General features: G+C 73.4%; 25 protein-coding genes (1 of these 25 running past the window's edge). 5 read left to right on the top strand and 20 right to left on the bottom strand.

Going from position 1 to position 57,671, the window contains the following annotated elements:
• From atpA to ACF1BE_RS17930, 13 genes are all read right to left on the bottom strand, one after another.
• Nucleotides 1-645 carry the 5' end (the start) of a F0F1 ATP synthase subunit alpha gene (atpA, locus tag ACF1BE_RS17990; protein WP_392199992.1) on the bottom strand. 948 nt of this gene lie to the left of the window's left edge, so 645 of the gene's 1,593 nt are visible here — the first part of the coding sequence; the start codon lies at nt 643-645; its stop codon lies beyond the left edge, outside the window.
• A 140-nt stretch (nt 646-785) separates the two neighbouring features.
• Nucleotides 786-1,601: a F0F1 ATP synthase subunit delta gene (locus ACF1BE_RS17985; protein WP_392199991.1), complete on the bottom strand. Its 816-nt coding sequence runs from the start codon at nt 1,599-1,601 to the stop codon at nt 786-788.
• Nucleotides 1,598-2,134 (bottom strand): F0F1 ATP synthase subunit B, encoded by a 537-nt coding sequence (locus ACF1BE_RS17980; protein ID WP_392200054.1) that lies wholly within the window; start codon nt 2,132-2,134, stop codon nt 1,598-1,600. The genes ACF1BE_RS17985 and ACF1BE_RS17980 overlap by 4 nt, the downstream gene beginning before the upstream one ends.
• A 50-nt stretch (nt 2,135-2,184) precedes the next feature.
• Nucleotides 2,185-2,427 carry an ATP synthase F0 subunit C gene (gene atpE, locus ACF1BE_RS17975; RefSeq protein WP_358784185.1) on the bottom strand — a complete coding sequence of 81 codons (243 nt, stop codon included), beginning with the start codon at nt 2,425-2,427 and terminating at the stop codon, nt 2,185-2,187.
• Between the two features lie 77 nt (nt 2,428-2,504).
• Nucleotides 2,505-3,335, bottom strand: a complete 831-nt coding sequence (gene atpB, locus ACF1BE_RS17970; RefSeq protein WP_392199990.1) for a F0F1 ATP synthase subunit A — start codon at nt 3,333-3,335, stop codon at nt 2,505-2,507.
• A 210-nt stretch (nt 3,336-3,545) separates the two neighbouring features.
• Complete coding sequence (locus ACF1BE_RS17965; RefSeq protein WP_392199989.1) at nt 3,546-3,986, bottom strand: hypothetical protein; 441 nt, start codon at nt 3,984-3,986, stop codon at nt 3,546-3,548.
• 361 nt (nt 3,987-4,347) lie between these two features.
• Nucleotides 4,348-5,481, bottom strand: a complete 1,134-nt coding sequence (gene ispG, locus ACF1BE_RS17960) for a flavodoxin-dependent (E)-4-hydroxy-3-methylbut-2-enyl-diphosphate synthase (RefSeq protein WP_392199988.1) — start codon at nt 5,479-5,481, stop codon at nt 4,348-4,350.
• Entirely contained in the window at nt 5,478-7,328 is a 1,851-nt protein-coding gene (locus ACF1BE_RS17955; RefSeq protein ID WP_392199987.1) for a 1-deoxy-D-xylulose-5-phosphate synthase, read from the bottom strand. Before ACF1BE_RS17955 ends, ispG begins: the two co-directional genes overlap by 4 nt.
• 7 nt (nt 7,329-7,335) lie before the next feature.
• A complete protein-coding gene (locus ACF1BE_RS17950; protein WP_392199986.1) occupies nt 7,336-8,334 on the bottom strand; it encodes a 4-hydroxy-3-methylbut-2-enyl diphosphate reductase in 999 nt (332 codons plus the stop codon).
• Nucleotides 8,331-12,002 (bottom strand): ABC transporter ATP-binding protein, encoded by a 3,672-nt coding sequence (locus ACF1BE_RS17945; protein WP_392199985.1) that lies wholly within the window; start codon nt 12,000-12,002, stop codon nt 8,331-8,333. The genes ACF1BE_RS17950 and ACF1BE_RS17945 overlap by 4 nt, the downstream gene beginning before the upstream one ends.
• Before the next feature lie 32 nt (nt 12,003-12,034).
• Nucleotides 12,035-12,712 carry a 4'-phosphopantetheinyl transferase family protein gene (locus ACF1BE_RS17940; RefSeq protein WP_392199984.1) on the bottom strand — a complete coding sequence of 226 codons (678 nt, stop codon included), beginning with the start codon at nt 12,710-12,712 and terminating at the stop codon, nt 12,035-12,037.
• On the bottom strand, nt 12,709-12,918 hold the full coding sequence (locus ACF1BE_RS17935; RefSeq protein WP_392199983.1) for an MbtH family protein: 210 nt from the start codon (nt 12,916-12,918) through the stop codon (nt 12,709-12,711). The genes ACF1BE_RS17940 and ACF1BE_RS17935 overlap by 4 nt, the downstream gene beginning before the upstream one ends.
• 42 nt (nt 12,919-12,960) lie before the next feature.
• The gene (locus ACF1BE_RS17930; RefSeq protein ID WP_392199982.1) at nt 12,961-14,241 is read right to left on the bottom strand and encodes a glycosyltransferase; all 1,281 of its coding nucleotides are present in this window, start codon (nt 14,239-14,241) and stop codon (nt 12,961-12,963) included.
• A 193-nt stretch (nt 14,242-14,434) separates the two neighbouring features.
• On the opposite strand from ACF1BE_RS17930, the gene ACF1BE_RS17925 reads away from it, so the two are divergent.
• Genes ACF1BE_RS17925 through ACF1BE_RS17915 form a run of 3 tightly spaced genes read left to right on the top strand, consistent with a single transcriptional unit; the run spans nt 14,435 to nt 18,122 of the window.
• Nucleotides 14,435-15,712 (top strand): glycosyltransferase, encoded by a 1,278-nt coding sequence (locus ACF1BE_RS17925; protein ID WP_392199981.1) that lies wholly within the window; start codon nt 14,435-14,437, stop codon nt 15,710-15,712.
• On the top strand, nt 15,709-17,091 hold the full coding sequence (locus ACF1BE_RS17920; protein ID WP_392199980.1) for an NDP-hexose 2,3-dehydratase family protein: 1,383 nt from the start codon (nt 15,709-15,711) through the stop codon (nt 17,089-17,091). Before ACF1BE_RS17925 ends, ACF1BE_RS17920 begins: the two co-directional genes overlap by 4 nt.
• Nucleotides 17,088-18,122, top strand: coding sequence for a Gfo/Idh/MocA family protein (locus tag ACF1BE_RS17915; RefSeq protein ID WP_392199979.1), 1,035 nt, complete (start codon nt 17,088-17,090; stop codon nt 18,120-18,122). The genes ACF1BE_RS17920 and ACF1BE_RS17915 overlap by 4 nt, the downstream gene beginning before the upstream one ends.
• A gap of 100 nt (nt 18,123-18,222) precedes the next feature.
• Here the strand turns inward: ACF1BE_RS17915 and rfbB are convergent, their stop codons facing one another.
• The 4 genes from rfbB to ACF1BE_RS17895 are packed head-to-tail and all read right to left on the bottom strand — an operon-like array spanning nt 18,223 to nt 22,394.
• Complete coding sequence (gene rfbB / locus ACF1BE_RS17910; RefSeq protein ID WP_392199978.1) at nt 18,223-19,206, bottom strand: dTDP-glucose 4,6-dehydratase; 984 nt, start codon at nt 19,204-19,206, stop codon at nt 18,223-18,225.
• Nucleotides 19,203-20,270: a glucose-1-phosphate thymidylyltransferase gene (locus ACF1BE_RS17905; protein ID WP_392200053.1), complete on the bottom strand. Its 1,068-nt coding sequence runs from the start codon at nt 20,268-20,270 to the stop codon at nt 19,203-19,205. Before ACF1BE_RS17905 ends, rfbB begins: the two co-directional genes overlap by 4 nt.
• Nucleotides 20,267-21,154: a hypothetical protein gene (locus ACF1BE_RS17900; protein ID WP_392199977.1), complete on the bottom strand. Its 888-nt coding sequence runs from the start codon at nt 21,152-21,154 to the stop codon at nt 20,267-20,269. The genes ACF1BE_RS17905 and ACF1BE_RS17900 overlap by 4 nt, the downstream gene beginning before the upstream one ends.
• A 22-nt stretch (nt 21,155-21,176) precedes the next feature.
• Nucleotides 21,177-22,394, bottom strand: coding sequence for a DegT/DnrJ/EryC1/StrS family aminotransferase (locus ACF1BE_RS17895; RefSeq protein WP_392199976.1), 1,218 nt, complete (start codon nt 22,392-22,394; stop codon nt 21,177-21,179).
• Nucleotides 22,395-22,413: 19 nt separating this feature from the next.
• On the opposite strand from ACF1BE_RS17895, the gene ACF1BE_RS17890 reads away from it, so the two are divergent.
• Nucleotides 22,414-22,695, top strand: coding sequence for a hypothetical protein (locus tag ACF1BE_RS17890; protein ID WP_392199975.1), 282 nt, complete (start codon nt 22,414-22,416; stop codon nt 22,693-22,695).
• On the opposite strand, the gene ccrA is transcribed toward ACF1BE_RS17890, so the two are convergent.
• The 3 genes from ccrA to ACF1BE_RS17875 are packed head-to-tail and all read right to left on the bottom strand — an operon-like array spanning nt 22,688 to nt 56,230.
• Complete coding sequence (ccrA, locus tag ACF1BE_RS17885; protein ID WP_392199974.1) at nt 22,688-23,932, bottom strand: crotonyl-CoA carboxylase/reductase; 1,245 nt, start codon at nt 23,930-23,932, stop codon at nt 22,688-22,690. The two genes, ACF1BE_RS17890 and ccrA, sit on opposite strands and share 8 nt — an antisense overlap.
• Nucleotides 23,929-42,033 carry a non-ribosomal peptide synthase/polyketide synthase gene (locus ACF1BE_RS17880; protein ID WP_392199973.1) on the bottom strand — a complete coding sequence of 6,035 codons (18,105 nt, stop codon included), beginning with the start codon at nt 42,031-42,033 and terminating at the stop codon, nt 23,929-23,931. Before ACF1BE_RS17880 ends, ccrA begins: the two co-directional genes overlap by 4 nt.
• Nucleotide 42,034: 1 nt before the next feature.
• Nucleotides 42,035-56,230 (bottom strand): amino acid adenylation domain-containing protein, encoded by a 14,196-nt coding sequence (locus tag ACF1BE_RS17875; protein WP_392199972.1) that lies wholly within the window; start codon nt 56,228-56,230, stop codon nt 42,035-42,037.
• A gap of 275 nt (nt 56,231-56,505) precedes the next feature.
• Between ACF1BE_RS17875 and ACF1BE_RS17870 the strand changes: the two genes are divergently transcribed.
• Entirely contained in the window at nt 56,506-57,582 is a 1,077-nt protein-coding gene (locus ACF1BE_RS17870) for a polyprenyl synthetase family protein (RefSeq protein ID WP_392199971.1), read from the top strand.
• Nucleotides 57,583-57,671: the final 89 nt, after the last annotated feature.

Below are 57,671 nucleotides of genomic sequence, written 5' to 3'. Positions count from 1 at the left end.
GGAGCCCTTCTGGCCGATGGCGACGTAGATGCAGCGGACCTGCTTCTTCGGGTCGCCCGTGCGCCAGTTGTCGCGCTGGTTGATGATCGTGTCGACGGCCAGGGCGGTCTTGCCGGTCTGGCGGTCACCGATGATCAGCTGACGCTGACCACGGCCGATCGGGGTCATCGCGTCGACGGCCTTGTAGCCCGTCTCCATCGGCTCGTGCACCGACTTGCGCTGCATGACCGTGGGGGCCTGCAGCTCGAGGGCGCGGCGGCCGTCGGTCTCGATCTCGCCGAGGCCGTCGATCGGGTTGCCGAGCGGGTCGACGACGCGGCCGAGGTAGCCCTCGCCGACCGCCACGGAGAGGACCTCACCGGTGCGGTGCACCGGCTGACCTTCCTCGATACCGCTGAACTCGCCGAGGACGACCGCACCGATCTCGCGCTCTTCCAGGTTCAGCGCGAGACCGAGGGATCCGTCCTCGAACTTCAGCAGTTCGTTCGCCATGGCCGAGGGCAGGCCCTCGATCTTGGCGATACCGTCGCCGGCGACGGTGACCGTACCGACCTCCTCGCGCGAGGCCGCGTCCGGCTTGTACGACTGGACGAAGTTCTCCAGCGCGTCCCGGATCTCCTCCGGCCGGATCGTGAGCTCCGCCATCTGGGTTCCCTGCTCTCCTTGTTGGGCCCGAAGTTTCACTTTGGGGGGTGGGGACTCCCCCCGACAGGAGGTGAATCCTCTGCACGGCCCAACCAGGGCCGTAATTACGTTCTGTTTTTCTCGGGGATGCCGAGGTGCTGCTAGCTCGCCATGCGACGGGCGGCCTCGTCCAGCCGGTCCGCGATGGAGCCGTTGATGACCTCGTCACCGACCTGCACCCGCATGCCTCCGACGACCTCGGGGTCGACGTCGAGGTTCAGGTGCATCCGACGCCCGTAGAGCTTGGTCAGGGCGGCGCCGAGGCGCTCCTTCTGCCCGTCGCTCAGGGGCACCGCCGAGGTGACGACGGCGACCACACGGTTCCGGCGCTCCGCGGCGAGCCTGGACAAGGACTCCAGTCCAGCCTCCAGGCTACGTCCACGCGGCGCGGTGACGAGGCGCGTCACCAGTCGCTCGGTGGCGCGCTTGGCCCGCCCGCCGAGGAGCCGGTGCAGCAGCTCGGCCTTGGCCGGGGCGCCGGCGGCGCGGTCGGTGAGCGCGGCGCGCAGTCCGGTGTCGGAGGAGACGATCCGGCCGAACCGGAACAGCTCGTCCTCGACGTCGTCGAGGGTGCCCGTCTTCTCCGCGGCCGTGAGGTCGGCGATGTCCGCCAGCTCCTCGACCGCGTCCACCAGGTCGCGGGACCGCGACCAGCGGGACCGGGCCACCCCGGACACCAGGTCGGCGGTGCTGCCGCTGACCTGGCCGCCGATCAGGCGCTGGACCAGCTGCGCCTTCGCCTCCCCGGGCTGCGCCGGGTCGGTGAGGGCCCGGCGCAGGCCGGCCTCGCGGTGGAGCAGCGCGGTGACGGCCGCCAGCTCGTCGGCGAGCTGCGCGGCGTCCACGGCCGTGGAATCCGTCAGCGCGTCGAGACGCCCACGGGCGGCTGCCAGGGCCTCGCGGCTCGCTCCGTTCATCGCGTGGCCTCGGCCTTCTCCTCGAGCTGGTCGAGGAAGCGGTCGATCACACGGCTCTGACGGGCGTGGTCCTCGAGGGACTCGCCGACGAGCTTGCCGGCCAGGTCGGTGGCGAGCTTGCCGACGTCCTGGCGCAGCGCGGACGCGGCGGCCTTGCGGTCGGCCTCGATCTGGGCGTGACCGGCGGCGACGATCTCCTCGCGCTGCCGCTGGCCCTCGGCCCGCATCTCGGCGATGAGGGTCGCACCCTGCTCCTGCGCCTCCTGGCGCAGGCGCGCGGCCTCGTGCCGGGCCTCGGCGAGCTGGGCCTTGTACTGCTCGAGGACGCTCTGGGCCTCGGTCTGTGCGGCCTCGGCTTTCTCGATACCGCCCTCGATGGCCTCGCGACGCTCTTCCAGGACCTTGTTGATGGTCGGGAGGAGCTTCTTGGCGAGGAAGATGAAGACGATGGCGAAAGCGATCAGGCCGATGACCAGCTCTGGAATCTCGGGGATCAGAGGATTCTGGGCCTCTTCTGCCGCCACCTGTACCAGGGCGTTCACATCAGTGCCTTCCGTCTAGGGGAGTTGCGTCGAAACGCGCTTCAGCTGCGGAAGAGGAAGCCCATGACGATACCGATCAGCGCCAGGGCCTCACAGAAGGCGAAACCCATGATCTGGTTGGCGCGGATCAGACCGGCCGCCTCGGGCTGGCGGGCCAGGGCCTGGGTGCCGTTACCGAAGATGATGCCGACGCCGATACCGGGGCCGATCGCGGCGAGGCCGTAGCCGATCGAACCGAGGTTGCCGGAGAGGCCGTCGGCGGCGAGGGTCTGGAGAGCGGACATGCCGGTTCTTCCTTCTCTTTCATATACCGGTGGGGGTTGGCCACCGGACGTCGGTTGGACAGGGAGGGCGAGGCGGCTCAGTGGTGCTCGGCGAGAGCGCCCTGAACGTAGTTGCAGGCGAGGAGCACGAAGACATACGCCTGAACTGCCTGGATAAAGAGCTCGAACGCGGTGAGCAGGATCGTCATCACGAACGAGGCGCCGGCGTAGACGATGCCGATGCCGTTCAGCAGGTAGTAGCTGCCGATCGTGAAGGTCAGCAGAAGCAGGTGACCGGCGAACATGTTCGCGAAGAGTCGTACGGCGTGGGTGAACGGCCGAATGATCACGTTCGAGAAGAAGTCGATGACGACGATCACCGGCAGTACGGCGCCGAGCGACTTGTCGTAACCGGTGATGTTCTTCATGCCCCCGACGAAGCCGTGCTTCTTGAACGTCAGGTACATCCACATGAAGTAGACGATGGCCGCCAGACCCGCGGGGAACGCGATCATGGAGGTCACCGGGAACTGCGCCAAGGGGATGACGGACCACAGGTTCATGATCCAGATGAAGAAGAACAGCGACACCATGATCGGTACGTACTTCTCGCCCTCGCGCTTGCCGAGGGTCTCGTAGACGATGCCGCGGCGCACGAAGTCGTACCCGGCCTCGCCGATCATCTGGACCTTGTTGGGCACCAGCTTGGGCTTGGCGAACGCCGCCCAGAAGAAGCCGACGATCGCGATCGTGCCGAGCAGGGCGAGGAGCATCGGCTTGTTGAACTCGAACCCGCCGACACTGAAGAGCGGCTCGAAGACAAAGGAATGCAGGCCGGGAGCCGGGAATCCACATCCGGAGAAGATGTGGCAGTCGGACTCGAAGGCGAGCACCTGAGTCGGGTCAGCACTCACCGCGGGCTCCTTCATCGTGGCGCATAGGTACGGCAACCTCGTTGTGTCGGCGCGGCACGGGGCCGCGGTTCGGCACGGGACTGGTGTTACGGATGTGGGGGCGGCTGTGGGGCATCTTGCCTCGCGATTGAACAGGCGTCAGCTGGGATGCCCGCGCCCGCGATGCCGCAGTTGGCACCGGACGATAGCAGGATCTCTCATGCGCCTTTATCCCGGCCCTACCCCTCACGACGAGTGGCCCGTCTTCTCGGGCTTGCCGCCCTTCGACGAGACATCGGGTTCGACGTAGAGGATCTTGGCCTTCATGTGGGCACGCGTCTGTGCAGTGATCCAGGCCAGGGTGGTGACCACGAGCACGATGGCGAAGGCGCGCGGATTGAACAGCGTGCTGTCCCTGAACACGGCCACGAAGACGACCAGCAACAGCAGCTGGACCGTGTAGAGCAACAGGCCCACGCCCTGGAACAGCTGGGGAAGCGACCTGGCAGTGCGCTGCAGGACGTAGAGACCGAGTCCCATGAAGACGAACACGACCAGCGTCGCGACGACGGCCCCGATCGCTCCCTTGCCGCCCGCGACCACACCGCTGACGACAGCGGCGATCGCGCCGACGACAGCCGTGGGCACGGCGGCCTGAGCCAGGATGCGGGCGTCATTGGACGGCATGGCGGCAACTCCGCTTTCACAGGGGGCAGGTGTCGTCATGGACGAGCGTAGTCCCGGGCCGAGGGGGTCGAGACCTCACACCGACGGACCGTCGCACTGGGTCCTTCGGCTCTATCCGGGGTTCTCGTGAACCGTATCACAAACTATTTGATGAGGTCTTTACCTGGTTGGTGTGCTTGCTGTCACACATGAGAGTGACGGCGCCCGTGTGTGCAGAAACCGAGCCGACTTGTCTGGTATGGGGGATTTTCCTCCCCCACGACTTGGCAATGCTCTAGTCAGATTCTTACCTTGCCACGTAGGCACGACAAGGGGCCGCGGGGGCGAGCGCCCCACGGCCCCGGGCCGTGCACATGCGTTCCTAGGCCGCCGAACCCTCCTCGGCGGACTCGCGGGCAGCCAGCTCGAGCGCCTCCTCGATGAGGGTCTCCACGATCTTCGACTCGGGCACGGTCCGCACGACTTCACCCCGGACGAAGATCTGTCCCTTGCCGTTGCCGGAGGCCACGCCCAGGTCCGCCTCCCTGGCCTCACCCGGACCGTTGACCACACACCCCATGACGGCGACCCGCAACGGGATCTCCATACCCTCGAGGGCGGCGGTCACCTCGGCGGCCAGGCGGTAGACGTCCACCTGGGCCCGGCCGCACGAGGGGCAGGAGACGATCTCCAGCTTGCGCGGACGCAGCCCGAGTGCCTGCAGGATCTGCGCGCCCACCTTGACCTCCTCCACGGGCGGCGCCGAGAGCGACACCCGGATCGTGTCGCCGATGCCCTGCCGGAGCAGGGCACCGAAGGCCACGGCCGACTTCACGGTGCCCTGGAAGGCCGGGCCGGCCTCGGTGACGCCGAGGTGCAGGGGGTGGTCGCAGGCCTCGGCCAGCAGTTCGTAGGCGCGGATCATCACCACCGGGTCGTGGTGCTTCACCGAGATCTTCAGGTCGTGGAAGCCGTGCTCGGCGAAGAGCGAGGCCTCCCACAGCGCCGACTCCACCAGCGCCTCGGGAGTCGCCCTGCCGTGCTTGGCCAGCAGCCGGGCGTCCAGGGAGCCGGCGTTGACCCCGATCCGGACGGGGGTGCCGCGGTCCTTCGCGGCGCGGGCGATGGCTGCCACCTGGTCGTCGAACTTCCTGATGTTGCCCGGGTTCACCCGGATCCCCGCGCAGCCGGCGTCGATGGCGGCGAAGACGTACCTCGGCTGGAAGTGGATGTCGGCGACGACCGGCAGGGACGACTTCGCCGCGATGACGGGCAGCGCGTCCGCGTCGTCCTGCGACGGGCAGGCGACCCGGACGATGTCGCACCCCGCGGCGGCCAGCTCGGCGATCTGCTGGAGGGTCGCGTCCACGTCGGCCGTGACCGTGGTGGTCATCGACTGCACGCTGACGGGGAAGTCACCGCCGACGCCCACATCGCCCACGCGCAGCGCGCGGGTCCTGCGGCGCTCCCCCAGGGTCTGCTGCGGCACGGCGGGCATCCCGAGCTGGACGGTCATTCTCCGCTCCTCCTGATCGGCGTGATGGGCGTGATGGGCGTGATCGGCGTCGCGTCCTCGGGTCGCCCCAGTGCCCGCAGGGCCCTGCGCAGGATCCCCTCGGCCGTGAGACCGCTGCGCGCGAGGATGTCCTCGCGCCGCCCCTGGGCCAGGAACCGCTGCGGCAGGCCCATGACCTGGACCGGACGGCGGGCCCCGGCGTCCGTGAGCGCCTGGGCGAGGGCGGCCCCGGCACCGCCGGCCCGGCCGCTGTCCTCGACGCTGACCACCGCCCGGTGCGCCAGCCCCAGGTCGATCAGCTCGGGCGCGACCGGCAGGATCCAGCGCGGGTCCACCACGGTGACCCCGACGCCCCGCCGCCGCAACAGCTCCGCGGCGTCGAGGCAGACCGGGGCGAGCGGGCCGGCGGACACCAGGAGCACGTCCGAGCGATCGCCTGAGCGGTGCAGCACGTCGATGCCGGCGATCGTGTCCACGGCGGGTACGGCATCGGGCACCGCTCCCTTGGGGAACCGCACCGCGGTGGGTCCGTCGCCGACCGCGGCCGCCTCGCGCAGCGCGCGGCGCAGGGTCGCGGCGTCACGGGGGGCGGCCACGCGCAGTCCGGGTACGAGCGGGAACAGGGACAGGTCCCACATGCCGTTGTGGGAGGGGCCGTCGTCACCGGTCGCCCCTGCCCGGTCCAGCACGAAGGTGACCGGCGCGCGGTGCAGCGCGACGTCCATCAGCAGCTGGTCGAAGCCCCGGTTGAGGAACGTGGCGTAGACGGCCACGACCGGGTGCAGACCGCCGAGCGCCAGTCCGGCGGCCGAGGTGACGGCGTGCTGCTCCGCTATGCCCACGTCGAAGGTCCGATCGGGGAAGCGCCGGGCGAACTCGGTGAGCCCGGTCGGCTCCAGCATCGCCGCGGTCAGGGCGACGATGTCCGCTCGCCGCTCGCCCAGGTCTGCCAGTTCCGCCTCGAACACCGAGGTCCACGACGGCCGGTTCGCCTTCGGCGGGCCGCCCGCGGCGGGCCGGGCGCGTACCGCGTGGCAGCGGTCTGCCTCGTTCCGCTCGGCCGGGGCGTGTCCGCGGCCCTTCTCGGTCACGCAGTGCACGACGACCGGCCGGCGCAGGGCGGCGGCCCGGCGCAGCGCCTCCTCCAAGGCCTCGACGTCATGGCCGTCGACGGGCCCCAGCCGGGCCAGCCCGAGGTTCTCGAACACGCCGGGCGGGGTGGCCGCCCCGCCGTCGGCCCGGTGGGCCGCCAGATGGTCGGCGATCCCGCCGACCGTCGGCGCGTAGCTGCGCCCGTTGTCGTTGAGGACGATCACCACGGGCCGGCCGGGTGCCGCCGCGATGTTGTTGAGCGCCTCCCAGGCCATGCCGCCGGTGAGGGCGCCGTCGCCGATCACGGCGACGACCGCCCGGTCGGTGACCCCGCGCAGCGCGTGCGCCTTCGCCAGGCCGTCGGCGTACGACAGGACGGTCGAGGCGTGGGAGTTCTCGATGACGTCGTGCGGGGACTCCTCCCGCGCGGGATATCCGGACAGCCCCTCGGGCTGGCGCAACGCGTCGAAGGCCCCGGCACGGCCGGTGAGGATCTTGTGCACGTACGTCTGGTGGCCGGTGTCCCACAGCAGGGTGTCGCGGGGCGAGTCGAAGACGCGGTGCAGGGCGAGGGTCAGTTCCACCACGCCCAGGTTGGGTCCGAGGTGGCCTCCGGTGCGGCTGACCTTGTCGACGAGGAACCGGCGGATCTCCCCGGCGAGTTCCCGCAGCTGCTGCGTGGTCAGGGCGCGCAGGTCCTCGGGGCCGCGCAGCGCGGCGAGGGAGGCGAGGGGGTGGTCGATGTAGGTGGTCATGGCGCACTCACCGGTTCTCGTCGGCCAGCGGCGTGCGCGGCGCCCGCCCGGTGTCCGGGTCGGCCAGTCGCGTGGGCATGGCGAAGACGACGTCCTCCGGGGTCCCGTCGTCCACCCGGACATCGGTGTGGCCGAGCGCGTTCAGCCGGTCCACCAGGCCGCGCACCAGGATCTCGGGCGCACTCGCGCCGGCGCTGACGCCGACCGTGCGGACCGATTCGAGCCAGCGCTCGTCCAGGTGCGTGAGGTCGGGGACGAGGTGGGCGGGGCAGCCCTCGCGCAGGGCGACCTCCACCATCCGCTGGGAGTTGCTGGAGTTCTCGGAGCCGACCACGAGGACCAGGTCGCAGGAGCGGGCCAGGGACTTCACCGCGTTCTGGCGGTTCTGGCTCGCGTAGCAGATGTCGTCCCCGTGCGGGCCGACGATGTCGGTGAAGCGCCGGTGCAGGGCCTCGACGACTTCAGCGGTCTCGTCGAAGGACAGCGTCGTCTGGGTCAGGTACGCCACCGGGGCGTCCGCGGGGACGTCCAGGCGTTCGACGTCCTCGACACTCCCGACGACCACGGTCCGGGCCGGCGCCTCGCCCCGGACGCCCTCGACCTCCTCGTGGTCCTCGTGCCCGACCAGCAGGATGGTGCGGCCGTCGCGGGCGTACCGGACCGCTTCCTGGTGCACCTTCGCCACCAGAGGGCAGGTGGCGTCGATGACGTCGAGCCGTCGCGCGGCGGCTTCCGCCCGCACCTGCGGGGAGACGCCGTGCGCGGAGAAGACGCACACGGCGCCCTCGGGCACCTCGTCCTCGCTGTCGACGAAAACCGCTCCGCGCCGCCGCAGTTCGCCGACGACGTGGTGGTTGTGGACGATCTCCTTACGGACGTACACGGGGGCGCCGTACAGGTCCAGGGCGCGCTCGACGATGCCGATGGCGCGCCGGACGCCCGCGCAGAAACCACGGGGTTCGGCGAGGAGGACGCGCCGGCGAGGCGTCATCTGCTCGGTGGTCATGGGAGCCTTCCTTGCGTCTGGAGTTGTGTACGGGGGTGCGCCTCGTGAGCGCGCCAGAGTGCGGCGTAGTGGCCGCCCAGCGCCAAGAGCTCGCTGTGCGTTCCGTCCTCGCACACGCGGCCTTCGCGTAGGACGAGGACGCGGTCGGCGCGGGCGGCCAGGGCGAGCCGGTGGGTGATGACCAGCGTGGTGCGCCGGGCCGCGAGCCGGTCGGTGGCGGTGTCGATCATGGTCTCGGTGGCCGGGTCCAGGGCTGACGTCGCCTCGTCGAGGATCAGGACGGCGGGCTCGGTCAGCCGGGTCCGGGCGAGGGCGATCAGCTGACGCTGGCCCACGGAGAGGTTGCCCCCGCCCTCGGTGAGCCGGTGCCGGTAGCCGTCGGGCAGCGCGGTGATGAAGGAGTGCGCCCCGGTCAGGCGGGCCGCGGTCTCGACCTCGTCGTCCGTGGCGTCCTCCCGCCCGTAGGCGATGGCGTCCCGGACGGTTCCGGGAAACAGGTAGGGCTCCTGGGGGATGAGGCCGAGCCGTTGCCGGTAGGCGCTCGTGTCGAGTGCGCGGACGTCCTGCCCGTCGACAAGGACGGCGCCCGCGGTCGGGTCGTAGAACCGCGCGACCAGTTTCATCAGGGTCGACTTGCCGGACCCGGTCTCGCCGACGACGGCCACCCGCTGTCCGGCGGGGATCCGGACGCTCACGCCGCTGAGGGCGGGCGGCCGGGCCAGGGGGCCCGCGGTGTCGGCGTACCGGAAGTGGACGTCGTCCAGGACGATCTCCCCCCGCAGCGGGCCGACGGGGCGGGGGCTCCTGGCCTGCGGCGTGCCGGCGGGCAGCCGCAGCAGCTCGTCGATCCGGTCCAGGGAGACCCGCGCCTGCTGGAAGGCGTCGAACAGCTGGGCCGTCTGCTGGACGGGGACGAAGAACAGCTCCAGGTACAGCAGGTAGGCGACGAGCGTGCCCGCGTTCATGGAGCCGTCTCTGACATGGTGCGCCCCGAAGACCAGCAGGCCGGCTGCGCAGACGGCGGCCAGGCACTCGATGAAGGGGAAGTACAGGGCCATCAGGTACTGCGAGCGGATCCGTGCCCGCCGGACCGCGTCGCTGTCCGCGCGAAACCGCCGCAGGAACGCCTCTTCCTGGCGGAAGGCCTGGATGACGGGCATGCCCCGCGCGCCTTCCTGGAGGCCGGCGTTGACCGTGGCGGTCCGCTCCCGCGCCAGCCGGTAGGCGACCAGGGACCGCCGTCGGAACACGGCTGTGGCCAGGTACAGGGCGGGCAGCAGGAGCAGGGCCGCCAGCAGCAGGACGGGGTTGGCGACCAGCAGGACGACCAGGACTCCGGCCATGGTCAGCAGGCCGGCGAGGAAGCCCGCCAGCCCGGTCTGCAGGAATCCGGAGACGGCGTCCACGTCGGTGGTCATCCGGGTGAGGGTGCGGCCGTCGGCCTCCCGCTCGTAGTGGTCCAGCCCCAGGCGGTGCAGCTGGGCGGCCATGCGGACCCGTAGGGCGTACAGCAGGCGCTCGCCGGTGCGTCCGGTGGCCAGCAGGGAGCCGTGCTGGATCAGCCAGCGCAGCAGCGTGACGGTCAGGGCGGCGGCACACGCCGCCGCCAGCACGGTGGGAGCCGCGCCGTCGGTGACGCTCTCGATGCCCCACCGCACGGCGTAGGGCTGGGCGAGACCGCACAGGACTTCGGCGAGCACCAGGGCCAGGGTCACCGCGAGCGGCAGCCGGAAGCCGCGGGTGAGCCTGCGGAGCCCGAACGTCCCTCCGACGTCACGGGCCAGTGCTTCCTCGTCGACCGCCGGGTCCTCGTCGACCGCCGGGTCCTCGTCGGCGGCCGGCGGCCCGGACGCGCGGACGGGCGCGGACGCCGGACGCGGGCCGGGCACGGGACCGGCCGGCTGCGCGGGTGCGGGGGACGGCTCGGCCGGGACGGCTTCGAAGTGGGCGCGGTACAGGGCGCAGCGGGCGTGCAGTTCCTCGTGGGTGCCGAGGTCGGCGAGCCGGCCGTGGTCCAGTACGGCGATGCGGTCGGCCAGGGCCAGGGTCGATCTGCGGCGTGCGACCACGAGCGTCGTACGGCCGTCTGCGTGGGTGCGTAGTCCCTCGTGGATCGCCTCCTCCACGGCGGGGTCCACGGCGGAGGTCGCGTCGTCGAGGATCAGCAGACGGGGTCTCAGGAGCAGCGCGCGGGCGAGGGCGAGGCGCTGGCGCTGGCCGCCGGAGAGGGTCCGGCCCCGTTCGCCGATTTCCGTCAGGTAGCCGTTCGGGAGGGCCGAGACGAAGCCGTCGGCCCGGGCCAGTCGTGCCGCCTCGCGGATCTCGTCGTCGTCCGCGTCGGGTCGGCCCAGCGCGATGTTGTCGCGGATGCTCCCGGCGAACAGGAGGCTCTCCTCGGGCACCAGGGCGAGGTGGGCGCGCAGCGAGTCCAGCCGCAGTTCGCGCACGTCCGTGCCGCCGATCCGGACACTGCCCGTCCGGGCCTCGTGGAACCGTGCAGGCAGCAGGGCGAGCGTGGACTTGCCGGACCCCGGACCGCCGACGACGGCAACCGTCTCGCCAGGTTCGATCCGCAGCGACAGGTCGTCGAGCACCGGGCGGTCGGGCGTGTACCGGAAGCCGACGTGGTCGAACTCGACGGCCAGCGGCCGGTCGTCGGGCAGCCGGGCGGCGCCGTCCGCGCGCCACGGCGGTACGTCGGTCAGTTCCAGCACGCGGGCGACGGCTGCCGTGGCCTGCTGGACGGCGTTCGCCAGTCCCGCCAGGACGCCCAGCGGACCCTCCAGCTGGATGAGGTACATCGAGAAGGCGACGAACGTGCCGAGGCTGAGGCCCCCTTCGCCCACCGTCCAGCCGCCGAGGGCCAGGACGGCGACCTGGGCGAGTGCGGGTACGGCCTGCAGCGGCGGCTGGTAGCGGGCGATCAGCCGGGTGACGCGCATGCGCGCGGCGTACAGCCGTCGGGCGGCCTCCGTGTACCGGGCCGTCTCCCTCTCCTCGCGGCCGAAGGCCTTGACGAGTTGGACGCCGGCGATGGAACTCTGTACGACGCCCGCGGCGGTGGCCGCCCGGTCCTGGGCCTGCCAGGTGGCGGCCAGCAGCCGTGGGTGGCTGCGGCCGGCCAGAGCCCACAGGACGGGGACCATGAGCAGGCTCACCGCCGTCAGCGGCACGGAGAGAACGGCCATGACGGTGAGCACCCCGACGACGGTGGTGAGGTGGGAGACCAGGGCCGGCAGCAGGGCGACCAGGCTGTGCACCCCGTTGAGGTCGACCGTGGCACGGCTCATGAGCTGGCCGGGGCCCAGAGCCCGCTGGCCGAGAGCGTCCGGGCGGGAAACCGTCCGGTACAGGGCGACGCGCAGATCGTGCTGGACGTCGGCGGCGAGCCGGCTCGCGTGGAAGCGGCGCAGGAAGGTCAGCCCGTACCGGGCCACAGCGACGACCAGCAGCAGGATCGTCCACGGGAGCAGGGGGCGCGCGCCCTCGACGACCACGTCGTCGAGCACGATCTGGGTGATCAGCGGCACCGCCACGCTCATCGCCGTGGCACCCACGGCGCCGACCAGCGACAGCGTCAGAGTCCCGCGGTGGCGGAGACAGTGGCCGAGCAGACGCCGCAGGGGACGGCCGCGCGGGACTTCCGCGTCGACAGCGGGTGGCGCCACATCCGTTCCTTTCCTGAGCTTGCGTGTGGTCGTCAGGCGAGCGCGGCTGTCCGCCAGTCGCCCAGGTCAGCGACGAGCGGGGCCGCGGGCCGGCCGTCCACGGCGAGGGAGAGCACCGCGCGGATGCTCGGGGCCGGGGTCACGACCGTGGTCACGGTGTTCGAGCCGGACGGGAACGGCAGTCGGCGGCCGGCCGGGCGGCCGGTGGGCCAGTCGGCCGGTACGGCGACCGGCCGGGTGAGTCCTCCGCCGCGCAGGCCGTGCCCGCGGGCCTTGCCGATGGCCTCCTTGCGGGTCCACAGGGTCAGGAACGCCTCGTCGCGCTCGTGCCGGGGCAGGGCGGCGATCCAGTCGGCGGAGGTGTCACCGAGCCAGCGGCGCGCCAGGGCGGTGGCGGGCAGCGGCCGGACGATTTCGATGTCCACGCCGAGTGCCGCCGGGCCGCGGCCGAGGGCGACCGCTCCGACGCCCTCGCCGTGGCTGAGGCTGACCCGGAGTCCGGAGGCGGGCCCGGTGAGCCGGGGCCGGCCGTCCGGTTCGTGTCCGACCCGGATCCGGCCGGCGGGCGAACCGAGGAGGCGGGCCGCCGTGGCGACGAGCCGCGCGTGCGTGGCACGCCGTTCGTCGCCCCGCGCGGCCTCCCCCCACAGCACGGTCACCCGGGTGGTAGCCGGTGGCCCGGTGGTGCGGGGGGCGGCCGAAGCGGTCATCCCGCCATCTGACGGATCAGGCTCGCGGGACGCATGTCGGTCCAGTTCTTCTCGATGTGGTCGAGGCAGGCCTGCCGGCTGTCCTCCGGGTGGGCCACTTCCCAGCCCGCGGGGATCTCGGCGAAGCCGGGCCACAGCGAGTGCTGGCCCTCGTCGTTGACGAGCACCAGGTACCGGCCGTCTTCGTCCTCGAAGGGGTTGGACATCTCATCCTCTTTTCTCGGTGCGGGTTCTGTTCTGGTTCGCGGTCAGGAAACGATCTTCTCCAGCACTCGGACGGCGTTCTCGGCCCCGCTCTCGGCGGACGTCAGCCGAGCCAGACGGTCGACCGCGCGGGCGATGCCGGGGTCCTTGACGGCCTGGTCGACCGCCTTCGTGAGGGTGTCCGCGGTCAGGTTCCGGTGCGGTACGGGCGGCGGTGCCACGCCCAGGCCGTGCAGGTGGTCGGCCCACATCACCGCTTCCTTCTGGAAGGGACAGATCACCTGGGGGACGCCCGCGCGAAGAGCCGTGTTGTGCGCTCCGGTTCCACCGGGATGCACCACGGCACGGACCCGGGGAAACAGCCAGTCGTACGGTATTTCGTCCTCCACCAGAATGTTCTCCGGGGGATTGTGGATGGAGGCACCGCCCCATCCCTTGACGACGATCGCGCGGACCCCTGTTCTGCGGACGACTTCCACAATGATGCGGCCGACTTCCCCGGGGTCCGTGCCCATGTGGCTGCCGAATCCGAAGAACACCGGCGCAGCGCCGTCGTCCAGGAATTTCAGCAAGCGTTCCGAAGGTTGCCACCGCGTGCTGCCGGGAAGCATCCAGAATCCGGTCGGGTGGACCCATTCGGGCCAGTCGTCCGCTGGTTCGAGCACGTGCGGGCTGAAGCCGAGAAGCACCGGCGCCGGCGTTCCGTCGGCCCGGAACCTGTGGTCCAGGGCGCCTTCGCGGGGCGGAAGCCCGAGGACGTCGGAGCGCCACCGGCCGAACATCTCGGCGAGCGGCCCTTTGATCGGGTTGTCGTTCGCCCGGGCGTGCCGCTCCAGGTTGTCCGGCCGCTGCTCGAAGGTGCCGACCTCGGGCGGGTAGCGCCGTGAGGCGACGAAGTGCGGGTAGAGACTGGCCAGCACGTGCGGAACCCCGAGTTTCTCGGCGATCTGGTGCACGGCCTGACGCGACGAGTGGGAGTGGATCACCACGTCCGCGCCCTCCGCGGCGGCGTCCCACATGTCCTTCAGCATGACCGGGTAGAGCCGGGGGAATATCTCCGCGAAAATGCGTTCCCGGGCCTTGTCGTACTCGTCGCCCTTCCCTTGCGATCTGACGAGGATTTCCCGGACGTCGGGCCGCTGATGGAGCCGCACGCCCTCGTCCTCCACCGGCGCGAAGCCCACACCGTATGCGGAAACCATGGGGCCGTAGAGGCGGGGACCGACGAGTGTGGCTGAATGTCCGGCCTGTTGGAGAGCGAAGGCCAGCGCCAGATAGGGCTGCATATCCCCACGAGTGCCGTGGGAATAAATCAGTGCTCGCACCGCTTCGGACTCCTCCCGTTTTCTGACGAGTCGGGCGCGGCACCAGCGGCAGGCCCGAGGAAGTACCTGCGGAACTTTAGGACCCGTAGTCACCGGGCGGCTCTAGGAAATCTGTACAGGACAAATGCCCCTTGCGGATGCTGTGACGGAATGGAAAGAGTGGGCCGTTCCGACGCGTACGGGAGGCGTAACGTTGAAAGTCCTGGTCTACTGCTACGGAAACAGGGGCGACGTCCAGCCGTATCTCGCACTGGCCTGCGCCCTGCGCGGCGCGGGACATGAGGCCGTGCTCGCGGCGCCCCGCCTCTTCGCGCCGCTCGCCGACCGGTACGGCGTGCCGTTCGCCCCGCTGGACGACGCCGCCGTCACCGTGCGCTCCCGCGCGGACATCCGCCGCCTCCAGGCGCACAGCGACCGTCCGACCCCCGAGGTCGAGGAGCAGCGCCGGGCGATCCGCCGGCAGATGGTTCCGCACTACGCGGCCGTCCTGCGTGATCTGTGGGACGCGGCGGCCTGCGGCCCCGACCTGATCGTCCACTCGCACGCGTTCCGTGAGGCGATCCCGCAGATCGCCGAGCGGCTGAAGGTTCCGCACGTCCTCGGCTCCCTCTACCCCAACTTCGTCGTCTCGCGCGACTATCCGGCGTTCGGCATGCTGTCGGAGGTGTTCTCCGACAAGCAGGACACGAGCCGGACGGACGTGCGGACGTATCTGCCGCCCGCCGTCATCGACGTGGTGGACCAGTGGCGCAGGGACACCTTGGGACTGCCGCCGCGCGAGGGTTACCTCGACTTCCGGTTCTCCGCCGACGGAGCGCCCGCACCCGTGCTGCACTGCTTCAGCCCGCACGTGCTCACCCCGGGCTCCGACTGGCCCGACACGGTGCACACCGACGGCTTCTGGCACCTCCCGCCGCCGCCCGGCTGGCAGCCGCCGCGCCGGTTGCTGCGCTTCCTGGAGGACGGCGAGAAGCCCGTTCTCATCGGCTTCGGCAGCGCCCTCGGCACCGACCCCGAGCGGACCACCGCCCTGGTGCTGGAGGCCGTACGGGAGAGCGGCCGGCGGGCGGTGATCGTCGCCGGCTGGGGCGGCCTGGCCGTCGGCAGCGCGCCGGACGGCGTCCTCGCGCTGGACGAGGTTCCCTACGGCTGGCTGCTGCCGCGGGTGTGCGTGGCCGTCAACTCGGGCTCGCTGGGGACGCACAACGACGCCCTGTCGGCGGGAGTGCCCCAGGTCGTCTGCCCGTTCGAGGTGAACCAGCTGATGTGGGGCGAGCACCTGCACCGCCTGGGAGTGGCGCCCGCCCCGCTGAAGCAGCGCGAGCTGACGTCGTCCGCCCTGGCCGGGGCGATCACGACGGCGGCCACGGACCCGGCCGTCGCGGCGGCCGCGGCCGCACTCGGCGAGCGCCTGCGCGCCGAGGGCGGAGCCGCCGCCGCGGTGCGGTTCCTGGAAGGGATCCAGCCGTGACGGGGACTGCCACGGCGAGCCGTACCTCGCCCACCGACGCCTCCCTGACGGACCGGCTGGCCCTGTCCGCCCGGTGCGCCGACGGAGTGACCGGCACCGCCGCGTTCTTCGACTGGCTCGCCGAACGGCAGCTGCACCATGCGCAGAGGACCGAGCGGATACCCTTCGACGCGCTCGACCAGTGGGGGTTCGACCCGGGCACCGGGGACCTGGGTCACGTCAGCGGGCGGTTCTTCTCGGTACAGGGGCTGCGGGTCCGCTCCGACTTCGGTGCGGTGCCCGAGTGGTCCCAGCCGATCATCAGCCAGCCGGAGGTCGGCATCCTCGGCATCGCCGTGCGCGAGATCGGCGGCGTGCTGCACTTCCTGATGCAGGCCAAGTCGGAGCCGGGGAACGTCAACGGTGTCCAGCTCTCCCCCACCGTCCAGGCGACGCGTAGCAACTACACGCGGGTGCACGGTGGTTCACCGGTGCCGTATCTGGACGTCTTCCGCACACCGGAGCCCGGGCGGGTGCTGGCGGACGTGCTGCAGTCCGAGCAGGGCTCCTGGTTCCTGCGCAAGCGCAACCGCAACATGGTGGTCGAGGCCGGGGCCGGCCTGGAAGCCGGTGAGGACTTCTGCTGGCTGACGCTGGGCCAGCTGAACGCGCTGCTTCGGTGCGAGAACCTGGTCAACATGGACGCACGGACCGTGCTGTCGTGCCTGCCCGACTGGGACCGCGTCACCGGGCCGGGGAGGGCCGTGCACTCCGGACGCGAGATCCGCAGCTGGCTGACCGGCCGCCGGGTCACGCACGAGGTCGTCACCGAGCGGCTGCCGCTGCGTGCGGTACCCGGCTGGCACCGCACGGCCGACGCCATCAGCCACGACGAGGGCCGGTTCTTCAGCATCGTCGCGGTCCACGTGGGCTCACGCAGCCGCGAGGTGCCGTCGTGGACCCAGCCGCTGCTGCGGCCGCACGGCCGCGGGGTCGCCGCACTCCTCGTCAAGCGCGTCGACGGCGTGCTGCACGCGCTGATGCAGGCACGCGTCGAGCCGGGATTCGCCGACACGGTGGAACTGGGCCCGACAGTGCAGTGCACACCCGCGAATCATGCCCACCTGGCCGCCGCCGACCGGCCGGCCCATCTGGATCTGGTGCTCGGCGCCGACCGGGCGCGCGTCCTGTTCGACACCGTGCTGTCGGAGGAGGGCGGCAGGTTCGACCACGCGCAGACCCGGTACCTGATCATCTCGGTGGACGACCGGGACGCCGTCGAGGAGAGCGCCGCGTTCCGTTGGCTGTCCGCGGGCCAGCTGGAGGACCTGTTGAAGTACAGCGGCCACGTCAACGTCGAGGCCAGGACACTGGTGGCCGCACTCAGGACGGTGCGATGACCCCCGACCACGGCACCGCGCCGGTGCGCGTCGCAGTCCTCGGAGCCGCCTCCATCGCCTGGCGGCGGGTACTGCCCGCGATGGCGGCGTGCCCGGACGTCGAGGTGGTCGCCGTGGCCTCCCGGGACCCGCGGCGGGCGCGCCGGTTCGCCGACCGCTTCGGCTGTGCGGCCGTCACCGGGTACGAGGCGCTGCTGGAGCGCACGGACGTCGATGCGGTGTACGTTCCGCTGCCCGCGGCGCTGCACCGTACCTGGGCGTCCCGCGCGCTGGCGGCCGGCCGGCACGTGCTGGTCGAGAAACCCATGGCCACGACGGCGGCGGAAGCCCGGGAACTGACCGCGCTCGCCGAGCGCCGCGGCCTCGTCCTGCGGGAGAACTTCATGTTCCTCCACCACCCGCGCCACCGGGCCGCCACCGAGCTGCTGCGCGACGGGCGGATCGGCCGTCTGCGCATGCTCCACGCGTCGTTCTGCGTTCCCCCGCTGTCCCCCGACGACATCCGGTACACCCACGAACTGGGCGGTGGCGCCCTGCTGGACACGGGTGTCTACCCGCTGCGGACCGCGGTGCACTTCCTGGGGCGGAGGCTGCGGGTGACCGGTGCCACCCTGCGCACCCGGCCACGCGACGGACTCGACGTCTCCGGACAGGTCCTGCTGGCCTCCGACGCGGGTGTCCTCGCCTCGCTGGACTTCGGCTTCGAGCACAGTTACGGGGCGCGGTACGCGCTGTGGGGTGACCGGGCGCGGCTGACCGCGGACCAGATCGTCAGCCCGCCGGCCGGGCTGCGGACACATCTGCGGATCGAGGAACAGGACCGGGTCGAGGACCTCCTGCTGCCGGCCGCCGATCAGTTCCAGGCCTGCGTCGCGGAATTCGCGGCCGCGGTCCGCGCGGCGGGTGCCTGCGACGGTACCGGCCCGGACCTGTGGCACGCGGACGCCGTGGCCACCCTGGAGCTGGTGGACGCCGTCCGGGAACGGGCCGTGCGGGTGCCGTACGAGGAGCGTGGTGCGGAGCACGGGTGAGCGGGGCCGCTCCCCGCACGCCGAAGGGCCCGCGTGTGCGGGCCCTTCGGCGTGGGCGGCCGTCTCCTCGCCGTCCCGCCGCGGCCGGGCGCGGCTTCGGTCACAGGGCCGCCCGTGAGAGCAGGGGCTCCCACCAGTCGCGGTTGTCGCGGTACCAGCGGACGGTCTCCGCCAGACCGGTCGGGAAGTGCTTCCGGGGCCGGTAGCCCAGCTCGTCGCGGATCCGGCTCCAGTCGACCGAGTAGCGCCGGTCATGACCCTTGCGGTCCTCGACGTGATCGACGCGGTCCCAGCCGGCGCCGCAGGCCTCCAGCAGCAGCCCGGTGAGCTCCTTGTTGGTGAGCTCGGTGCCGCCCCCGATGTTGTAGACACGGCCGGGCCGGCCACCGGTGCGCACCAGCTCGATGCCCCGGACGTGGTCGTCGACGTGCAGCCAGTCCCGTACGTGCTCACCGTCGCCGAACAACGGCACCGTGCCGCCGTCCAGGAGCGTGGTGACGAAGCGCGGGACGAGCTTCTCCGGGAAGTGGTGGTGCCCGTAGTTGTTGGAGCAGCGCGTGACCCGGACGTCCATGCCGTGGGTGCGGTGGTACGACAGGGCGACCAGGTCGCCGGCGGCCTTCGACGCCGCGTACGGGGAGTTGGGCAGCAGCGGCGCGGTCTCCGGGGTGGAGCCCGTCGGCACCGAGCCGTACACCTCGTCGGTCGAGATGTGCACGAAGGTGCCGAGACCGGTGCGCAGGGCCGCGTCGAGCAGGGTCTGGGTGCCGAGCGCGTTGGTGCGCAGGAAGGCCGCCGCGCCCAGGATCGAGCGGTCCACGTGGGACTCGGCCGCGAAGTGCACCACCTGGTCACTGCGGGCCGTCAGCGACTGGACGAGTGCGGCGTCGCAGATGTCGCCGTGCACGAACGCGAACCGGGGGTCGTCCCTGACCGGGTCGAGGTTCGCCGGGTTCCCGGCGTAGGTCAGGGCGTCCAGCACGGTGAGGTGGACGTCGCCCGGGCCCTCGGGGCCGAGCAGTGTCCGTACGTAGTGGGAACCGATGAAGCCGGCTCCGCCGGTCACGAGGATCCTGGTCGTCATCGCGATATCTGTACCTTGCTGTGGTCGCCTAGGACGAGCCGGTGTGCCGCGGGGGCCCGGGGTGCCGGGGTGACCTCCACGTTCCGGCCGATCAGGGACGCCTCGACACGGCGTACCCCGGTGATGGAGGAGCCGGACAGCACGATGGAGAACTCGATCTCGCTGTCCTCGATGCGGCAGTCCTCGGAGATCGACGTGAAGGGGCCCACGTAGGAACCGCTGACCTCCACGCCGGACGCGATGACCACCGGACCGACGATCCGGGAGCCGCGGACCTTCGCCCCGTGCGCGATCCGCACCCGGCCGACGATCTCGGTGGCGTCGTCGACGTCGCCGGCGATGAGCGGTTCGATGGATTCGAGGACGGTGCGGTTGACCTCCAGCATGTCGCCGACGTTGCCGGTGTCCTTCCAGTAACCGGAGATCGTGGTGGAACGCACGTCGCGCTGCCGGTCGATCAGCCACTGGATGGCATCGGTGATCTCCAGTTCCCCGCGGCCCGACGGGGTGATGGCCGCGACCGCTTCGTGGATCGCCGGAGTGAAGAGGTAGACGCCGACCAGGGCGAGATCGCTCTTGGGGAAGGCGGGTTTCTCCACGAGGTTCACCACGCTGCCGCGCTCGTCGAGTTCGGCGACGCCGAAGGCGGTGGGGTCGGACACCCGGGTGAGCAGGATCTGCGCGTCGGGCCCTTTGGCACGGAACTCGTCGACGAGTCCGGTGATGCCGCCGACGATGAAGTTGTCGCCGAGGTACATCACGAAGTCGTCGTCGCCGAGGAAGTCCCGGGCGATGCGCACCGCGTGGGCGAGGCCGAGCGGCGCTTCCTGGGGGAGGTAGGTGATGCGCAGGCCGTCGAACCCGCCGCCGTCGACGGCCGCGCGGATCTCGTCCGCCGTGTCGCCGACGACCATGCCGACATCCCTGATGCCGGCCTCCGCGATGGCCTCCAGCACATAGAAGAGGACGGGCTTGTTGGCGACGGGCACCAGTTGCTTCGCCGAGGTGTGGGTGATGGGCCGCAGTCGGCTGCCGGTACCGCCCGCCAGGACCAGGGCTTTCATGTCCACGACACGACCGTGTCGCTGTCCACGAAGCCGAAGATGCCCGCCAGCGTCGTACGGCGGCTGTCGGCGCTGGTGTTCGGCTCCACGGCGTGGATGTGGGCACCGTTGAAGACGTAGATGTCCCCGGCACCGATCTCGAGCCACTGGCACTCGATGCCGTCGAGGGTCTCCATGGGGTACGGGGAGCCGGTGTGCTCCAGGCCGAGGCGGCGCCTGCTGGCCTCGTCCGGCCGGATGTTCCACAGCGCCAGCCGGCCGCCGTCGCCGTTCTCCAGGCATATGTTGAGCGCGCAGACGTGGTGGTCGAGCACCCGCTGGATCTCGAAGTCCGCCTGCCGGGGGTCGGTGCACTGGGAGCCGTCCTCGTGCGGGTCGAGGGTGTAGTCGCCGGCACCGTGCCATGAGCGCAGCAGGCCGCGGCACGCCTGGCGGCCCCCGTGCCCGGCGCGGCGCACCGTGACGTCCTCCCGTGCGAGGGCTCCGGCGAGGCCGTCGTAGAACTCGGTCAGGGGGTCGCGCCGGATGCCGAGCACCTTCTCCAGCGCCGGCGCCGTCCGCTCGGACTCGTCGAGGTACTCCTCGGTCGTCTTGTGGAAGTGGTAGGTGCCCAGGTAGTAGCTGGGTGCGACGGCGGTGCGCCGCTCGCGGTCCCCGCTGTCCCAGAAGCGTGCCGACAGCTCCGTGCAGATCTCCGGCTCGACCACGCCGCGGAACACGACGCCCGCGCTCCTGCCGCGCAGGACGTCGATGACGGCCTGCGGCTCGAAGGTCCGGTACTCCTTGAAGCGGAAGTAGTCGGGGTCGCCGCTGAAGCCGGTGAGCCGGCGGCTGGTGACCGGCTCGGTGCGGGCGCCGCCCGCGACTTCGGTGGTGATGTCCATGGGGTGTCCTTCTCCTTGGTTGTCAGTGCGCCGGCGCTGCCTCGAGCACCTGTCGTACGAGCTCGCACACGCGGTCCACGTCGTGCGGGGCGAGGGCCGGCCCGGACGGCAGGACCAGGACGCGTTCGGCCAGTGCCTCGGTGCCGGGCAGCGGCAGCGGGGTGTGGACACCGGCCCGCTGCGCGTAGGGGCCCATGCGGTGGCAGCCCGGGTGGAAATACCTCTGGGCGAAGACGTTCTCCTCGTGGAGCGCGGAGAGCAGCCGGTCGCGGTGGACTCCGGTGACGGCGGCGTCGATCTCGACGACGACGTACTGGTGGTTGCTGCGCTCCCCCGGGCCGGGGCCGCGCAGCCTGAGGCCGGGCACGCCCAGCAGCCCCGCCCGGTAGCGCTCGTACCGCAGGGTGTTCGCCGCGGTGATCTCGTCGATGTGCTCCAGGGCGGTCAGGCCCATGGCCGCGGAGATCTCGTTCATCTTGGCGTTGGTGCCGAAGGTGACGACCTCCCGGCCGGGCCCGAACCCGAAGTTGCGCATGCGGCCGACGCGTTCGGCGAGTTCGGGGTCGTTCGTGAGGACGGCTCCGCCCTCGAACGCGTTGATGAACTTGGTCGCGTGGAAGCTGAGGATCTCACCGTCGCCGAAACCGCCGACCGGGCGACCGTCCAGCTCGCAGCCCAGGGCGTGCGCGCCGTCGTAGAGCAGGGCCAGCCCGTGCTCGTCGGCGATCGCCCTCAGTTCGTCGACGCGGCAGATCCGCCCCCACAGGTGGACGCCGACGATGCCGCTGGTGCGCTCCGTGATCAGCTCGCGCACATGGGCGGGGTCCAGGGTGCCGGTGTGCGGGTCGATGTCGGCGAAGACCGGGGTGAGGCCCTGCCACTGGAGGGCGTGCGCGGTGGCGACGTAGGTGAAGGACGGCACGATCACCTCACCGGTCAGGCCGCGGGCCCGGACCAGGACCTCCAGGGCGGAGGTGCCGTTACCGGTGGCCAGGACGTGCGCGGCTCCGGTGAGCCGGGTGAGCCGGTCCTCGAACTCGCGTACCAGTGGGCCGTTGTTGGTCAGCCAGCCCCGGTCGAGGGCTTGTGAGATGCGCTGGAACAGCCGCCCGCGGTCGGGGATGTTGGGGGTGCCGACCTGCAGTGGCCGGTCGAAGGCGGGGCGTTCGCCGTGGCGGGCCGTGGCGGGCCGCTCCTGGGTGACCGCGTTCGCGATGCCGTCATGCGTGGTAAGCGGCACGGCGTGCTCCTGTCTGCTCGTGATGGACCCGTTCCAGAACCCGGACGGCAGGGCGGGCGCCGTCCTCCTCGTGCACCGGGGCGGCGATCCGGGCGACGGTGCGCACGACGCCGGGCCGGTGGTGGCGGTCCCGGCGGCTTCGGCGAGGGCGCCGATGGTCAGGTCGTGGGGCCGCCGTCCGTTCGTCGCTCGGATCGCCGTCACACTAGAAGAGGGCCGCACGGGGGAGCTGGACGCCGCCTCGACACCCAACTGCCCCCGCGCGGCCGGGGGCCGGACGATGCTCGGGATGGTCAGGTGAGCGACGTCAGCCCGGGTCCGGGAGCGTTGACCAGGACTGCCGTGTTGCCGGCCGGGTGCCGGTTCTCGTAGACGAGCTGGTGCGCGTCGGCGATCTCGTCGAACGGCAGGGTGAGGCTCAGACACGGGTCGACCCGGCCCGAGGCGACCAGGTTGATGGCCGCCCGGGTCTCGCGCACGTTGGCGGCGTGCGAGCCCTGCAGGCGCTTCTGGAACATCCACAGGAACCGCAGGTCGATGTCGCCGTTGTAGCCGCTGGTGCCGGCGCAGGTGACCACCATGCCGGCGTGGTCGCAGACGTAGACCGAAGTGGCCAGGGTGTCGCGGCCCGGGTGTTCCAGGACGATGCGGGGCGACCTGCGTTCGCCGAGGACGTCCCAGATCCGGCGACCGAAGGCGCGGGCCCCCGACTGCCAGCTGGCGTACGCCTCGGTGTCGGACGCGTCGGGCAGCCGGCCCCAGTGGTCGAAGTCATGGCGGTTGATGACCCCGCGGGCCCCGAGCCGAAGGCAGTGCTCGGCCTTGTCGTCATCGGAGACGACGGCGATCGGGATACCCCCGAAATAGTCGGTGATCTGGATCGCCATGGAGCCCAGGCCGCCGGATCCGCCCCAGATCAGGACGGGGTCGCCCGGCTGCACGTGGTGCGGGGACCAGCCGGTGAGCATCCGGTACGAGGTCGAGCCGCCGCCGAGGAAGCAGCCGGCCTGCTCCCAGGTCAGGTGCGGCGGCTTGGGGTGCACCTGGTACTCGTCGACGACCGTGAACTGGGCGAACGAGCCGAAGTTGAGTTCGTAGCCCCAGGCCTTCTGGGACCTGGAGGCGGTGGGGTCGGTTCCCATGCGGATGTCCGGGGCCGACTCGTCCCACTGCACTCCGGCGATGATCACCTGGTCGCCGACCTTGTACTGGGTGGCGCCCTCACCGACCGCCCACACCACGCCGGCACCCTCGGAGCCGGCGATGTGGAAGTCGTGCGGGTCTCCCTTCCTGCGGCGGGCGGCGATCACGTCGGCGGGGGTGCCGAGGCCGGCCCACACGCCGTTGTAGTTGACCCCGGCCGCCATCACCATGACGAGGACCTGGCCGCGGCCCACCGGTGGTACCTCGATCGGTTCGACCCGGATCGCCTGCCGTGGCTCGCCGTACCGGTCCGGCCGGATCACGGCCGCGTGCATGTGGCTCGGCACCTCGCCCAGCGGAGGCATCGTGCCGATCTCGTAGATGTCGCGGGTCATCGCCCCTCCTTCTCGCCGAGGGCTTCCAGCTGCTCGGTGACCATGCGGCCGACCTCGGCGATCGGACCGGACAGCAGCATCTGTTCGTGCCGGGCGGCGACGGTGCGGGCGTCCACGCGGCCGTCCACGTAGGGCTGCCAGCGTCGCGCCCCCTCCTGGGCGCCGGGGCCGCCCTCGCCGGCGGCGAGAAGCAGCACGTCGCCGCGGAAGACCTTCGGGGTGAAGGCCCGGCGCAGTTCCACGTTGTCCTGGAAGGTCTGTGCCACCGTGGCCAGGTGGTCGGCCAGCAGGTCGGTGAGCGGGTTGCCCTGGGCGCGCAGCACCCCCGCGACCGTCTCCTCGTCCGGCTCGGCCCCGGCGGGCAGCCGGTCGCCGAGGCCGGTCGCCTCGAGCAGGCCCGCCATCAGGTTCCGCTCCCCGGACGGCGGTGCGGCGGACACGCTCACCGCGGAGGAGACGGGGAACGAGTCGAGGACGACGACCAGACCGACCTCGGCTCCGTCCGCCTGGAGCCGGGTCGCCACCGCCTGGGCGACCAGGCCGCCGAAGGACCAGCCCAGCAGGTGGTAGGGGCCCTCGGGCTGGGCGGCGCGGATCCGCTCGGTGAAATGCTCGGCGATCTCCTCGATGCTGCCGGGCCGGTGGCCGGGCGCGGAGAACGCCCTGGCCTGCACGCCGTACACCGGCACGGATGCGGGCAGGTGGCGCAGCAGTCCCGCGTACCGCCAGCTCAGGCCGCCACCGGCGTGGAAGCAGAACAGGGCGGGCCCGCTTCCCCTGGCGCGCAGCGGCAGCAGCACGTCCAGTCCGTTGTGCGCGTCGGGTCCGGCGCCGCCCGTCAATCGCTCGGCCAGCCCGCGCACGGTGGGCGAGGTGAACAGCGCCTGGATGCTCAGCTCGCAGCCGAGCGCCGAGCGGATGCGGCTGACGAGGGAGGCGGCGAGCAGCGAGTTGCCGCCGAGCAGGAAGAAGTCGTCGTCGATACCGAGGCCGGGCACGCCGAGGGCGTCCGCGAACAGCTCGCACAGCACCGTCTCCTGGGGGCTGCGCGGGCCGCCGGCCGAGGTGGTGCGCTGTTGCTCCGGCGCGGGCAGGGCCTTGCGGTCCAGCTTGGTGTGCGAGGTCAGCGGCAGGGCGTCGAGGACGACCAGCGCGGAAGGCACCATGAACTCCGGCAGTTTCTCCGCCAGGTGGGCCTGGAGCGCGTTCAGATCGGGTGCGGGGGCGCCGGCGTCGGGCACCACGTAGCCGACGAGGCGCTTGTCACCGGGGCGGTCCTCGCGGACCAGGGCGACGGCCTGGCCGATGCCGGGGTAGGCGCTGAGCGCCACCTCGACCTCCCGCAGCTCGACCCGGAAGCCGCGCAGCTTGACCTGCTCGTCGGTCCGGCCGACGAACTCCATCAGCCCGTCGGCGCGCCGGCGGACCAGGTCCCCGGTGCGGTACATCCGGGTGCCGGGCTCGCCGTAGGGGTCGGCGACGAACCGCTCGGCGGTCATGCCCGGATTGTTCTCGTAGCCTCGGGCCACTCCGGACCCGGCGAGGTACAACTCACCGACCACGCCGACCGGCTGGGGCCGCAGCCCGGGGCTGAGGACGTAGGCCCGGGTGCCGTCGATGGCCGCGCCGATGGGCACGCTCTCCGGCACCTCGTCACCGGGGCGCATGGAGTGCCGGGTGGAGAACACGGTGGTCTCCGTGGGGCCGTAGCCGGCGGTGACCACGGTGTCCGTGCCGGCGCAGGCGTCCAGCGCCCTGCGGACCGCGTAGGCCGGGACCACGTCGCCGCCGGTGCGGACCTCGGCGAGGCCGCGGAAGCACTCGGGGTGGGTCTCGGCGAGCAGCCGGAACAGGCCACCGGAGGCCCACAGCCCGGTGATGCCCTCCTCCACGACGAGCGCCGCGATGGCCTCCAGGTCCACCTTGCCGGGCGGGGCGATGACCACCTCACCGTGATTCAGCAGCGGCATCCACCATTCGAGGGTGGACACGTCCCAGGCGTGCGGGGAGTGGAACAGCACGCGCTGCGTCGCGTCCAGGCGCCACCAGTGGTCGGCGGCGAGTTCGACGACGGCGCGGTGGCTGACCGCGACCCCCTTGGGGGTGCCGGTGGAACCGGAGGTATAGATGACGTAGGCGAGTTGGTCGGGCAGCACGGTGACGTCCGGCTCGGTGCCCGGCTGGCCGGGGATGCCGGGGTCGGTGTCGGCGGCGACCACCGTGACCCGCCCGGCGAGCCGGTCCGTCCAGTGGCCGGCCCGCCCGCTGTCGGTCAGCAGGACCGGGGAGCGGGTCTCGTCGAGCAGCAGCCGTACCCGCTCGTCGGGGTAGGTGGGCTCCAGCGGGACGTACACGGCGCTCGTCTTGAGCACGGCCAGCACGCTGACGATCAGGTCGACCGAACGGTCGAGCAGCACTCCGACCCGGGTCTCGGGACGCACCCCCAGCTCGATGAGCCGGCGGGCCGTCCGGTTGGCGCGCTCGTCGAGCTGGCGGTAGGTCAGGCGGGTGTCGCCGAGCCGGACGGCGATGTCGTCGGGGCCCTGGGCGAGTGCCTGCGCGAAACGGCGGGTCATGGTCGGCGGGTCGGCGGGGACGTCGAGCGGGCCGCCGTTCCAGCCCTCGATCAGCTGCCTGCGCTCGTCCGCGGAGGCGATGTCCACGGTGGCGATCGGCTGCCGCGGCGCGGCGGTGATGCCCTCCAGGACGTGGACGAGCCGGTCCAGCAGCGTCTCCACCGTGCGGGTGTCGAACAGTTCGGGCCGGTGGTCGAGGCGCAGCCGGAGGCGGCCGTCGCCCAGGGATGCGATCAGGGCCAGCGGGTAGTGGGCGGCGGCGCGTCCCTCCACGGCCGTGGCGCGCAAGGCGCCCTGGCGTCCGCTGCCGGAGGCCGTCGGGAAGTTCTCGTAGACGACGAGGGTGTCGAAGAGGTCTCCGCCGGCTCCGGTCAGCCGCTGGATGTCGGCGAGTCCGACGTGGTGGTGCGCGGAGAGCGCGGACTGTTCGTCCTGCAGCCTGGTGAGCAGCGTCCCCCAGTCCTCGGCCGGGTCCAGGCGTACCCGGACCGGCAGGGTGTTGATGAACAGACCGACGATGGACTCGATACCGGGCAGCTCCGGGGGGCGGCCGGAGACGGTGGCGCCGAACACCACGTCGTCGCGGCCGAGCAGCCGGCCGAGCAGCACCGCCCAGGCCCCCTGGAGCACCGTGTTGAGGGTGACCGCGTTCTCCGCCGCGTAGGCCTGGAGCGCCGCGGTGGTCCCGGTGGGCAGTGCCCGGCCCACCTCCTGAGGCATGCGCGTGGGGGCCCCGGATGCGGCGGGGGCCAGCAGGGACGGCTCGCTCAGCCCGTCGAGCGCGCGGCGCCAGGCCTCCTCGGTGGCCGCCCGGTCCTGCCCGGCCAGCCACACGAAGTAGTCGCGGTAGGGCACGACCGGCGGCAGGGCGGCCTGTTCACCGTGGTAGAGGGCGACCAGGTCGCGCAGGAACAGCGGCATGGACCAGCCGTCGAGCACGATGTGGTGCTTGAGGATGACCAGCCGGTGCCGCTCCTCGGCCAGCCGGATCAGCAGGAACCGCACCAGCGGGGCCGTGGCCAGGTCGAAGCGGCGGTCGCGGGCCGCGTCGGTGAGCCGGGTCAGCTCGGCCTCCCGGGCCGCCTCGTCGAGGCCGGTCAGGTCGGCCTCCTCGAACGGCAGCTCCGCGTGGCGTGTGATGACCTGGACGGGGCTGCCGTCGACCCGGTGGTGGAAGCGGGCCCGCAGGTTGGGATGGCGTTCCAGCAGTGCCTGTCCAGCGGTGCGCAGCGCCATGGCGTCCAGCGGCCCTTCCAGGTCGACGCTGAGCTGCATCGCGTACACGTCGGGCCCGGAATCGGCGTAGAGGGTGTGGAAGAGCAGGCCCTCCTGGAGCGGGGACAGCGGCAGTACGTCCTCGACACCGCCCGGTGCGGCCTCCAGGGCGTCGATCTCGGGCTGGGTGAGGGAGACCAGCGGCAGGTCGGACGGGGTGAGACCGCCGGCGTCCGGGCGTTCGGCCGCCGCGGCCAGCTCGCCCAGGGCCCGGAACCAGTCGTCGGCGAGCTGCCGGACCTGGTCCTCGGTGAACAGGGCACCGGGCCACGAGAACGTGACGTCCAGTCGGGGCCCTTCGGCGGTCTCGCGGGTGACGGCGCTGATCTCCAGCGGGTGCGCGAACGGCAGCCCGGCGTCGGACGGCACGACCCGGGTGTCCATCCGCGGTTCCCCGGACCAGCCGGCGCCGCCCGGGGTGCCTTCGCCGAGGGTCGTGGCGTTGACGCGGCCCAGGTAGTTGAAGCCGATCTGGGGGGCGGGGCGGGCGGCGAGCAGGCCGGCCGTGTCCGGGTTGAGGTAGCGCAGCAACCCGTAACCGAGGCCGTTGTCGGGCACGGCACGGATCTGCTCCTTGATCCGCTTCAGCGCGGCGGCCGGGCCGTGCTGCCGGACCCGTTCGCCGGTGCCGGGATCGAGGCGCAGCGGGTGGATGGCGGTGAACCAGCCGACCGTGCGCGACAGGTCGGCGTCGTCGGCGATGTCCTCACGGCCGTGGGTTTCGACGTCGACGAGGACCGAGGATCCGCCGCCCCAGCCGTTGCGCTCCCGCCAGCGGGCCGCGGCGAGGGCGAATCCGGTGAGCAGCACGTCGTCGATCCGGGCCTGGAAGCGGTCCGGTACGGCCGTGAGCAGGGCGCTGGTGGTCGCCGCGGGCAGCCGGACCGCGAGGTGCTCCGCGGTGGCGCGGGTGTCGCGGGCGGCCCGGAGGGCGTCGGCCCCGATCCGGGGGTCGGGCTCCTCCAGGATGCCGGTCCACAGGTCGAGTTCGGCGGCCCGCTCGGGGGTCTGGGCCTCGGCCAGCAGCAACTGGGCCCAGCGCCGCGGGGAGGTCCCGACCGGGGCCAGACTCGGGACCTGCCCGGCGGCCGTGGCCTGCCAGGCGGCGACCAGGTCGGGCACCAGGATCCGCCAGGACACACCGTCGACGGCCAGGTGGTGGACGACCAGGAGCAGCCAGCCCGTCCGGTCCGTGCCGCCGTCGAACCAGACGGCCTCGAACAGCACGCCGTTCTCGGGGTCCAGGCGGCGGCGGGCGGCCTCGCCCTGTTCGGTGACCAGGGCGGTCAGTGCGGGGTCGGCCGGGTCGTCGGGAAGGGCGCTCACATCGACGCGGGTGATGCGGTCGGCGGCGGGCACATCACCGGCCGGACGGACGGTGAGTCCCCAGGTGACGGAGGCCGCGGAACCCGACAGGCGCATGCGCAGCGCGTCGTGGTGGTCGACGACCGACTGCAGCGCGCCGGTGAGGGCCTCGTGGCCGAGGCTCGGGACCCGCAGCAGCACCGACTGGTTCAGTCCGGCGATGGGGCCGCGCCGCTGCGCCAGCCAGCGCACGACCGGGGTCGCCGGCACGGGGCCGACACCGTCGTCGGCGGGGGCGGTACGGCCGGGGCGGGTCTCGGCGGCCGCTGCGGCGAGTTCGGCGACGCTCTGGTGGCGGAACATGTCGCGCGGGGAGACGGCGAGGCCGCCCTCGCGGGCCCGGCTGGCGACCTGGAGGGCGGTGATGCTGTCACCGCCCAGCGCGAAGAAGTTGTCCCGCGTGCCCACACGGGGCAGGCCCAGTACCTCTGCCACGATCCGGCACAGCAGTTCCTCGCGGGCGGTGCGCGGGGCGTTGTCGGTGCCGGCGGGCCCGGCGGAGGCGGCCGGAGCGGGCAGCGCCGCCCGGTCGATCTTGCCGTTGACGGTCAACGGGAGCCGGTCGAGGACGACGAGCGCCGACGGCACCATGTACTCGGGCAGCGCCTCGGCGAGCCCGGCTCGTACGGCGGTGGTGTCCAGGCCGGCGCCGGGGGCCGCGGCGAGGTAGCCGACCAGGCGCGGGCGGCCGGGCTCGTCCTCGCGGACCGCGGCCACCGCCTGCCCCACACCGGGGCAGGCGGCGAGGGCCGCCTCCACCTCGCCGAGTTCGACGCGCAGGCCCCTGATCTTGACCTGGCCGTCGGCGCGGCCGACGAATTCCAGCGCTCCGTCGGCGCGGCGCCGCACCACATCGCCCGTGCGGTACATCCGGGTGCCCGCAGGGCCGAACGGATCCGCGACGAACCGCTCGCCGGTCAGCGCGGGCCGGCCGAGGTAGCCGCGGGCCACACCGGCCCCCGCCACGTACAGCTCGCCCGGTTCGCCGTCGGCCACCGGCGTGAGGCGGTCGTCGAGGACGTGGACGCGCAGGTTGGGCAGCGGTCCGCCGATCGGCGGAATGCCGGGCCGGGCCGGGAGCGGACCGGCCATGGTGCAGGACACGGTGGTCTCGGTCGGGCCGTAGCAGTTGAACATCCGGCGGCCGGTGGCCCACCGGGCGACCAGGCCCTCCGGCGGGGCCTCCCCGGCGATCACCAGGGTGCGGACCGAGGGCAGGGCGTCCTCGGGCAGCCGCGCCAGCACGGCGGGGGGCAGGGTGGCGTGGGTGACGCCCTGGGCGCGGATCAGCTCGGGCAGTTCGGCGACCTGGTCGAGCATGTCGGCCGGCCCCAGCACCAGGCACGCGCCGCAGGCCAGGGGAGTGCAGATCTCCGAGAGCGCGGCGTCGAAGCTGAGCGAGGCGAACTGGAGCACCCGGCTGCCGGGGCCCATGGCGTACGGCTCGATCCGGGCTCGGACCAGGTTGGGAACGCCCCGGTGCTCGACCACGACGCCCTTGGGCCGGCCGGTGGAGCCGGAGGTGTAGATGACGTAGGCGGGCGTGCGCGCCGTGAGTGGTGCGGTGCGGTCGGCGTGCGTGAGGTCGTCGGCCGCGAGACCGGCCAGCGTGGCCCGGGTGGCGGGCTCGTCGAGGACGATCCGGGTCGCTGCCGGCGCGGTCGGAAGCCGGTCCTGGACGGCGGTGGTGGTCAGTGCCAGAGCCGGTGCCGCGTCGTCGAGCATGTACGCGATCCGGTCGGCGGGGTACTCGCTGTCGAGCGGCAGGTAGGCGGCGCCGGACTTCAGTACGGCCAGGACCGCGACGACCATGTCGGGCGAGCGCGGCACCATGAGTGCCACGATCCGCTCGGGTCCGGCCCCCTGCCGGACCAGCAGCCGGGCGAGCCGGTTGGCGCGCTCGTTCAGCTCGGCGTACGTCAACGTGCCGCCCACGCCGGACACGGCGGGCGCGTCGGGCGTGCGGGCCGCCTGTTCCTCGATCATCCGGGGTATCAGGCCGCCAGGGCCCGCTGCCGGGCCGCCGTAGGGTGCAGTCTCCAAGTCCTTCTCCAGCGTGGGGATGTCGAGGTCGCCGAGGGCCCGGTGCGGGGCGGCGGCCACCTCCTTGAGCAGTCGGGTGAAGCGCGCCGTCATCGCCTGTGCCGTCGGGCGGTCGAAGAGGTCGGTCGCGTAGGCGAGCGTTCCGGTGAGGCCGGCCGGCTCGCCGTCGGGTCCCCTGTGTTCCGTGACGCGCAGGGACAGGTCGAACTTGGCGGTGCCGTGCTCCCCGGTGTCCGGGCGGGCGACGCCGCCGGCGGTGAGACCGTCCAGGGTGGCGCCGTCGCGCTGGAAGGCGTCCAGTACGAGCATCACCTGGAACAGCGGGTGCCGGGCCAGGGAGCGTTCGACGCCCAGCTGCCGCACCAGTTGTTCGAACGGCAGGTCCTGGTGGGCGTAGGCCGCCAGGTCGGTCTCCCGCACCCGGTCCAGCAGTTCGCGGAAGGTCGGGTCGCCGCTGGTGTCGGTGCGCAGCACCAGGGTGTTCACGAAGAACCCGACCAGATCGTCGGCGGCCGCGTCGGTGCGTCCGGCCACCGGGGTGCCGACCGGGATGTCGGTGCCGGCACCGCACCGGGTGAGGAGTGCGGCGAGCGCGGCCTGGAGCACCATGAAGAGGGTGACCCGGCCGGACCTGGCCAGGGCGAGCAGTTCCTGGTGCAGTGGGCCGTCCACCTCGAAGGGGACGAGTGAGCCGCGGTGGCTCGCCTCGGCCGGGCGGGTTCGGGCGGCGGGCAGCTCCAGCGCGTCGGGCAGACCGGCGAGGGCGTCCTTCCAGTAGGCGGCCTGCCGGGCCGCCTCGCTGTGCGGGTCGCGCACGTCACCGAGCAGGTCACGCTGCCACAGGGCGTAGTCGGCGTACTGCACGGGCAGCGGCGCCCACTGCGGGGCGGAGCCGGAGCGGCGGGCGGCGTAGGCCTCGGCGAGGTCGCGGGCCAGCGGGCGCATCGACCAGGCGTCGCCGGCGATGTGGTGCAGCACCAGCACCAGCACGTGGTCGTCCGGGCCGAGCGCCAGCAGCGTCGCCCGCAGCGGGAGTTCGGCGTCGAGCCGGAACTCGTGCCGCACGGCGGCCGCCACCGCACCGTCCAGCGCGGATTCGGAGACGGTCACCACCCGCAGGTCCGGGCATGCCTCGGCGGGGTCCAGGACGCGCTGGTGCGGCAGGCCGCCCCGCTCGGTGTAGAGCGTGCGCAGCACCTCGTGGCGGGCCACCACGTCGGCCAGGGCGGCCCGCAGCGCTTCCGCGTCGAGTGTGCCCCGCAGCCGGGTGGCGAGCGGCAGGTTGTACAGCGCGCCGGCCTCCTCGATGGCGTTGACCATCCACAGGCGGTGCTGGGCGAAGGAGAGCGGCACGGCCGCCGGCCGCTCCCGGCGGACCAGGGCGGGCCGGGCGGCCGCGGCCGTGTCGGCGTACCGGGCCAGGCCGGCCACGGTGGGCGCCTCGAACAGGGCCCGGACCGGCACCTCCACACCGAGGACCGTGCGGATCCGGGAGACCAGGCGGGTCGCCAGCAGCGAGTGCCCGCCCAGCTCGAAGAAGTCCTCGTCGATGCCCACCCGGTCGAGGCCGAGGATCTCGGCGAACAGCCCGCACAGGATCTCCTCCTGCGCGCTGCGCGGCTCGCGCACCTCCCGCGCGCCCAGGTCCGGAACGGGCAGCGCCCTGCGATCGGTCTTGCCGTTCGGAGTCAGCGGAACGGCGTCCAGCGCCACGACCGCCGACGGCACCATGTACTCCGGCAGTGCCGAGGCCAGCGCGGCGCGGACGGCGGCCGGGTCCTCGGTGCCGACCACGTAGCCGATCAGCCTGGGTACCCCGTCGGGTCCGGGCAGCACCGCGGCGACGGCCGCGGACACCCCCGGGCGGGACCGCAAGTAGGCCTCGACCTCGCCGAGTTCGATGCGGTGGCCGCGGATCTTCACCTGGTCGTCGGCCCGGCCCACGAACAGCAGCCGGCCGTCCGCCGACCACCGCACGACGTCACCCGTGCGGTACATCCGGGTGCCCGGGCCACCGTACGGATCCGCCACGAACCTGCCCGCGGTCAGGCCGGCCCGGCCCAGATAGCCGCGCGCCACCCCGTCACCGGCGACGTACAACTCCCCGGCGACACCGGGCGGCACCGGCCGCAGGCCGGCGTCCAGGACGTACACCCGCGTGTTCGCCAGCGGACGGCCGATCGACACCTCGGGACCCGTCACCGCGGCCGACGTCGACCAGATCGTCGTCTCCGTCGGCCCGTACAGGTTCACCACCGACGCCGCCGACACGGCCAGGTCCTGTGCCAGGGCCGGGTCCAGGGCCTCGCCGCCGACCAGCACCCGCAGGCCCGCGACGGCCTGCGGCGCCTGCTCCAGCAGCGCCCGCCACAGGCTCGGCGTCGCCTGCATCACCGTCACGGCCTCGGACCGTGCCAGCTCGGCCAGTGCCCGCGGGTCCCGCACCGTCTCGCGGGGCGCGAGCACCAGCGTCGCCCCCGCCGCCAGCGGACCGAACACCTCCAGCAACGCGATGTCGAACCCGAAGGTCGTCACCGCCAGCCACCGCTCCCCCGGTGCCGGGCCGGCGACCGGGCGCATGGCCCACAGGAAGTTGCGCAGGGCGCCGTGCGGCACCACCACGCCCTTCGGCCGTCCGGTGGAACCGGACGTGTACAGCACGTAGGCCGCGTCCTCGGGTGACAGCCCCACCGGGTGGACGGCGCCGGCGGACGGCCGTACGTTCTCGACGAGGACCACCTCGTGCTCCGGCGGCACCACGGACGCCGTCTCCCGCGCGGCCAGCACCACCGCCGGTGCGGCGTCGGTCAGGACGAACGCCACCCGTTCGGCCGGGAAACCGGGGTCCACCGGCAGGAACGCCGCACCGACCCGGCCCGCCGCGAGCATCGCGGCGACAGCGTCCGCGGACCGTGGCAGCACCAGCGCCACGACAGCGCCGCGCCCCACACCGCGTTGTGCCAGTGCGCCGGCCAACTCATCGACACGAGAGTCCAGTTCCGCATACGACCAGGAGGTGCCGGCGCACTTCACGGCGGGTGCGTCCGGTGTCGCGGCCACCTGTGCGGCGAACCACTGCGGCAGCAGGCCCGCCGGCACCGCCGTCCCGGAGTCGTTCCACTCCTCCAGCACCGTCCGGCGCTCCTCGGCCGAGAACAGGTCGAGGTCGCCGATGCGGCGGGCGGGGTCGCTCGCGACCTGGCGCAGCAGCCGCACCAGGCGGTCCGCGAGAGAGCGGGCGGTGGCGGGATCGAAGAGGGCGGTGGCGTACTCCAGGACGCCGTCGACCCCGGCCGGGTCTCCGGTCCCGGTGTGGCGTTCGCCGAGCCCGAACGAGAGGTCGTAGCGGGCCCACTTGGCGGTGCCGCGCTCCACCTCGGCGGTGAGGCCGGGCAGCTCCAGCGCCGTCCCGTTCGCGTGCTCCAGCGTGAGCATCACCTGGAACAGCGGGTGCCGGGCGAGGGAACGCGCCGGGTTCAGCTCCTCCACCAGCCGCTCGAACGGCAGGTCCTGGTGGGCGTAGGCCGCCAGGTCCGTCTCCCGCACCCGGTCCAGCAGTTCGCGGAAGGTCGGGTCGCCGCTGGTGTCGGTGCGCAGCACCAGGGTGTTGACGAAGAACCCGACGAGGTCGTCCAGGGCCTCGTCGGTGCGCCCGGCCACCGGAGTGCCCAGCGGGATGTCGGTGCCGCAGCCGAGCCGGCCGAGCAGCGCGGCGACACCGGCCTGGAGGACCATGAAGAGGCTGACGCCGTGGGCCCTGGCGAGCGCGACGAGCCGTTCGTGCAGGCCGGCGTCGAGGGTGAATCGTACGTCGGAGGCCGGGTGCGGTCCGTCCGCCGGGCGGTGCCGGTCGGCGGGGAGCGGCAGCTCCTCGGGGAGGCCCTCCAGGGTGTCGCGCCAGAAGGCGAGCTGGCGGGCCATCTCCCCCGCTCCGGCGGCGGCCTCGCCGAAGACCTCCCGCTGCCACAGCGCGTAGTCCGGGTAACCCACCGGCAGCGGCCTCCAGGTGGGCTCGGTGCCCGCGGCGCGGGCCGCGTAGGCGGTGCCGAGGTCCGCGGCGAACGGCCGCCACGACCACGCGTCGCTGGCGATGTGGTGCATCACCAGCACCAGCAGGTGCGTCTCGGACCCGAGGGTGAGGAGAGCGGCGCGCAGCGGGGGTTCGGCCGTCAGGTCGAAGCCGCGGCCGGTCAGTTCGGCGAGCAGACCCGGCACGTCCGCCTCGGTCGCCCGCCGCACGGGCAGATCGGGGTGGCCGGTGCCGCGGAGCACGCGCTGCACCGGCTCCCCGTCCACGGCGGGGAAGACCGTGCGCAGCGGCTCGTGACGTGCGGCGACGTCACGCAGGGCGCCGCGCAGCGCGTCGTGGTCCAGCGGACCGGTCAGCCGGAGCACGGCCGGCACGTTGTAGAGCGGGCTGTGCGGATCCATCCGGTTGAGGAACCACAGCCTGCGCTGGGCGTAGGACACCGGGACGTGCTCCGGGCGCGGGCCGGCCCCGAGCGCGGGCCGGGCGTGCTCGGCGTCGCGCAGCAGGCCGGCCAGTCCGGCGGGCGTGGGCCGCTCGAACAGGGTGCGCAGCGGCAGTTCGACACCGAGGACGGTCCGCACCCGGTTGACGAGGCGGGTGGCCAGCAGCGAATGGCCGCCCAGGTGGAAGAAGTTGTCCTCCGCTCCCACCCGGGCGGTGCCCAAGATCTCGGCGAACAGAGCGCACAGCACCTCCTCCTCCGGAGTACGCGGCGCGCGCCCGGTGGGAACGTGTGCGGTGTCGGGGGCAGGCAGCGCGGCACGGTCGGTCTTGCCGTTGGCGGTCAGCGGCAGCGCGTCGAGGACGACGACGTCGCCCGGCACCAGGTAGGGCGCGAGGGTCCCGGCGAGGTGCGTGCGGACGGTCTCGGCGTCGAGCCCGGCTCCCGGGCCGTCCCCGGCGAGGCCGTGCGGGACGACGTAGGCGGCCAGGCGCACGTCTCCGGGCCGGTCCTCGCGCAGGGCCGCGGCGGCGGACGCCACACCGGGCACCCGCAGCAGCGCCGCCTCGACCTCGCCCAGTTCGACGCGGTGGCCGCGGATCTTGACCTGGCCGTCGGCACGGCCGACGAACTCCAGTTCGCCGTCGGCGTTCCAGCGGACCCGGTCGCCGGTGCGGTACATCCGCGAGCCGGCCGGACCATGGGGATCGGCGACGAACCGCTCGGCGGTCAGGGCGGGCCGGTTGGCGTAGCCGCGGGCCAGGCCGTGTCCGGCGATGTACAGCTCCCCGACGGTGCCGTCGGGGACCGGCCGCAGCCGGGCGTCCAGAACGTAGACGCGGGTGTTCCACATCGGGCGGCCCAGGGGCACCGGACCGGGGGCGACAGGACCGTCGTGGGTGAGGCGGTGGTCGAGGCAGCCGACGGTGGTCTCCGTCGGGCCGTAGTGGTTGATCAGCGCCAGGTCGGGACGGCCGGCGCGGCGGCCGGCGAGCTGCTCGCCGCGCAGGGCCTCGCCGCCGGTCATCAGCTCGGCCTGCGGGGCCAGGACGTCCGGCATGAGGTCGAGCAGCGGCAGGTGGCTCGGGGTGACCTTCAGGAAGGTCAGGCCGCCGGGCACGTCGAGCCGCTCGTCCAGGTCGCCGACGTGCAGGCAGCCGCCGGCCAGCAGCGTGCCGTACAGCGTGGTCAGGCCGAGGTCGAAGGAGAGGGACGAGTGCAGCAGCGTGCGTCCGGCCAGGCCGGGATAGGTCCGGGCGGCGCGGGCCGCGTAGTCGGCGAGGGCGCGCTGTGGGACGACGACGCCCTTGGGGGCGCCGGTGGAGCCGGAGGTGTAGATGACGTAGGCCGCCTGGTCGGGGGAGGGAGGGCCGACCCGGTCCGGTGCCTGGGAGGACATGCGGCGCAGTGCCGTGCGGACCTCCTCGTCGTCGAGGACCAGGAGGCGCTCGGGTCCGTCGGCCAGGCCGGGCACGCGGGCCAGGGTGTCCTCGGTGGTCAGCAGGACGGCGGCGGCCGCGTCCTCGCGGATGAAGTCGAGCCGGCTGCCGGGCTGTTCGGTGTCCAGGGGGAGGTAGGCGGCGCCCGCCTTGCCGGCCGCCAGCATGGCGACGACAGCGGTGGCCGAGCGCGGCAGTGCGAGCGCGACCAGGTCCTCGGGGCCGACGCCGCGGGTGGTGAGCAGCCGGGCCAGCCGGTTGCTGCGGGCGTCCAGCTGGGCGTAGGTGAGCACCTCGGCGCCGTCCGCGACCGCCGGGGCCTCGGGGGTGCGGGCGGCCTGCCGGGCGAACAGGCGCGGCAGCGTGCTCTCGGGCAGGGCGCGCGCGGTGTCGTTGCGGGTGTGCAGCAGATCGTCGCTCTCCTCGGCGGAGAGGATCTCCAGGTCGCCGATGGAACGGTCGGGCTCGGCGACGGCACCGCGCAGCAGTCGTACGAACCGGGTGACCAGACGCTCGACGGTGGGCCGGTCGTACAGGTCGGTGGCGAACAGGGCCTGGGCGCGCACCCCGCCGGGTGTGCCGTCCCCGGCCCGCGTCTCACCGAGCCGGAGGGCCAGGTCGAAGCGGGCCGCGTCGTCGTCGCGCCGGAGAACCTCGGTGGTCAGTCCCGGCAGGGCGGGCACGGGCGGTGCGGTGTTCTGCAGCGACAGCGACACCTGGAACAGCGGGTGGCGGGCGAGGGACCGTTCGGGATTGAGCTCCTCCACGATCCGCTCGAAGGGCAGCTCCTGGTGGGCGTAGGCGGCCAGGTCGGTCTCGCGTACCCGGGCCAGCAGCTGCCGGAACGTGGGGGCGCCGGACGTGTCGGTGCGCAGCACCAGCTCGTTGATGAAGACGCCCACGAGGTCGTCGGCGGCGTCGTCCGTGCGTCCGGCCACCGGGGTGCCGAGCGGGATGTCGGTGCCGGCCCCGAGCCGGGTCAGCAGCGCGGCGAGCGCGGCCTGGAACACCATGAAGAGGCTGACGCCGCTCTGCCCGGCCAGCGTCAGCAGCCGGCGGTGCAGCTGGGCGTCGAGTTCGAAGGGAACCTGGTCGCCGCGGTGGCCGGCCACGGCCGGGCGGGGGCGGTCGGCGGGCAGCGGCAGTTCCTCGGGCAGGCCGGCCAGTGTGTCCTTCCAGTAGGACAGCTGGCGTGCGGCCAGGCTGTCGGGGTCGGACTCGTCGCCGAACAGGTCGCGCTGCCACAGGGCGTAGTCGGCGTACTGCACGGGCAGCGGCGCCCACTGCGGGGCGGAGCCGGTACGGCGGGCGGCGTAGGCACCCGTCAGGTCGCGGACCAGGGGGCGCATCGACCAGGCGTCGCCGGCGATGTGGTGCAGCACCAGTACCAGCACGTGGTCGTCCGGGCCGAGCGCCAGCAGCGTCGCCCTCAGCGGGATGCGGGCCGTCAGGTCGAAGCCCTGCCGGGTGGCCTCGGCGACATCGCGGGCCAGGTCGTTCTCGGCGCCGCGGCCGGTGCGCAGCACCTGGGCGGCCGCCTCGGCGGGGTCGAGGACGTGCTGGTACGGCTGTCCGCCGTGTTCGGGGAAGACCGTCCGCAAGGACTCGTGCCGGTCCAGTACGTCGGCCAGTGCCGAGCGCAGCGCGTCCGCGTCGAGTTCGCCGCGCAGCCGCAGAGCCATCGACATGTTGTAGTGGGAGGCCTCCGGATCCATCCGGTTGACGAACCACAGGCGGTGCTGGGCGAAGGAGAGCGGCACGGCCGCCGGCCGCTCCCGGCGGACCAGGGCGGGCCGGGCGGCCGCGGCCGTGTCGGCGTACCGGGCCAGGCCGGCCACGGTGGGCGCCTCGAACAGGGCCCGGACCGGCACCTCCACACCGAGGACCGTGCGGATCCGGGAGACCAGGCGGGTCGCCAGCAGCGAGTGCCCGCCCAGCTCGAAGAAGTCCTCGTCGATGCCCACCCGGTCGAGGCCGAGGATCTCGGCGAACAGCCCGCACAGGATCTCCTCCTGCGCGCTGCGCGGCTCGCGCACCTCCCGCGCGCCCAGGTCCGGAACGGGCAGCGCCCTGCGATCGGTCTTGCCGTTCGGAGTCAGCGGAACGGCGTCCAGCGCCACGACCGCCGACGGCACCATGTACTCCGGCAGCAGCCCCGCCACGTGGCGGCGCACCGCCGTGACGTCGAGGCCGGGCCGCGGCCCGGCCGGCACCACATAGCCGACCAGCCGCTTGTCACCGGGCGTGTCCTCGCGGACCACCGCCACCGCGCGGGCCACGCCGTCCGCACCGGCCAGCGCCTGCTCGACCTCGCCGAGTTCGATGCGGTGGCCGCGGATCTTCACCTGGTCGTCGGCCCGGCCCACGAACAGCAGCCGGCCGTCCGCCGACCACTGGACCACGTCACCCGTGCGGTACATGCGCGAGCCGGGTCCGCCGAACGGGTCGGCCGTGAACCGGCCCGCCGTGAGCCCGGCACGGCCGAGGTAGCCGCGGGCCACGCCGTCGCCGGCGATGTACAGCTCCCCCGGCACACCGGGCGGCACCGGCCGCAGGCGGCCGTCGAGGACGTACACCCGCGTGTTGGCCAACGGGCGGCCGATCGTCACCTCGGGTCCCGTGACCGCGGCCGACGTCGACCAGATCGTCGTCTCCGTCGGCCCGTACAGGTTCAGCACCGAGTCCGCCCCGGCCGCCAGCCGTCCGGCCAGTGAGACGTCCAGGGCCTCACCGCCGACGAGTACGCGCAGGCCGTCGACGGCCTGCGGCACCTGCTCCAGCAGCGCCCGCCACAGGCTCGGCGTCGCCTGCACCACCGACACGTCCTCGCTACGGATCAGTGCGCCGAGGACGGCCGGATCGCGTACGTCGTCCCCGGAGGCCAGGACCACCGTCGCACCGGAGACGAGCGGCAGGAACACCTCCAGCAGCGCGATGTCGAACCCGAAGGTCGTCACCGCCAGCCAGCGGTCCCCCGGTGACAGCGGGACGTGGGACGCCATCGCGCCCAGGAAGTTGCGCAGCGCGCCGTGCGGGACCACCACACCCTTCGGGCGCCCGGTCGAACCGGATGTATAGAGCACATACGCCGCATCGTCGGCCGAGACCTCCACCATCGGGACCGGCCCCCGGGCCGGCTCCCCGCCCTCCGCGTCCTCCGCGTCCTCCACCAGCATCACCGCACACTCCGGCGGCACCGCCGACGCCGTCTCGCGGGCCGCCAGCACCACCGTGGGCGCCGCGTCCCCGAGCACGAACGCCACCCGCTCCGCCGGGAAACCGGCGTCCACCGGCAGGAACGCGGCTCCGGTGCGGACGACGGCGAGCATCGCCGCCACCGCGTCCACCGACCGTGGCAGCACGAGCGCCACCACCGAGCCCCGGCCCACGCCGCGCCGCAGCAGCTCGGCGGCCAGCGCCTGCACGCGGGCGTCCAGCCGGGCATAGGTGAGGGAGACTCCGCCGCAGGCCACGGCCGGGGCGTCCGGGGTCGTGGCCGCCTGTCGCGCGAACCGCTCCGGCAGCAGTGCCGGGGGCAGGGTGGTGGCGGTCGCGTTCCACTCCTCCAGGAGGACTTCGCGCTCCGCGGCGGAGAGGATCCCGGTGGCGGCGACGGGGCGGTCCGGGTTGAGGACGGCGGCGCGCAGAACCCGTACGAAGCGGTCCAGCAGCGCCTCGGCCGCCGGGCGGGCGACGAGGTCGGGACGGTGGTCGAGGCGGACGTGGAGGTCGTCGCCGCGCTGAGACACCACGAGGGTGAGGGGGTAGTGGGTGGCGTCGCGGCCCTTGGCGCCGACCAGGCGCAGCCCCGATGCGAGGGGGGCGGAGGTGGCCGGGTCGACGGGATAGTTCTCGACCAGGACGGCGGTGTCGAAGAGGTCGCCCGTGCCGGCCAGTCGCTGGACGGCCGACAGGCCCAGGTGCTGGTGGGCGCCGAGCGCGGACTGCTCGTCCTGTACCCGGGTCAGGGCCTCGGCCCAGGTCTCCCCGGCGTCGAGGCGGACGCGCACCGGGACCGTGTTGATGAACAGGCCGATCATGGTCTCGACACCGGGGATGTCGGCCGGACGGCCGGAGACCGTCGTACCGAAGACCACGTCGTCCCGGCCCGTCAGCCGGCCCAGCAGGGCGCCCCAGGTGGTCTGGACGACGGTGTTCAGCGTGACGGCGTGCTCGGCGGCGAGACGGGCCAGCCCCGTGCGGATCTCCGCGGGCAGGGACGTCTCGACGCGTTCCGGCAGCCGCGGTTCGCCGGCGGGTACGGCGCCGGGGCAGACGCGGGTGGGTTCGGTCAGGCCGTTCAGTGCGGCGCGCCAGGCCTGCTCGTCGGCCTCCCGGTCGCGGCGGCCGAGCCACTCCAGGTAGCGCCGATAGGGGGTGACGGGCGCGAGGGCCCCCTCGCCCCGGTCGTACGCGGTGAAGACCTCCCGCAGCAGGACGGGGACCGACCAGCCGTCCATCAGGATGTGGTGGTTGGTCAGGACGAGGCGGTGCAGGTCGTCGGCGCGGCGGACGAGCAGGCAGCGCAGCAGCGGGGGTGCGGCGAGGTCGAAGCGCTCGGCACGCTCCTCGTCGGCGAGCCGGACCAGTGCGGCGTCGGCCTCCTGCACGGGCAGACCGCCGAGGTCCGCCTCGCGCCAGGGCAGGCCGACGTGGCGCGGCACGAACTGGACGGGCTTGCCGGAGCGCACCGCCCGGAACCCGGCCCGCAGGTTGGGGTGCCGGCGCAGGACGGCTGTGACGGCCGCACGCAGCCGGGCGGCATCGAGGGGGCCGGCCAGGTCGACGGACAGCTGGACGGTGTAGGCGTCCTGGCCGGCGCCGTCGTCGTACAGGGAGTGGAACAGGAGTCCCTCTTGCAGAGGTGACAGCGGCAGCACCTCCTCGATGACCGAGGGGCCGCGTCCCTTCCGGGTGTTCGGCGTCGTCACTTCACTGCCTCCAGTCGGACTCAAGCTCGTCGATCTCGTCCTGGAGGAGGTCCACCAGGGACAGGTCGGATGGGGTGGCGGGAGCGGTGTCCGGGCCGGGTGCGGCCCCGGTCAGCGCGTCGAGCGCCTCCCACCACAGGTCGGTCAGGGCCGCGATCTCCGGCTCGTCGAACAGGGCCCCGGGCCAGGAGAAGGTGGCCGTCAGCCGCGGGCCGTCGGGGGCGTCGTGGACGATCGCGTTCAGTTCCAGGGCGTGCGCGAACGGCATGCCGGGATCGGTGGGCGCGACGGTCACCCGTTCCGGTGCCGCCCCCCAGGTGGTGGCACCGGCGCCGCCGGTGCGCACCCGGCCCAGGTAGTTGAAGGCGATCTGCGGGCTGTGTCCTGCGGTCAGCAGCGGCGCGGTTCTCGGGTTGAGGTGGCGCAGCAGGCCGTAGCCGATGCCCTTGCCGGGCAGGGCACGCACCTGCTCGCCGATCCGGGCGAGCGCACCGGCGAGGGCGTCGGGATCGGCGGTCTGGTGCCAGCGGATGCCGGGGTCGAGACGCAGGGGGTGCATGGCGGTGAACCAGCCGACGGTGCGGGACAGGTCCACGTCGGCGTCGTCGCCGTCGCGGCCGTGTCCCTCGCGGTGGATCAGTACGGGGCTGCCGCCGCCGGTGCCGCGACGGCGCCGCCACTCGGCGAGGGCCAGCGCGAAGCCGGTGAGCAGCGCCTCCTCGGCACCGGTGGCGAGCAGGGCCTCGGTTCGCTCGGGCGGCAGCTCGGCGGTGTGCCGGCGGGCGGTGCCCTTGGTGTGCTGGTCCGGGTCCAGCGGCTGTGCGGCCAGCCGCGGGTCGGGGGCGGCGGTGAGTCCCTCCCACAGGGCGAGCTGGGCCTCGACCGCCGCGGAGGTGGCCCGTTCGGCGAGCCGGTGCGCCCAGGTGCGCAGCGAGGTGCCCACCGGCTGCGGGGCGGTGTCGCGGCCGGCGGCGCGGTCGAGCCACGTCTCCATCAGGTCGGGGACCAGGATCCGCCATGACACCCCGTCGACGACGAGGTGATGGGCCATCAGCAGCAGGCGCCCGTCGTGTGCGTCACCGGCGTCGAACCAGACGACGCGGACCACGTCGCCCTTGTCGGGGTCCAGGGAGCGCCGGGCGTCCTCGGCGGTGTGCGTCAGGTGCGCCTCCAGGTCCGCCTCGGGCAGGTCGCGGATGTCGACGCGGAGCACGTGCCGGGTGGCGTCGGCGACCTCGGCGGCGGGGATCTCCAGCCGCCAGGGGCCGTCCGCGGTGCGGTCCAAGCGGGCGCGCAGCGCGTCGTGCCGCTCCAGCAGTGCCTGGACGGCCTCGGTCAGCGACCGCTCCGTCAGGCCCGCGGGGACCCGCAGCAGGACGGACTGGTTGAACCCCTCGACGGGGCCGCCCAGTTCACGCAGCCACTCCATGATCGGGGTGGCCGGTACCTGCCCGCTGCCGTCGTCGTCCCCGGCGGTGCGACCGCCCGCCGCGGCGGCCTGGGCGGCCGCCCCGGCCAGCGTGGCCACCGTCTGGCACTGGAAGACGTCGCGCGGGGTGAGATCGAGACCGGCCTGCCGGGCACGGCTGACGAGCTGGATGGAAACGATGCTGTCGCCGCCGAGCGCGAAGAAGTTGTCGTCGACGCTGACGTCGGGGACGCCGAGCAGGTCGGAGAAGAGCCCGCACAGCAGCCGTTCGCGTGCGTCGCTCGGTGCCCGGCCCCCGGTGGCGGACCGGTCCGGAGCGGGCAGGGCCCTGCGGTCGAGCTTGCCGGTGCCGGTCAGCGGCAGGGAGTCCAGCAGGACGAAGGCGGCGGGCACCATGTAGTCGGGCAGCAGGGCGGCCACGTGGGCCCGCAGTTCGGCCGGGGCGGGCCGGTCACCGGGGGTGGGCACCACGTAGGCGACGAGCCGGCGGTCGCCGGGGAGGTCCTCCCGAACGGTCACGACCGCCTGGGCGGTGCCCGGGAAGGCGGCGACGGCGTGCTCCACCTCCCGCGGTTCTATGCGGAAGCCGCGGATCTTGACCTGGTCGTCGGTGCGGCCGACGAACTCCAGCTCGCCGTCGGCGTTCCAGCGGACCCGGTCGCCGGTGCGGTACATCCGCGAGCCGGCCGGGCCGTGGGGATCGGCGACGAACCGCTCGGCGGTCAGGGCGGGCCGGTCGGTGTAGCCGCGGGCCAGTCCCTCGCCGGCGACGTGCAGTTCGCCGACGACGCCGTCCGGTACGGGCCGCAGCCGCTCGTCGAGGACGTAGACGCGGGTGTTGTCCAGCGGGCGGCCGATGGGCACGGTACCGCGGGCCAGATCGCGTTCGGTGAGGGTGTGGTGGACCACGCACAGCGTGGCCTCGGTGGGCCCGTAGCTGTTGGTGATCCGGGCGGCCGGGGCGTGGGTGAGGACCCTGCGGACGCTCGTCGCGGCCGGGGTGTCGCCGCCGACGCAGATGTCGCGCAGGTGCCGGAAGCTCTCCGCGTGGTGCTCGGCGAGCAGCCGGAACAGGCCTTCGCTGAACAGGCCGACCGTCACGCGGTGGGCGGTCATGGTGCGGGCCAGGGCCGCGAGGTCGGTGGCGTCCGCGTCGCACGCGACGATCCGGCCGCCGTTGAGCAGCGGGCCCCACAGCTCGTAGGTCGACGCGTCGAACGTGGTGGGTGAGTGGAACAGCACGCGGTCCTCGGGACCGTGGCCCCAGTACCGGTCCCGGGCCAACCCGGCCACCGAGCGGTGGGTGACCGCGACGCCCTTGGGCTCGCCGGTGGATCCGGAGGTGTACATGATGTAGGCGAGGGCGTCCGCACGGACGGCGGGCCGCTGCCGTGTCGCACCCTCCGCGTCCGTGTCGGCGCCCGCGCCGTCGGCGAGGTCTTCGACCAGGACGAGCGGTACGGCGCCCCCGGGGACCAGCGGCGCGGCGGCGCGGTCGGTGACGACGGCCACGGCCGCGGTGTCCGCCAGGATGCGCCGCAGCCGCACCTCGGGGCTGCGGGCGTCCAGTGGCACGTACACGGCCCCCGCCTTCGCCACGGCCACGGCGGCCACGACGTGGTCCGATCGGCGGCTCAGCAGCAGTGCCACCCTGTCCTCCGGAAGCACGCCGCGCGCGGCCAGTGCGCCGGCGAGCGCCTCGGCGCGTGCGTCGAGCTGTGCGTAGGTGAGCGTGAGGTCCTCGCTCTGCACGGCCGGGGCGTCGGGGGCGCCGGCGACCCGCTCGGCGAACAGCTCGGGGAGGGAGGCCTCCGGCCGGACGCAGTCGGTGTGGTTGCGCTCGGTGAGCAGTGTGTGCAGTTCTTCGCCGGCCAGCACGGGCAGGTCTCCGATGGCGCGGTCGGGCTCGGCCACGGCGGCGGTGAGCAGCCGGGTCAGCCGGGCCGCGAGCGTCTCGGCGGTGGCGGTGTCGAAGAGGTCCGTGGCGTACTCGATCTGCCCGGCGATGCCGTCCGGCCGGCCGTCCTCGGTGCGCCGCTCCCACAGGCTGACGGAGAGGTCGAACTTGGCCACGGGGGCCTCGGCGGACTCCACCCGCACCGGCAGTCCGTCCAGTTCGGCGCGGGGCCGGTCGCTGATCGCGTTGTGCAGCACCAGCATGACCTGGAACAGAGGGTGCCGGGCGAGCGAGCGCGCCGGGTTGATCTCCTCCACCAGGCGCTCGAACGGCAGGTCCTGGTGGGTGTAGGCGGCGAGGTCGGTCTCCCGGACCCGGGCCAGCAGCTCCCGGAAGGTCGGGTCGCCGCCGGTGTCGGTGCGCAGCACCAGGGTGTTGACGAAGAAACCGACCAGGTCGTCCAGGGCGTCGTCGGTGCGGCCCGCGATCGGGGTGCCGAGCGGGATGTCGGTGCCGGCGCCGAGCCGGGTCAGCAGCGCGGCGAGCGCGGCCTGCAGCACCATGAAGACGCTGACCCCGCTGCTCCTGGCCAGCTCCGCGAGCGCGGTGTGGGCCCCGGCGTCCAGGGCGAGGGGCACGTTCGCGCCGCGGTAGCCGGCCACCTCCGGGCGCGGCCGGTCCGTGGGCAGGTCCAGTTCCTCGGGCAGTCCGGTGAGCGTCTCGGTCCAGTAGGCCAGCTGGCGGGCCAGCGGGCTGTCCGGGTCGTGCGGGTCCCCCATGACCTCCTGCTGCCACAGCGCGTAGTCGGCGTACTGCACCGGCAGCGGACGCCAGTCGGGCGCGGCGCCCCGGACCCGGGCGGTGTAGGCGCGACCGAGGTCGCGCAGGAACGGACCGACCGACCAGCCGTCCGTGGCGATGTGGTGCATGACCAGCACGAGGACGGTCTCGCCGGTCTCGCCGGTCTCGCCGGTCAGCAGCCGGGCTCGCAGCGGTGGTTCGCGGACCAGATCGAAGCCGCGGGTGACGGTCTCGCGGACCGCCTCGGCCAGGCCGCCGGGCTGAATCTCGGTCTCCTCCAGCACGGGCGCGCCCTCGACCGGTCCGAGGACACGCTGCCAGGGCACTCCGTCCCGCTCGGGGAACACCGTGCGCAGGCTCTCGTGCCGGGTGACGAGATCGCGCAGCGCCTCCCGCAGCGCGGCCCGGTCGGGGGTACCGCCGATGCGCAGCACCAGCGGGACGTTGTAGGTGGCGTCCCCCGCGCCTTCCAGCCGGTTGAGGAACCACAGGCGGCGCTGGGCGTAGGAGAGGGTGACGCGCTCGGTGCGCGGGGCGGGCACCAGCGGCGGGCGGTCGTCCTGGACCGAGGCCAGGCGGGCGGCGATGCCCGCGACGGTGGGGGCGTCGAACAGCGCCTTGATGCCGAGACGGGCGCCCAAGGTGGTGGCGATACGGCTGAGCAGACGCATGGCGAGCAGCGAGTGGCCGCCCAGGGCGAAGAAGTCGTCGTCGATCCCTACTGGTCCGGTCCCCAGGATGTCGGCGAACAGGCCGCAGAGGATCTCCTCCTCCGGCGTGCGCGGGGCGCGGCTGACCGGGCCGGACGGGGCGGCCGGGTCCGGCAGCGCGGCGCGGTCGACCTTGCCGTTCGCCGTCATGGGCAGCCGGTCGAGGACCACCACGGCGGACGGCACCAGATGGGCGGGCAGCCGGGCGGCCGCGTGGGCGCGCAGCCGCTCGGCGTCGCCGTGGGCGGCCTCGGCGGCGACGTAGGCGACCAGCCGCCGGTCGCCCGGCTGGTCCTCACGGACCAGGCAGACGGCTTGGGACACCCCCGGCGCGGTCAGCAGGTGCGCCTCGACCTCGCCCGGTTCGATGCGATAGCCGCGCACCTTGACCTGGTGGTCGGCGCGGCCGACGTACTGCAGGACGCCGGCGCGGGTCCAGCGGACGCGGTCGCCGGTGCGGTACATCCGGGACCCGGCCGGGCCGAACGGGTCGGCCACGAACCGCTCACCGGTGAGCGCGGGCCGGCCGAGGTAACCGCGGGCCACGCCGGTGCCCGCGACGTACAGCTCGCCGGTGACGCCGTCCGGCACGGGGTGGAGACGTGTGTCCAGGACGTAGACCCGGGTGTTGGTCATGGGCCGGCCGAGCGGCACCGGTCCGGCCGGGAGCGCGGCGCCCGCCGGGACGCGGTGGTCCAGGCAGCCGACCGTCGTCTCGGTGGGGCCGTAATGGTTGACGACCTCGACACCGGCGTGGCGTTCGCGCCAGGCGGCGAGCTGCTCGGCGTGCAGGGCCTCGCCGCCGACCACCAGCTGGGCGGTGGGTGAGCAGGCCTCGTCCAGCTCCAGCAGGATCGGCAGGTGACTGGGTGTCACCTTGGCGAAGGTGACACCGCCCGGTACCCGCAGGTGCTCGTCCAGGTCGGCGACGTACAGGCAGCCACCGGCCAGCAGCGTGCCGTACAGGGTGGTCAGGCCCAGGTCGAAGGAGAGCGGCGAGTGCAGCAGGGTGCGGCCGGCCAGGCCCGGGTAGCGGCCCGCGCAGTACGTGGCGTACTCGGCGATGGCGCGCTGCTCGACCACCACGCCCTTGGGGGTGCCGGTGGAGCCCGAGGTGTAGATCACGTAGGCGGCGGCGTCCGGTGTGAGCGGGGCACCGCGCTCGGCGTCGGTGAGCGGGCCGGTGGACAGGTGGGCGAGTTCGGCCTCGGTGTCCGGGTCGTCCAGGACGACGGTGTCACCGGGCCGGTCGGCGAGGTGTGCGGCCGTCTCCAGGGTGTCCCGCAGGGTGAGCACCAGGGCGGGGCGGGCGTCGGCGAGGAGGGTGCCGACGCGTTCGCCGGGCTGGTCGGGGTCGAGCGGCAGGTAGGCGGCCCCGGCCTTGCCGGCCGCGAGCATCGCGACGACCGCCTCGGCCGAGCGCGGCAGCGCCAGCGCCACCGTGGCCCCGGCACCCGCTCCCCTCGCCAGCAGCAGCCGGGCCAGCCGGTTGGCACGCTCGTCGAGCTGCGCGTAGGTGAGTTCCCGCGCGCCGCAGACCACGGCCGGCGCGTCGGGCGAGGCGGCCGCACGCTGCTCGAAGAGCTGGGCGAGCGTGTGCCGGCAGACGTCCGCGGCGGTGTCGTTGCGCCGCCGCAGGACCGCGTCCCGCTCGGTGGCGGACAGCAGCTCCAGTTCCGCCAGGCGCCGGTGCGGCTCGGCCAGCGCGGCCTTCAGCAGGCGGACGAAGCGGGTGGTCAGGGAGGCGACGGTGGCGTGGTCGAACAGGTCGGCCGAGTAACCGGCCGCGGCGGTGATCCCGGCCGGCTCACCCTGCTCGCCGAACTGTTCGGCGACGCTGAGGAGCAGGTCGAACTTGGCCAGGTCGGGGTCCTGCTGGACGAACTCGGCGGTGAGGCCGGGCAGGTCGGCCACCGGACGCCCGAGGTTCTGCAGCACGAGCTTGGTCTGGAACAGCGGGTGCCGGCCGGCCGAGCGCGCCGGATTGAGCGCTTCCACCAGTCGTTCGAACGGCAGGTCCTGGTGGTCGAAGGCGTCGATGTCGGCGCGCCGGACCCGGGCGAGCAGTTCACGGAAGGTCGGGTCGCCGGAGGTGTCGGTGCGCAGCACCAGGGAGTTGACGAAGAACCCGACGAGATCGCGGAGGGCGTCGTCGTCCCGGCCGAAGACCGACCCGCCGATGACGATGTCCTCGCCCGCTCCGACCCGGGTGAGCAGCGCGGCGAGCGTGGCGTGCAGGACCATGAACGGCGTGACGCCGTGCTCGCGGGCCGTCCGCAGGACGTCCCGGTGGGTGGGGGCGTCGATCTCGAAGGGGACCAGGCCGCCGGCGTTGCCGCTCTCGCGCGGCCGGGGGCGGTCGGTGGGCAGCGCGAGTTCCTCCGGCAGGTCCGCCAGGGCGCTCCGCCAGTGGGCGAGCTGCCGGGACAGCACGCTGTCGGGGTCGTCCTCGCTGCCCAGCCGCTCGTGCAGCCGCAGCGCGTGGTCGGCGTACTGGACGGGCAGCGGAGCCCGGTCGGGGGTACGGCCGTCCAGCGCGGCACGGTAGGCGTCGGACAGGTCGCGCAGCAGCGGTGCGGTCGACCAGCCGTCGCTGGCGATGTGGTGCACGACGAGCACCAGAACGTGCTCCTCGCGGCTGCGTACCAGCAGGCCGGCGCGCAACGGCGGTTCCGTGGCCAGGTCGAAGCCGCGCCCGGTCAGGGAGGCGATCAGGGCCGTCTCGTCCCGGCCGGCGGCGTCGATCACGTCCAGGCGGGGGATTGCCTGCCGCGTCGGCAGGACGACCTGGTGCGGGGTGCCCTCGGCCTCGGGGAAGACGGTGCGCAGGGTTTCGTGCCGGTCCGTCAGGGCGGCGAGGGCCGCCTCCAGGGCACGCCGGTCGAGGCTGCCGGTGAGGCGGACGACCAGCGGGATGTTGTAGGAGGCGTCGGCGGGGTCGAGCCGGTTGATGAACCACAGGCCGCGCTGGGCGGGAGAGAGGGGCAGCACGTCGGGGCGGGGACGCGGGGCGAGGATCGCGCGCGCGGCCGGGCGCTGACCGAGTGCCGCCGCGAGGCCGGCGGGGGTGGGGTTGCGGAAGACGGTGGCGACGGTGACGTCCGTGTCCAGGACCGCACGAATCCTCGCGACCAGGCGGGTGGCGAGCAGCGAGTGGCCGCCGAGCTGGAAGAAGTCGTCGTCGGCGCCGACCCGTTCCGCGCCGAGGAGGTCGGCGAAGAGCCCGCACAGGATTTCCTCCTGTGCCGTGGCCGGCGCCCGGCCGGCAGCAGCGGTGAGATCGGGTACGGGCAGGGCCTTGCGGTCCACCTTGCCGTTCGCCGTCAGCGGCATCGACGCCGGCGCCGTCCAGGCGGTGGGGACCATGTGTTCGGGCAGCACCCGGGAGACCGCCTCCCGGACGGTCTCGGCGTCGGCCCCGCCGACCAGATGGGCCACCAGCCGGCCGTCCACGACGGTGGCCGCCGCGTCGGTGACGCCGGGCACCTCGCGCAGCCGGGCCTCGATCTCGCCCAGCTCGACCCGCTGACCGCGGATCTTCACCTGGGCGTCGCGACGGCCGAGGAACTCCAGCTGCCCGTCGGGCAGCCGGCGCACCCGGTCCCCCGTCCGGTACAGGCGCGTGCCGTCCCCGGCGAACGGGTCCGCCACGAACGCACCGGCGGTGCGACCGGGGTCGCCCAGGTAGCCGCGACCGACGCCCGCGCCGGCGACGTACAGGTCCCCGGGCACGCCCGCCGGGACCGGCCGCAGCCGGTCGTCCAGCACGTACAGGCGCGTGTTGCGCACGGCCCGGCCGATCGGCGAGGTGACCCGCCGTGCTCCGGCCGTCTCGGCGGTGATCACGGCGTGCGTGACGTCGTCCGAGCATTCGGTGGGGCCGTAGGCGTTGACCACCGGCACCTCGGGGAACCGGGCGAACCAACGGCGGCACAGCTCGGCGGGCAGTTCCTCACCGGTGACCACCAGCCACCGCAGCGCGGGCAGTCCGGGCAGTTCCGCGCCCTCGTCCCAGGCATCCAGCGTGGCCCGCAGCAGGGACGGCACGACCTCGAGGACGGTCACCGCGTCCCGGCCGGCCACCCGGAACAGGCCGACCGCGTCCGTCGCCAGCTCCTGCCCCACGGCGACCACACGACCGCCGACCACCAGCGCCGCGAGCATCTGCCACACCGAGACGTCGAACGTCAGCGGTGCGTTCTGCACCACCACGTCCCGCCCGTCCAGGTCCAGGTCGTCGACCTTGGCCAGCAGGTGGTTGTTCATTCCCCGGTGGTGCACCATCGCGCCCTTGGGGCGCCCGGTGGAACCGGAGGTGAACAGCACGTACGCCAGGCGGTCGCCGGCGGCCGGTACCGGAACCGCCGTCCCGTGTCCGGGCAGTTCACCGTCGAGCGCGACCGGTACGGCCGTGCCCGCCTCGGCGGCCACCGCGGCCGAACGTGCCTCGAGGCCCGGCCCGGCCAGCACCAGCCGCGCCCCGGCGTCCGCCACCAGCCGGGCGGAACGCCCCACCGGGGAACGGGTGTCCAACGGCAGGTACACGGCACCCGCGGCGAGGATGCCCAGCAGCGACGCCACCGCCCACCGGCCGCGCTCCGCGAGCACCGCCACCACCGGCTCCGGCTCACCGCTGACCTTGGCCACGCGGCCGGCGATCCGGTCGATGAGGACGAGCAGTTCGGCGTACGTCACCCGGCCGTCGTCGTCCGACACGGCGACCGCGTCCGGCCGGCGCGCAGCCGTTTCACGCACGCGCCGGACCACGTCGGTCAGCGTCTCCCCGGCCGCCGTGGCGTTCCAGTCCAGCAGACACCGCCGCAGTTCCCCTTCGGTGAGCAGCGGTACGTCGCCCACCCGCAGTTCCGCGTCCGCCGCGAACGCGGTCAGCAGCCGCGCGAAGCGGTCCAGCAGGTCCTGGGCGGTGCCGGCCTCGAAGGCGTCGGCCCGGTACTCCAGTGCGAGGAGGATCCCGTCGGGGGCACCGTCGGCGGTGTGGTGCTCGCGGACGGTGAAGGACAGGTCGAACTTGGCCGTGGAGTTGGGGACATCCATGAGACCCAGGCGCAGGCCGGCCGGGGCGGGCAGCGGGCGGCGGCCGCCGTCCGGAGACAACATCACCTGGAAGAGCGGGTGCCGGGAGGCGGACCGGACGGGGTTCAGGGCCTCCACCAGGCGCTCGAACGGCACGTCCTGGTGGGCGAAGGCGGCCACGTCGCACTCGCGCACCCGGCCGAGCAGCTCGGTGAAGGAGGGATTGCCGGACGTGTCGGTGCGCAGCACCAGCGTGTTGTTGAAGAAGCCGACGAGCGGTTGCAGCGCCTCGTCGTCGCGCCCGGCGACGGGGGCACCGAGCACGATGTCGTCCCCGGCGCCGACGCGGGAGAGCAGAACGGCGAGCGCGGCCTGGAGCACCATGAAGGGGGTGGCCGCGGCGGAGCGGGCCAGTGCGGTGACGCGGGCGTGCGTGTCCGGGTCCAGACGTGTGGTCAGGGTGCGGGCCGGGGGCGCGCTCGCGGTGGCCGCGGGAAGGCGGTCGAAGGGCAGGTCGAGGTGGTCGGGCAGGCCCGCCAGCCGGTCCTGCCAGTAGGCGAGCTGGCGCACGGCCGCCTCCGACGGCGCGTCCTCGTCACCGAGCAGGCGCCGCTGCCAGACGGCGTAGTCGGCGTAGGTCACCGGGAGCGGGGCGAGTTCGGGCGTACGGCCCGCGGTACGGGCGGCGTAGGCGGTGAACAGGTCGTGCAGCAGGGGCGCCACGGACTCGCCGTCGGCGGCGATGTGGTGCAGCAGGAGCAGCAGGACGTGGCGCTGCGGGGCGAGCGTGAACAGGGTGACGCGCAGCGGGGTCTCGGTGGCGAGGTCGAAGGGGCGGGCGGCCTCCTCGTCCAGCAGTGCGGGCAGTTCGGCCGCGGTCGCGGCCCGGCGCCGTACGGCGGGCCCGCTGCCGGGGGCCGTGATGTCCTGACGGGGCGTGCCGTCGTGGTCGGGGTAGACCGTCCGCAGGACTTCGTGCCGGTCGGTGAGGTCGGTGAGGGCAGCCGTGAGCGCGTCGGGTTGCAGGTCACCGTCGAGGGTCACGACGAGCGGAATGTGGTACGCGCTGCTCGGTCCCTCCAGGCGGTGCAGGAACCACAGGCGCCGCTGGGCGGCGGAGAGTGCGCGATCGCCGTCGTGCGGCACCGCCGTCAGCGCCGGGCGTGCGTCCGGGGCCGTGGCGAGCCGCTCGGCCAGACGCCGGGCGGTGGGCGCCTTGAACAGAACGTCCACACCGCACTCGACACCCAGCTCGGCGCGGATACGTGGGGTGAGGCGGGCGGCCAGCAGGGAGTGGCCCCCCAGGGTGAAGAAGTCGTCGTCGAGCCCGACCCGTGCGGCGCCCAGCGCCTCGGCGAACAGGGCGCACAGGCGCTCCTCGCGCGGGGTGCGCGGCGGGGCGTAGGGGGTGGCCCGCCCGCCGGCCGTCTCGTCGGCGGGCGCCGGCAGGGCCTTGCGGTCGGTCTTGCCGTTCGGGGTGACGGGGATGGCGTCGAGGACGGTGAGCGTGGCGGGCACCAGGTAGCCGGGGAGCCGGTCGGCCAGCGCGGCGCGGACGGCGGCGAGGTCGATGCCGTGGCCGTCGGCGGGCACGACGTACCCGGCCAGGGCGGGCACGCCGGTCGGGTCGGGGCGTACCGCCACGGCGGCCTGGGCGACCGTGTCCAGGTCGCGCAGGGCGGCCTCCGTCTCGCCGGGCTCGACGCGGTAGCCGCGGATCTTCACCTGTTCGTCGGCCCGGCCGACGAACTCCAGCACGCCGTCGGGGCGTTGCCGCACCAGGTCGCCGGTGCGGTACATCCGCTCGCCCGGCAGCCCGTGGGGGTCGGCCACGAAGCGCTCACCGGTGAGCGCCGGGCGGCCGAGGTAGCCGCGGGCCAGAGAGGCTCCCGCCACGTAGAGTTCCCCGGTCACCCCGGGGGGCACCGGCTGCAGGGCGGCGTCCAGGACGTAGCCGCGGCTGCCGGTGACGGCGCGGCCGATGGGGGGTTCGCCGTCGCCGCAGAGGGGCTCACTGATGGTGGCGCATACCGTGGTCTCGGTGGGGCCGTAGCCGTTGAGGAAGAGCCGCCCCGCCGACCACCGCGCGGCGAGATCGCCGGAGCAGGCCTCGCCCGCGACCAGAATCGCCATGTCCGCGGGCAGGTCACCGGCGGGGTCCATCACGGCGAGGGAGGACGGCGGCAGGATCGCGTGGGTCACCCCGGCCTCCCGGGTGAACGCGGCCAGCGCCTCACCCGGCATCAGGCGCTCGGCGGGCGCCAGGACGAAGGAGGCACCAGCCAGCAGGCCCATGCACAGCTCGGGGACCATGGCGTCGAAGCCCAGCGAGGCGAACTGCAGCACACGGCTGCCGGGCCGTACCCGCATCCGCTCGACGAAGGTCTCCGCGAGGTGAGGGACACCGCGGTGGGTGACCACGACACCCTTGGGCCGGCCGGTGGAACCGGAGGTGTAGATGACGTACGCCGGGTGGTCCACCGTGAGCGGGGTGGTGCGCTCGGCGTCCGTGAGGTCGCCGCCCGGCCCGCCGGCGAGTGCGGCGGCCACGTCCGGGTCGTCGAGCACGAGCACCGCTGCCGCGTCGGCGGACGCGCCGGCGAGGGGCGCGGTGCCGGAGTGCGCCAGGACGCAGGCCGGCCCGGCGTCACCGAGGACATGGTCGATCCGCGCCTGGGGGTAGCCGGGGTCCAGCGGCAGGTAGGCGGCGCCCGACTTCAGGACGCCGAGCACGGCCACGACCAGGTCGGCCGAGCGCGGGAGCAACAGGGCGACCCGGTCCTCGGGGCCGATGCCGCGGGCGGTGAGGTGCCGGGCCAGCCGGTTGGCCCGGCGGTTGAGTTCGCCGTAGTCGAGCACCGTGTCGCCGAAGCGGACGGCCGGGGCGTGGGGGAAGCGGGCGGCGGTCCGCTCGAACAGGGCGGGGAAGGTGGCCGTGGGGCCGGCGGTGAGGGGCTCGGCGGGGGGTATGACGAGACCGCGTTCGGCGTCGTCGAGGAGGCCGATGCGGCCGACGGGAGTGTCGGGGTGCTCCAGGGCACGTGCCACGCGGCCCAGGAACCGGACGTAGCGGTCCTGGTGCGCGGCCAGTTCACCGGCGTCGTACAGCTCGGGGTGGACGTCGAAGTCCACGCGGATCGGGCTGCCGTCGGAGCGGTCGTACACCGAGATCGCGAGATCCTCGATGAGCCGCAGCGACATGTTGCGCGCGTCCGCGCGGTGGCCGGCGAAGCGGATGTCGTAGGAGAAGGGGACGACGTTGAGCAGCGGCCCGAAGAACCGCCGGTGGTCGTGGCCGAGGCCGAGGTCGCGGCGCAGGTCCTCGCCGCGGTAGCGCTGGTGCGGCACCAGCTCGCGCAGGGCGGTCCGGGTGCGCTGCAGCAGTTCGCCGACGGTGGTGGCGGAGTCGACGGCCACCCGCAGCGGCAGCACGTTGGCGACCATGCCGGGCGCCTTGCGGACCTCGTCGTGGGTACGCGCGGTGACCGGCAGGCCGGCGACCACGTCACCGAGGCCGGTCAGGCGGTGCAGGTAGGCCATGGTTGCGGCGACGACGATCCGGGAGCGGGCGACGCCGATCCGCTCGGCCGCCGCGGTCAGAGCGCCCTGCACGTCCTCGGGCAGCAAGGCGGTGCGGCGGACGAACTCGGCGGTCGGCGTCAGCGGGCGCGTGGAGAGCGCCACCGGTTCGGGCCGGTCGGCGAAACGGTCGTTCCAGTGGGCGCGGTCCTCGTCGAAGGCGGCGGAGGCGCGGTAGGCCGCGTCGTCGTCGAGCAGGACGCGCACGGAGGCGAACGGTGACGGCTCGGGGTCGGTGCCCTCGGCCAGGGCCGTGTACAGGTGCGCGGCACGGCGGACCAGGAGGGAGGCGCCGACGCCGTCCAGCAGGATGTGGTGGTAGGCGTGGTACCAGAACCACCGGTCCTCACCGGCCCGGAACAGGGCCTGGGTGAACAGCGGGGAGCGGGTGAGGTCCACACGCCGGCGCAGATCGCGGCCCATCCACTCCTCGGCGGCCCGCCGGGGATCGGCGGCCGCGGAGACGTCGAGTACGTGCAGGGTCCATTCGGGTGCCGGACCGACCGTCTGCCGGGGGCCCTCGTCGGTGTCCAGGAACCGCACGTGCAGCGCGTCAGCCTCGTCGACGAGGCGCCGCAGCGCCCGCTCGAAAAGCTGCGGGTCGACCGCGCCGTGAATCTCCAGGTATTCCGCGGCGCGGAAGATCGGGCTGTCCGGGTCCACCTGCTGCGCGAACCACACCCCTGCCTGGGCGCCGGTCAGAGGAAATATCTGCGCACCGTCGACGAAAGACTGAGATCGCTCCATGACTCCTCGTCAAATTCACCCGGGAAATGCGGCGGCCACCGACGACAGGCGCTCTTCGCCGCCGCGGTCAGTTCACATGGATCGGCCCGCTTGCCATGTCGGAGACTAGGCGCGGCCGCATCGTCCCGCCTGGACGGCCGCTGGACGAGGAGCTGCCTCTGCCCCTACGGACACCGTCCGCCCCGGAAGAATGGGGCCTGCCATCGGACACCATGAGGCAGCGTCATTCGCTTGGTTCCCGGCCCGATCGCTGCCCCGGCACGAGGAGAGCTGACATGTCGACCGCCCCGCCGGTGAGCCGGGAATTCACGGACACCGGACTCATGGAAGAAATAGCGGTTCGCGACGAGTTGCTGCACCGCGTCGAGCTGCGCCTGAAAGATTTCCTGGACGGTGAACGCCGATTGTGGGAGTCCCTCAATCCGGACTCCGTCGAACTCATCGAGTCCGTCGCCCGCATGGTCGGCAGCGGCGGGAAGCGGCTGCGCCCCGCGTTCTGCGTGGCCGGTTATCTGGCCGCCGGCGGTGACCCGGACGGCGAGGACATCGTGAACGTCGCCGCGGCGCTGGAGCTGCTGCACAGCTTCGCGCTGCTGCACGACGACGTGATGGACGAGGCCGAGCTGCGCCGCGGCACGTCGACGGCGCAGATCACCCATGCCGCGCTGCACGCGGAGCGCGGCTGGCGCGGCACACCCCGGCGGTACGGCGAGAGCGTCGCCGTCCTGGCCGGTGACCTCGCCCTGGTGTACGCGGAGCGGCTCCTGGCGGGCTGTCCGCAGCGGGTGCGGCCGGTGTGGGGCGAGCTGTGCACGGAACTGCTGATCGGCCAGTTCCTGGATGTCCGGGCGGCGGCCCAGTTCGCCCCCGATGCCGAGCTGTCCAGCTGGATCGCGCTGTTCAAGTCCGGCCGGTACACCGTCTTCCGTCCGCTGGCCATGGGGGCGCGGCTGGCCGGTGCGGACGGCCTGCTGGCACCCTTCGAGACCTACGGGCTCGCGGTGGGCGAGGCGTTCCAGCTGCGCGATGATCTGCTGGACGCCTTCGGCAGCTCCGCGGCCACCGGAAAGCCGGCCCGCCTGGACTTCAAGCAGCACAAGATGACGCTGCTGATGTCGCTGGCCCTGCAGACGGTGCCCGAGGTGCGGGAACTGGTCGGTGACGACCTGGCCTCCGCCGATCCGGACGCGCTCCACGACCTGCTGCTGCGGACCGGGGTCCGCGACCGGGTGGAGTCGGTCATCACGGAGCGGCTGACCGCCGCCGAGGAGGCGCTGCGCGGGACGGTGCGCCCGACCTGGGCGGAGGGTCTGCGGCGGATGGCCGCACAGGCCGTGTACCGCGACCGGTAACCGAGAGGACCGAAGGGAATCGCGGAACGCGGAGAGGGGGGAGGCCGGCGGGGGGGGGCGGCCCCCCCGCGCCCCCCCCCAAACACGTC

It is taken from the genome of Streptomyces sp. NPDC014991 (assembly GCF_043080665.1).
Classification (GTDB): domain Bacteria; phylum Actinomycetota; class Actinomycetes; order Streptomycetales; family Streptomycetaceae; genus Streptomyces.
The sequence above is the reverse complement of the archived record's forward strand: the minus strand, read 5'-3'. Positions and strand labels throughout refer to the sequence as shown.

Coding starts and splice junctions, on each gene's coding strand:
- rfbB (WP_392199978.1), bottom strand. CDS start 19,206: ATGACGACCAGGATCCTCGTGACCGGCGGAGCCGGCTTCATCGGTTCC.
- ACF1BE_RS17870 (WP_392199971.1), top strand. CDS start 56,506: ATGTCGACCGCCCCGCCGGTGAGCCGGGAATTCACGGACACCGGACTC.
- ispG (WP_392199988.1), bottom strand. CDS start 5,481: ATGACCGTCCAGCTCGGGATGCCCGCCGTGCCGCAGCAGACCCTGGGG.
- ACF1BE_RS17900 (WP_392199977.1), bottom strand. CDS start 21,154: ATGGACATCACCACCGAAGTCGCGGGCGGCGCCCGCACCGAGCCGGTC.
- ccrA (WP_392199974.1), bottom strand. CDS start 23,932: ATGACCCGCGACATCTACGAGATCGGCACGATGCCTCCGCTGGGCGAG.
- ACF1BE_RS17955 (WP_392199987.1), bottom strand. CDS start 7,328: ATGACCACCTACATCGACCACCCCCTCGCCTCCCTCGCCGCGCTGCGC.
- ACF1BE_RS17965 (WP_392199989.1), bottom strand. CDS start 3,986: ATGCCGTCCAATGACGCCCGCATCCTGGCTCAGGCCGCCGTGCCCACG.
- ACF1BE_RS17935 (WP_392199983.1), bottom strand. CDS start 12,918: ATGTCCAACCCCTTCGAGGACGAAGACGGCCGGTACCTGGTGCTCGTC.
- ACF1BE_RS17950 (WP_392199986.1), bottom strand. CDS start 8,334: ATGACCACCGAGCAGATGACGCCTCGCCGGCGCGTCCTCCTCGCCGAA.
- ACF1BE_RS17915 (WP_392199979.1), top strand. CDS start 17,088: ATGACCCCCGACCACGGCACCGCGCCGGTGCGCGTCGCAGTCCTCGGA.
- ACF1BE_RS17905 (WP_392200053.1), bottom strand. CDS start 20,270: ATGAAAGCCCTGGTCCTGGCGGGCGGTACCGGCAGCCGACTGCGGCCC.
- atpB (WP_392199990.1), bottom strand. CDS start 3,335: ATGAAGGAGCCCGCGGTGAGTGCTGACCCGACTCAGGTGCTCGCCTTC.
- ACF1BE_RS17985 (WP_392199991.1), bottom strand. CDS start 1,601: ATGAACGGAGCGAGCCGCGAGGCCCTGGCAGCCGCCCGTGGGCGTCTC.
- ACF1BE_RS17940 (WP_392199984.1), bottom strand. CDS start 12,712: ATGACCGCTTCGGCCGCCCCCCGCACCACCGGGCCACCGGCTACCACC.
- atpE (WP_358784185.1), bottom strand. CDS start 2,427: ATGTCCGCTCTCCAGACCCTCGCCGCCGACGGCCTCTCCGGCAACCTC.
- ACF1BE_RS17875 (WP_392199972.1), bottom strand. CDS start 56,230: ATGGAGCGATCTCAGTCTTTCGTCGACGGTGCGCAGATATTTCCTCTG.